This is a genomic window from Synechococcus sp. CS-1333 (assembly GCF_025128015.1).
Lineage (GTDB): Bacteria > Cyanobacteriota > Cyanobacteriia > PCC-6307 > Cyanobiaceae > MW101C3.
On sequence record NZ_JAHLYO010000008.1, the window covers coordinates 55,095 to 110,734 of the forward strand.

Consider the following 55,640-nt stretch of genomic DNA (forward strand, 5'->3'; position numbering starts at 1 on the left):
CCTCCTGCACCTCTTCCACATGGCGTGCACTGAGATACAGGCAGAGGGAGGCCCCCAGGGACGCCAGGCGCTCCAGAGATTCCTTCTCCGGCACGCCGGTGCGTCCGGAAGCCCGGCTGAGCACGATGGTCTGCACCAGGCCAGGGATGGTGAGCTCAGCCTGCAGCGCTGCTGCCGTGGCCTGATAGGCGCTGAGGCCCGGAACCACCTCCACCGCCAGGCCCGCCTCGCTGAGCCGGCTGACCTGCTCCGCCAGCGCTCCGTAGAGGCAGGGGTCGCCGTCGTGGAGGCGCACCACCCGCTTGCCGGCGCGGGCCCGCTCGATCAGCACCTCCAGCACCTGCTCGAGGGTGAGGGTGCTGGTGCGGATCCGCTCAGCACTCGCCGGGGCCAGAGCAGCGATCTGGGGCGACACCAGGGAATCGGTCCAGACGAGCACCTCGGCCGCTTCGATGGCACGGGCTGCCCGCAGCGTGAGCAGATCAGGGGCGCCGGGCCCTGCTCCCACGATCGTGACCGCCGCCGGTTCCGGCGGGGTGGCTTCCGGCTGGCTGGGGAAAGTGGTCAAGGGTTGGTGCCCTGGAAAGGTTCGCTGGGGCCAGACTCGCTCTGAAGGCGACGGGCTCCGCGGTAGAAACAGATCAGGCCGATCGATCCGGCCGCGATCAGCAGCAGGCTCATCAGCTGCGCCATGCGCAGGCCGCCTTCGCAGAAGGGCGGGGTGGAGAACAGGCAGAGCGGATCGATGCGCAGTCCTTCGATCCAGAAGCGGCCCAGGCTGTAGCTGATCAGGTAGACGCAGCTGAGCGCCCCGGCAGGCAACGCGATGCGGCCCCGCGAGCCAAGCTGGAACAAGGTGAGCAGCAACGCCACCACCGCCAGGTTCCAGAGCGATTCGTAGAGAAAGGTGGGGTGGAAGAACTGCTCGTCGATGAAGGTGGCCGGCCTGTTCACCGCTGGAATGAACAGCCGCCAGGGGAGATCCGTGGGCAGGCCGAAGGCTTCGGAGTTGAAGAAGTTGCCCCAGCGGCCGATCGCCTGGCCGAGGGCCACCGAGGGAACGAGCACATCGAGCAGATTCCAGAAGGCGAGCTTGCGCCAGCGGCAATAGACCACCACCGCCAGTGAGCCGCCGATCAGGGCGCCATGGATGGCGATGCCCCCCTGCCAGATGGCCAGGGCATCCAGCCAGTTGAGCTGATACTGGCGCCACTCCAGCACCACGTAGTAGAGGCGGGCACCGAGCACAGCAGCCAGCACCAGGATGGGCAGAAGATCAGCGATCATGGCCGGCTCGATGCCGCGCCTCCGGCCCAGCCTGGTGGAGAGCATCAGGCCGAGCAGCACCGCCACGGCGATCAGCAGGCCATACCAGCGCAGGGAGAAAGGCCCCAGCTGGAACAGCAGGGGCCCCGGTGAAGTGAACATCGCCGCCGGCAGGGCTGGGGGAAGAAGCGCCAAGGGAAACGGCTCAGCAGATGGGGGTCAGCCTCAGACGCCTTCGGCAGCCTGGACTTTCTCTACCTGCTTCTTCTTCAGCACCAGCATGATCTGGGCGAGAGCAACGGCGGCGAAGAAAGCGAGCATGCCGTAGATGCGCACAGGGTTCTGCAGCACGATCTCGGAATCCAGCTGACCGAAGCCGCCCACATTGGGATCTTCCGAAAGGGGTCCGTTGAGCACCACGTCATCGCCCACAGCAACAGCAAGGGCAGGGCCAGCCGGAATGGTTTCACTCACGGTGGTGCCGTCGGCGGTGCGGATCTCCACGACGCTGGCGCCGTTCTCACCGGCGGTGATGGCACTCACGGTGCCGGCGGCAGGAGCGGTGAAAACGCCGTTGTTGCTCTTCTCACCGGTGGGGTAAACCTGGCCACGGCCACGGTTGCCACCCACGTGCACCGAATACTTACCGAAGTGGATGGCGCTGTCGGTGGCGGGATCGGGGGAGAGGATCGGGAAGACGATCTCCTGGTGCTGATCACCCGGCAGGGGGCCCACCAGCAGGATGTTGGGGTTGTCGTCGCTGTACTGGGTCACGTAGACCCCGGCGGTTTCCTCTTTCAGCTCGTCGCTGAGACGATCAGCGGGGGCAAGGGTGAAGCCATCGGGGAGCATGAGCACCGCACCCACGTTGAGGCCCGTGCGGCTGCCATCGGCGGCCACCTGCTGAACGCTGGTGTCGTACGGGATCTTCACCACCGCCTTGAACACGGTGTCAGGCATCACGGCCTGGGGCACTTCCACCTGGGTGGGCAGCTTGGCAAGGTGGCAGTTGGCACAGACGAGCTTGCCGGTGGCTTCGCGGGGGCTCTCGTAGTTCTGCTGGGCCCAGAAGGGGTAGGCCCAGGAGGCAGAAGGCGCCAGGAAGAGGGCGGCCGAAGCCAGGACGGTGGAGAGCAGCAGGGAAAGGGTGCGGCGCATGGGGTGGGCGGACGGGCGACGGGAGGAAATGGACGGTCGGACGATCAGGCCCACCAGGGCTTTTCACCGGTGCGGAAATCGGTGTCGGTCCATGTGCTCAGGAAAACGTTGTCGCTTTCGACGGAGACGTTGGCCAGGGCAAGCGACAACGGAGCAGGACCACGCACCACCTTGCCGGTGGGGTCGTACTGGCTCCCGTGGCAGGGGCAGATGAATTTGTTGGCACCGCTGTTCCAGGGCACCACGCAACCCAGGTGGGTGCAGATGGCGTTGATGCCGTAGCTGCCGATGGCGTCGGGTCCTTCCACCAGCAGGTAGGTGGGGTCACCTTTCAGGCCCTGCACGAGGCTGCGATCACCCTCCTTGTGGGTGCTGAGCCAGCCCGAGGCGGTGACGTTGTTGCCCAGTTCATCCTTGGCGGTGGTGCCACCGCCACCGCCGGCGGGCCGGGGGGGAATGAAGTAGCGGGCGACGGGGTAGAGAGCACCCAGTGCGACACCAGTGACGGAGCCGAAAGTCAGCAGATTCATGAACTGACGACGGCCCATTCCGGGCACATCGCTCACTGGGATCTGGGTCATACGGAACGTTCCTGGGTGCCGAAGCAACGAGGCGCCCATTATGGACGTTGCCCTGGCCGTCACGTTTTGCCAGGACGCAGCTTGCGCCTGCGGCGCAACATGCTGTTGTGGAGTGTCCTCACCCTCGCTGCCGTGTCCCTGCCTGATCCGGCTGCTGAGCCCGGCTCCAGCGGCCGCTTCGCCCCCCTCCGGCTCGATGAAGTGCTGCAGGTGCTGCGTGAGCGCTGGCACGCGTCCTACGACCTCCAGCTGGTACAGCGGCGCGGCCGCCTCTACCTGCAGGTGATGTGGGCCTACCTGGAGCAGCAGTCCTTTCCGCTCGATGCCGAGGGCTATGAGGCCAAGCTGCAGGAGCTGATCGAGCTGCTCAACGGCCTCGGGGTGGCCAATCAGGTGCGCCAGTGGCTCACCACCACCCGCGACAAACCCCGACTGGGACGGGCGATGAGCCTCACCCTGGAGCCGGCCGAGGGCGGGCGCAGCAGTGAATTCCTGCTCTGAACCTGGCCTCAGGCGCCGCTGGCCGCAGGCCGGAGCCGCTCGGTGAGGGCCACCATGGCCACACCCACCAGGAACAGGGCCGTGATCGAGCCGGTGAGCAGCAGCATCGTGACGGGGTCGGTGGAAGGAGTGAGCACGGCGCCGGCCAGGGCCGCCACCAGCACCACCCAGCGCCAGGCTTTCAACATGGCGTCGGAGCGGATCAGGCCGAAGGCACCCAGCAGCAGTTGCAGCACCGGCAGCTGAAAGGCCAGGCCAGTGGCCACCATAAGCAGCAGCACGAAATCGAGGTAGCGCTCGATCGACCAGATCGGCTCGACCACATCCGCGCCGTAGCTGACCAGGAACCGCAGCGCCGCCGGCACCAGCGCCCACCAGGCGAAGGCAAGCCCTGCGGCGAACAGCACCGCCGACCCCGCCACGGCTGGCGCCACCAGTCGCCGCTCCCGGCGCGTGAGACCCGGCAAGACGAAGGCCAGCGCCTCGTAGAGCACGTAGGGCAGAGCCAGCGTGAGGCCGGCATAGCCGGCCACCTTGATCGACACAAACAGGAATTCACCTGGGGCGAGCTGGAGGAAGCGCATGCCCACGGCGGGCAGTTCCAGCAGCCGAACGAGCGGTTTCACCAGCAGCAGACAGCCGCCGGCCGCCACCACCACCGCCAGCAGGCTGCGCAGTACCCGCCGCCGCAACTCCTCGAGGTGGTCCACAAGGCTCATCTCCACCTCGGCGGGAAACTCATCCGCCGGTGGCACCCGGATCGGTGGGGGAGGTGCGGGGAGGGGGGAATCGCTCATGGCGCAGGCGCTGGAGCTGAGCCTAAGGAGCGACTGCACAGGATGGCGCCGCGGCCGGGATCGCCCCAGAGCACCTCACCACCCCGGTGGCGCACGGTGCCGGGCCCGACCCCGGCAATGCGCTGCAGTTGGTCGCTGGGCACCATCACCACGGGCACACGGGCATTGCCGCGAGCACGGCTGAAGCGGGCGGCCAGATCGGCCGCCGCCTGCAGGTCGGCGTCGGTGGCGGGAGCTTCCGAGCTCTTGAGCATCACGTGGCTGCCCGGGCACTCCTGGGCATGGAACCAGAGATCACCGCGCCGCGCCTGCCTCAGGCTGATCCATTCGTTCTGGCGATGGTTGCGGCCCACCTGCACGCGCAGCCCTCCGGCAGTGAGGAACTCCAGCGGTTGGCATGGCAGGGGCTGCCGCCGGGCGCGCGCCTTGCTTCGTCCCTTGTCCCGCTCGCGGCCGCCGACGCTGAGCAGTTCCTCCACGTCGTCTTCGAGGGCGGCGAGATCCTCCAGCGCCCCGCGCAGGGCATGGGGGGTGGTCTCCTCGGGCCGGTGCAGCTCCAGAAAGGCCAGGCTGGCCTCAATGCGCTCCAGCTGCTGGTCGTGACGCTCCAGCAGGGTGGTGATCACGGCGGAGGAGCGCTGCAGGCGGCGCGCCTTTTTATAGAGAGCCTGTGCCTCAGCCACCTGCTCGCGGCTGGGGTCGGCCAGGCAGAGCAGGGCATCCGCCTGCCGCCGCAACTGGTCGCAGCCGGCGGCCTGCTCCAGCAACGCCTGCTGCTCGGCCCGCTGGGCACTCTGGCGATCCCGGGCCGTGAACAGGCGCCGCTGCAGCTGATCGTGGCGCAGCTGGAAGGCCTGGGCTGTCAGCTGCCGCTCGTAGAGCTGCGCCAGCGGGCGCCCCACCGGGCCGGCAAGCTCGGCGCCCCAGCAGCGGTAGGCGGTGGCTCCACCGGTGACGAAGCCAAAGCGGTCCGCCGCCAGGTCGCCCAGCCATTGCTGCCAGGCCACCCAGAGGGCACTCCACTGCGCCTCACTGAGCTGCTCCACCGGCAGCTTCAGCAGCGCCGTGGATGTGTCGGGATGATCGCCGGCCAACTGCAGGGCAAGGGCAGGACTGATCCCCTGGTAGCTCTGCAGCAGCGCCTTGCCCAGCGGCAGCGGCAGGAGCTGCAGGCGCCGACGCCAGTGCCACAGAGCTTCGCCGGCATCGGGGGGATCGGCCTGCAGGGGCGGCGGCGGGCTGTAGGTGTCGCCGCTGGCAATCGGCCGCAGCCGGGATTCGTTCGGCTTCACCTGGCGGCCCAGGGCCACCACCCGACGCTGGCCATCCAGGAGGAAGAGGTTGCTGTGGCGGCCCATCAGCTCCACCACCAGCGTGCGGCAGATCGCCTCACCGGGGCGGGGGGCAAAGCCCAGCTCCACCACCCGTTCCCAGCCGTGCTGATCGATCGCCACCAGCGCCAGGCCGCCCAGGCCGTGCTGCAGTTGCTGGGCCAGAGTGCTGCCCTCACCCCGCCGGGCGGGAGGGTCGATCGGCAGCAGGCGCGGCGCATCCGCCCACCAGCTCAGCTCCAGCCAGTGACGACCATCAAGCGCGCGAAAGCCGAGTTGGAGGTTGTGGGCGCTGGGCTGCTGGGCCTTCTCGAAGCGGCTGGGCAACAGCTGCGGCCGCAGCTCGGCAAGCACCGCCCGCAAGGTGGTGACGTCCATGGGTTGGAGCGTCCGGGAGGTCAAGGGAACCGCGTGGACAGGGAATCCCCTTACTCTGCTGGCTCATGTGCGAGGGCCTGATGGCGGAGGCAGCGGCAGTGGCAATGGCAGCAACAAAGGCAGCAGCGGCGGGTCCGGGACAACTCACGGTGATCACCGGCCCCAGCGGCGTGGGCAAGGGCACACTCGTGGCCGCGCTGCGCCGGCGCCATCCGCAGATCTGGCTGTCTGTGTCCGCCACCACGCGCGCGCCCCGCAGCGGCGAACAGGACGGGGAGAACTACTTCTTCATGAGCCGGGAGCAGTTCGAGCAGCAGGTGGCTGCCGCAGGGCTGCTGGAGTGGGCGGAATTCGCCGGCAACCTTTACGGCACGCCACGGGCGCCCGTCAGCGAGCATCTGGCCCAGGGGCAACCGGTGCTGCTGGAAATCGAACTGGAGGGGGCCCGCCAGGTGCGGCGCAGCTTCCCGCAGGGATTCCAGGTGTTCATCGAACCTCCGTCGCTGGAGGAACTGGAGCGGCGCATCCGCGGCCGCGGCACCGACGACGACAGCGCGATCGAACGGCGCCTGCGCCGGGCCCGGGAGGAACTGGCCGCCGCCGCTGAGTTCGACGCCGTGGTGATGAACGGCGACTTGGACACCGCCATCGGCGAGCTGGAAGCCCTGCTGCAACTGGCCGGCAGCTGAAGCACCAGCGCCAGCCACAACGTGCAAGTCAAAAAAAAGCGGCCTTTACGGCCGCTTGTGACGTTCAGAGCCTCCGGCTGGAAGCCAGCGGATTAAAGGGGATGGAACAGAAGATCCGGGAAGAAGCGATTGAATTCGATCATGATTCCGGCGGTGACGGTGAACCAGATCGCAGCGAAAACAGGGGCTGTGGTGAGGAATTTCTTCATGGACGTGCTCCGGATGGAGAACAGAGGGGTGGGGCGACTGAACCGGGATTCAGCGCGGTGAAACGGTGACCTTGGAATCGGATTCCAGCAGCTTGCCGCTGGTGAATTCGCTGAAGGCCGCCAGAGGCCAGGTGGCCGCTGCGATGGTGCTCTTCAGGGCCAGGGGCACATCGATCTGGATCTCGCGCATGGTGGCGTCCTTGCTGCCACGGATGGCCTGCAGGTACACGCGACCGGCCCAGCCGATGCAACCGGCGATGTAGAGGAAGGCGATGCCAGGGATCATGAAGTCGCCGGCATGGCTCCAGCGGCCATCAACGATCAGGTGGGGCAGGCCATCGGTGCCACACACGGCCTGGCTGTACATCTCGAAGCGGGCTTTGGCCTGCGGAGTGGCAGCGGCGGCGGCACGCTGCTGAAAGCGGGGGCTTTCGGAGCAGGGGGTGAGCCCGGCCACATCGGCATGGGCCACAGGGGCGAAGCCGAAGATCAGCAGGGCGGAAATCAGAACGGCGAAAAGACGGCGCATCGTATCCGGATCCGGGGAAAGGCCTGCCAGCGGGCAGGATGTCACTTGCGGAGAGTAAGGGAGGCCATGGAGGCACTTGAACACCGTTCTGGCCGTCGAAACAAGTTGTGACGAGTCAGCGGCGGCCGTGGTGCGCGGCGAGCAGGTGCTCGCCAGTGCCGTGGCTTCCCAGATCGCCGAACATGCCCGCTGGGGAGGCGTGGTGCCCGAGATTGCCTCGCGGCGGCACGTGGAGGCGCTGCCCCAGTTGATCGCCAGTGTGATGGCCGAATCCGGCCTCGGCTTCGCCGACCTCGACGGCATCGCCGCCACCGTGGCGCCGGGCCTGGTGGGGGCCCTGCTGGTGGGCTCGGTCACAGCCCGCACGCTGGCGCGGCTGCACGATCGTCCCTTCGTGGGGGTGCACCACCTCGAAGGCCATCTCTGTTCCGTCCACCTGGGAGACCCCCTGCCGGAGGGTCCGTTCCTGGTGCTGTTGGTGAGCGGCGGCCACACCGAGCTGATCCGCGTCGACGGCGCCGGCCACTACCGACGTCTGGGCCGCAGCCACGACGACGCGGCCGGTGAGGCCTTCGACAAAGTGGCACGGCTGCTTGGGCTGGGGTATCCCGGCGGTCCAGCGATCCAGGCGGCCGGAGTGCTGGGGGATCCCCTGCGCTTTCCACTGCCGAAAGGGCGCGTGTCGAGGCCGGAAGGGGGCTACCACCCCTACGACTTCAGCTTCAGCGGCCTGAAGACGGCCGTGCTCCGCCTTGTGCAGTCGCTGCGCGCTGGCACCGGTGCCGCGGGCCCGGCGGATCCGCCTTCAACTGGGGAATTGGCTCCACGGGATCTGGCTGATGTGGCCGCCAGCTTCGAACTGGCCGTGGTCGACGTGCTGGTGGAGCGCAGTTGCCGCTGCGCCCGCGACGAGGGACTCGGCACCCTGGTGCTGGTGGGCGGGGTGGCCGCCAACCAACGCCTACGCCAGCGGCTGGAGGAACGCTGCGGCGCGCTGGGGCTGCACTGGCGCCGGGCACCACTTGCCTATTGCACCGACAACGCCGCCATGATCGGCGTGGCAGCAGCCCAGCGGCTTGCCGCCGGATCCAGCAGCAGCACGGCCCTGGGTGTGGCGGCCCGCCTGCCATTGCAGCAAAGCGACGCGCTCTACGAGCAACAGCCTTGCTTTTGATCCCTTTATGGTGGCCGAACCCGTTGTTAAGGGGGTGGATGGCTTCAGCTGACACCACAGAGAATGCACTGCTGCCGAACAGCTCTCTTGCAGCATCACCTGCCGCTGCTGAGGGGCTCGGCTCCAGCCAGCCCGTTGAAGTGGGGCCGGAAGAGCTGAACGCCTGGCGCCGGGGCTTCACCCCCCAAGCCGAGATCTGGAATGGCCGCCTGGCCATGCTTGGGCTCTCGCTGGGCATCGCCACCCTGCTGCTTCTCCGCCTGGCCAGGGCCCACTGAGCCAGGCCAGGTCAACAAACGTTTTGCCAGTGGACTCCGCCCTATTCGCGGCCTCGTAGGGCCTGGGAGAGCTCACCACGCTTGAGGCTCACGGCCAACGCCTCATCCGCACTCACTTTGCCTGCCACTACCAGCTCAAGAAGGGACTGGTTCAATGTTTTCATGCCTTCAAACGAACTGCGTTTCATGATTTCCTCCACCTCGTCGAATTCGCCGCGAAGGAGGTAATCCCGGCAGGCATCGGTGTTGATGAAGATGTCGTGGTAAGCGATTCGGCCACCTTCAATCGTCTTGAGCAGCCCCTGCGAGATCACAGCCAACAACGATTCGGCCACACTTGTGCGGATTGATTTTTGTTCTTCGGACGGGAACATACCCAGCATCCGCTCAACGGTTTTTACGGCGGAGTTAGTGTGGAGCGTGCCGAAGACCAAGTGGCCGGTCTGAGCAGCCTCCAAGGCAGTGGAGAGGGTTTCCTGGTCGCGAATCTCCCCGATCAGCAACACATCAGGATCTTCCCGCAATGCCGCCCGCAAAGCAGTCGAGAACAACTTTGTGTGGTGGCCGATCTCACGCTGCCGCACCAGACAGGATTTGCTGACATGTACGAATTCGACTGGATCCTCAATGGTGAGGATGTGCTTCGACTGAGTTGAATTCATCCAATTGATCATTGCGGCTAGAGTGGTGGATTTGCCGCAGCCCGTGGGGCCTGTCATCAGGATCAGGCCCTTGGTGTACTTGAGAAGATGCTTAAAGACATCCGGAAACCCAAGGGATTCCAGTGTGGGGACCTCAAAGGGGATAAGCCGCAGCACCATGGCTGGACCAAGAAGCGATTCAAAGAGGTTGATCCGCACCCTCACGAAACCGAAAGAATGTGATCCGTCGAATTCCTTATCGCTGCGAAAAGCCTGACGATCCTCCTGAGAGAGAATCTCATTCAGCCACTCCGAGAACCGTTGGTTCGTGATGATCGGCCAACCGGTCATCTGCATATCGCCGCGAAAGCGCAGCCGCGGTTCCTCACCGACGCCGAGGTGCACATCTGAGCACTTGGCCTCAAAAGCCACGCGCACCACCTCCTCCAGTGTGCAGGGCGTAGCCACGGATGGCCGTGGTGGCGCTGGGGCCGGATCTACACCATCCACGGCGGCGGGGTGGGAGTCGGGCGCAGGCACCGAGCTAGGGGGAAACAGGGAACTGGTCATCGGCTGGACAGCATTGCAGCCATTTTGGGGCAAGTACTCGCCTGAGTTCCCATGCAGCTGCTGATCGGTAGGGGGATGCTCCGCCACGTGAATGCGACACCGGCTCTCCTTAGGATCGACACCCCCGCATGGGCTCTTTGATCACCACCGCTCCGCTCGTCAGCATCGTGCTGGGAACCAGGCCCGAAGCGATCAAGCTGGCACCGGTGATCCGCGCCTTCCAACAAGCCGAAGGCTTTCGCACCCGGGTGGTGCTCACCGGCCAACATCGGGAAATGGTGGCGCAGGTGATGGAGCTCTTCAGCCTCACCGCTGATCGCGACCTGGCCTTGATGACGCCCCGCCAGACGCTCACCCACGTGACCTGTGCCGCCCTGATGGGGCTGGAGCAGGACTTCACTGAGCACCGGCCGGATCTGGTGCTCGTCCAAGGCGACACCACCACCGCCTTCGCTTCCGCTCTGGCGGCGTTCTACCAGCAGATCCCCGTGGGGCACGTGGAAGCCGGCCTGCGCACTGACAACCTGCTTGACCCCTTCCCCGAGGAAGCCAACCGCCGGCTGATTTCCCAGATCGGCCAACTGCACTTCGCCCCCACCTCGGTGTCGGAGGCGAACCTGCTGGCCTCCGGGGTGGTGGGCCGGGTGCTGGTCACGGGCAACACTGTGATCGATGCGCTGCTGCTGATGGCGAAGCAGGCGCCGCTGCTGCAGCTTCCTGGCCTCGACTGGACCCAGCAGCGGGTGATCCTGGCCACCGTGCACCGCCGGGAAAACTGGGGAGAGCGTCTGCTCGCCATCGGTGATGGCTTCCTGCGACTGCTGGAGCAACACCCCGACACCGCCCTGCTCCTTCCGCTGCACCGCAACCCCACCGTTCGGGAACCCCTGCAGCAGATGCTGGGCGATCACCCGCGGGCCTTTCTCACCGAGCCGCTCGATTACGACGAGCTGGTGGGAGCGATCCGCGGTTGCACGCTGCTGCTCACCGACTCCGGCGGCCTGCAGGAAGAGGCCCCAGCCCTGGGCAAACCGGTGCTGGTGCTGCGGCGCACCACGGAACGTCCGGAAGCGGTGTCTGCGGGCACGGCGCGCCTGATCGGCACCGATGCGGCAGCGATCGCCACGGAAGCCGGGCGCCTGCTCGACGACCCTGCGGCCTACGCGGCCATGGCCATGGCTCACAACCCCTTCGGGGACGGCCAGGCGAGCGGCAGGATCGTGGCGGCCTGCCGTGCCTTCCTGGCAGAACGGAACTGAGCTGGCCACTGGCCTGATCTGGCAGCTGGCCTGATCGGAGTGGGATTCAGCTGCCGGGACGTTTCTTTGCCCAGGGAGGCAGATCGATGAACACCTGGGTACCCGGTTTGAGGCCGGAGAGGATCTGGGTGTTTCGGCCGCTGCTGGAGCCGAGCGTCACCGGCTGGAAGGTGGGCTGGTTGTTCTTGCCCACCAGCAGCACCCCAGGCCGCCCTTCCTCGGTGACCACTGCCACAGTGGGGACAAGGGTCTGAGCCGGCAGGGTGCCGGTCTTGAAGTCGATGTCGGCGGTCATGCCGATCCGCAGCTCGCTGTGGGGATCGGTGAACAGCAGCTTCACATCGAAGGAGGTGACGTTGTTGATCTTCACCGCCCGGGGGGCGATCTGGCGCACGCGCGCGGTGAAGCGGCGGTCCGGGAAGGCATCCACCCGCACGGTGGCGATCTGGCCGAGGCGGATGCGACCGATGTCGCTTTCCGGCACCTTGGCCACCGCCTCCAGGCCGCGGGCGAGCTCCACCACCGATGAGCTGGAGGCGCCCGCATTGGCGGAGGCGGAGGTGGTGGGGGTGACGAAGGCGCCGGGGTCGGCGAAGCGCTGGGTGATCACGCCGTCGAAGGGGGCGCGGATCGTGAGCTCGCCGCGCTCCACATCCCGCTGAGCGTTGCGCTGCCGGGCTGCATCAAGGGCCGCCTTGCTGGTGAGCATGCGGGTGCGGAAGCTGACGATGTCGTCCTGACTGATCGCGCCCTGCTGATACAGCTTCTGGCGACGTTCGAACTCCGAGCGGCTGCGGGCGTACTCGGCGGCCGCCTGCCGCTCTTGGGCCAGCAGTTCATTCTCCCGATCGCGAAGGTCACCGCTGTCCATCAGAGCGATCGGCTGGCCGGCCTGCACGAGATCGCCCTCATCCACGAACAGGTCGGCGAGCACGCCGCCCCGCTTGGGGCTGACGTTGACGCTGCGGGCCGCTTCCAGCTCCCCGCTGGAGGTGACGATGCCCGGCAGGCTGCCGCGCTCGGCCTTCACCACATAGGCGGCCAGCGACTTTTGCTGCTGGGTGGTGCTGCGCTGGCGCTGCCAGAGGGCCACACCGCCGATCACGAGCACTGCCGCGGCCACCCCTGCCCAGAGAGGCCAGCGCCGCTTTTTGGGACCGGGCCGGCGAGGGGCGGCCGGGACCGGTTGTTCCTGGGGCGGTGTCAGCACCGGCGCAGGGCGAAGGTCGGAGCGGGGAATGACAGTCAGCGGTCGCTGTAACCAGTCTTGATGGTCGCGGCGAAAAACGTGGCCATGGGAGGCCCGGGGGGCGCCGTTTAGATTTAGCCCCATGCTTAAAGCCGGAATCGTGGGGCTGCCCAACGTGGGCAAATCCACCCTCTTCAATGCCCTGGTGGCCAACGCCCAGGCCCAGGCCGCCAACTTTCCGTTCTGCACGATCGAGCCGAACGTGGGCTCCGTGGCGGTGCCCGACGGGCGCCTGAAAATGCTCTCAGACGTTTCCAGTTCCCGCGAGATCGTGCCCACCCGGGTGGAGTTCGTCGACATCGCCGGCCTGGTGAAGGGCGCCAGCCAGGGCGAAGGGCTCGGCAACAAGTTCCTCGCCAACATCCGCGAGGTGGACGCGATCGTGCACGTGGTGCGCTGCTTTGAGGACGACGACGTGATCCACGTGGCTGGTCAGGTGGATCCCGCCCAGGACGCCGAGATCATCAATCTGGAACTGGCTCTCGCTGACCTGACCCAGGTGGAGAAGCGGCGGGAACGGCTCAAGAAGCAGGCTCGCACCAGCAAGGAAGCCCAGGCAGAAGATGAGGTGCTGGGCCGCATCGCCGCTGCGCTGGAAGCCGGCGCACCGGCACGCGGGGTTGCCCTCGGCGCCGACGAGCGCGAGACGATCCGTCCGCTCGGCCTGCTCACCCTCAAGCCGATCATCTACGCCACCAACGTGTCGGAAGACGACCTGGCGGCAGGCAACGGCCACAGCGAGGCCGTGGTGGCCCTTGCCCAGCGTGAAGGGGCTGAGGTGGTGCGGATTTCTGCGCAGGTGGAAGCGGAACTCGTTGAACTCGGCGAAGCCGAGCGCGCCGACTATCTCGACGGGCTGGGGGTGAGCGAGGGCGGGTTGCAGAGCCTGATCCGCGCCACCTATCAGCTGCTCGGCCTGCGCACCTACTTCACCACCGGCGAAAAGGAAACCCGGGCCTGGACGATCACAGCCGGCATGACCGCGCCTCAGGCCGCCGGCGTGATCCACACCGATTTCGAACGGGGCTTCATCCGCGCCCAGACCGTGGCCTACGCGCAGTTGATCGAAGCGGGCTCCCTGTCGGAAGCACGCAACCGAGGCTGGCTGCGCAGCGAGGGCAAGGAGTACGTGGTGGCCGAAGGCGACGTGATGGAGTTCCTGTTCAACGTCTGAAGCGGTTTCAACTTCAGCAGACGTTTCGGCGGCTGAGGCAGGCGCAGAGCATTGAGCCGCCCTCCTCTTTGGCTTCCGTGACCGGGACGGCGGCCGCCTTCGGCGAGAATGGTGTCCGACGAGGCGAAGCCTGATGAACCCCTCCCAGGAGCCCTCTGCTGGCAGCGCGGCAGCGCCTGCAAATCTGCCTGCCGCTGAGCCGCCGCTGGCCGAGGTCACGAGCGCCACCGCGGCGACCCCTGACCGAGGTGCGGGATCCGCCACCGGTGCGCGCAATCCCGGCGCACACAACTTTGAAATACAGAAGGAACTGCACCAGCGCATCCGCAACGACCCCGACTACGACGACTGGGAGTACGGCACCGAGCCCCTGCCTCACGAGCAGCAGGGCTGGATCTCCCGGCCCGCCCCTGGCGGGGCCGGGGCCTCAGATCACACTGGAGGGGCTGGCGTGGGGGTGGACGCGGGCTAAGGGACGCACCAGGGTGAGGCCCAGCAGGCAGAGCGCCGCCATCGCCAGCCAGAGGCCGCCCCCATGCCGCTGCTGATCGAGGAACAGGCCCGCCACCTGCGGCGCTACGAAGGCACTCAGCGCAAAACACTGCGAGAACAGCGCCATGGCCATGCCTTGATGGGCGGGGGGCGTGATCTCCACCACCGCTTCGGTGGCCGTGGGCAGAAAGGCGGCCACAGCCGCCGCCAGCGGCAGCTGGGCCAGCAGCAGCACCGTGAGGCTGTGCCAGCCCAGGCTGGAGAAGGCCAGCAGGGAGCTGCCGAGCGCGAAACCCAGCAGGCTCAGTCCGAGCCCGAAGGCCACCGACCGCTCTGACAGCCAGCGCCCCAGCGGCCATTGCAGGGCCAGCAGGAGCCCCAGCTGCAGGGCCAGCAGCAGGGCACCAGTGCTCTCCGGCAGGGGGGGGCGGGCCAGCCCGCCGCGCACCAGATCCAGGGGCAGGGCGCCCTGCAGCAGGGCCACCATGCCGGTGGACAGCACCGTCATCGCCAGCAGGGGCAGCAGGGGACGCACCCATCCCTGCCAGGAATCGAGTCGGCTGTCGGCACTGCGGACTGGTGCCGGCGGCAGCGGCCGGCGCAGCAGCAGGCTCAGCAGCACGACCATGCAGGCGATGTCGACGAGGAAGATGCCTCGCAAGCGGCCAAGGGCCGCCAGCCCGGAGCCCAGCAGCACGCCGGTGGCGATGCCAAGCGCATCAGCGGTGCGCACCAACGCAAAGGCGCGGCTGGAGGGCAACGGCGCGCAGCTCTGGGTCACGGCAAGCTCGATCGCGGGCCACCAGAGCCCGAGGGCCAGTCCGATCAGCATCTGCCCGCTCACGTAGGCGGGGAAGCTGGTGGCGCTGTACAGGCGCGTGTCTGCCAGCACCGAGATCAAGGCGGCCAGCACGATCGGGCCATTGCAGGAGCGGCCGCGGTCGAGCCACCAGCCGCAGAGCAAGCGACCGGCCGTACCGGCCAATGCGGCTGCCGCCAGCCCCTGCCCGACCGCAGTGGCGGAGAATCCGGCGTTGTGGAACACCACAGCGGTGAGATAGATCACGCCGCCGCCGCCAAGGCCGCTCAGCAGCCGCATCCAGCACAATTGCTGCAGGGGCGCGGGAAACTGGAGGAACCAGCCGAGGCCGCTTGCCCCTGCTCGACGTCGTGTCAAACCGGTTCCGACCGCTGTTCGTGCTTCTCACCAGTCTGCTGGTCGGGGGGGGCAGTCCGGCCAAGGCCGCAGATCAACTGATCGTTCGGCTCGACGGGTTCTCGCTGCCGATCGACATCGGCCAGCTGGAGGCTTGGAGCCGTGATCCCGGCTCCCGGGGCAACGACCTGGGCGTGTGGTTCGAGTTGCTCGACCCCCGCAGCCGCGAGGATCTGCGCCGCCTGTTGCTCACGCCGATCCTGGAGGAGCGCGACCTGGCTCTGCAGTTGATCCAGAGCTGGGCGGGCCGGCAGGTGGTCGAGGAGATGGGGGCACTGCTGAGCACCGACCAGAGCGGCAGCGGCCCTCTGCTGGTGAACACACTCCGCGGCCTGCTGCAGCGCCCGGAACCGGTCACCCCGCTGAGCCTGCTGCGGGCTGTGCCCACCCCCCGGCTCACCCTGGAGGTGGATGAGGTGCTGAAGCTGGCGCAGCAATGGCGCCGGCAGGTGGAACTGCAGGGCCAGGCCCTGCGGCAGTTGCGTCAGCTGCGACTGCCCCTGACCGCCACCCCCAGCACCGCACGGGCGCCGGCCCTGCAGCCCACCGGCGCCGTTCCCATGCCCCGCCTGCTGGAACTGGCGGTGACCCACCGGCCCGACCCCCTCAAGATCGAGCTGTGGGAGGCGGTGGGGCCCGCTCGTGGCACCTACTTGCTGGTGATGCCGGGGCTGGGCAGCAGCGGCGCCCAGCTGAACTGGCTGGCCCGCGGGCTGGCGGAGCACGGCTACCCGGTGCTGCTGATCGATGACCCCAGCAGCGACGAACACGTCGTGCGGCAACTGCTCGATGGGCAGCGCCCGCCCCCCGGCGCCGAGACTCTCCCCGCCCGCCTTGCGGATGTGGAGGCGGTGCTGAAAGCCGAGCAGGACGGCCGGCTGCCGCCCCTGGGCTCCTCCGCGGTGCTGCTGGGCCATTCGCTCGGTGGGCTGTCGGCTCTGATGGCCGGAGGCGCCCGGCCCGTGGCGGGCCTCGACCAGCGCTGCAAGCAGGCGATGAGAGGGATCCCGCTCAACAACCTCTCGCGGCTGTTGCAATGCCAGCTGCCGGAGGTGCCCTTGCCGAAGGTGGGCAGCGGTGACGGGCGCGACCCGGTGGCGGCGGTGGTGAGCTTCAATCCCTTCGGAAGCCTGCTCTGGCCAGGCCGCGGCCTCGATCGCCTCAACGGCACGCCGCTGCTGATGGTGGGTGGCGGCCTTGATCTGGTCACGCCGCCGGTGGGCGAGCAGCTGGAGCTGTTCCTGCAGCAGCACAACCCCCGCAGCCGGCTGGTGATGGTGGAGGGAGGCAGCCACTTCTCGGTGGTGCGCCTCGGTGACGACAACCCCGCGCTGCTGCAGCTAGGCGAGGAGCTGGTCGGGGTGGAACCGCATCAGGTGCAGGAGCTGCTGCTCAACCTCACCGCCGACTTCCTCGGCTCCCTCGACGGGTCCGCTGCCCTGGCCAGCCAGCAGCGCCTGCAGGGCACCGTGCGGGCCTACGTGCTGGACCGGGAGGCAGCCCGCCACTGGCACCGGCGCCTCGACGGCTGAACGGCAACAGCGGGACGGGGCAGACCATCCGCTCCCACAGCAGGGCGCAAAAAGGCACCAGCGGCAGCGTTCAGCACCGGCTTCAGCAGCAAGCGTCAGAAACGAATCCGCGGATCCAGCAGGGCCACCAGCAGATCCACCACCACGCTCACCACCACCACCAGCGCCGCCACCACCACCACGATCCCCTGCACCAGGGGGTAGTCGCGCTGGGCGATCGCTTCCTGCAGCCGGAAGGCGATGCCCGGCCACGAATAGGTGACCTCAATCAGCAGGGCGCCACCGATCAGGGACGCCACGGTGATCCCGGTGATCGTGAGCACAGGCAACAGGGCATTCGGCAGGGCGTGGCGCAGCACGACCCTTGGTTCGCTCAGGCCGCGGCTGCGGGCCGCTTCCACGTAATCGGAGCGGAGCGCCCGGCGCAGGTTGAGCCGCAGCGCGTTATCGAAGATGCCGCTGAGCAGCACGCCGAGCGTGGTGGCGGGCAGCACCAAATGCCGCACCGTGCCGCTGAACTGCTGCCAGTTGCCGGCCCGCAGGCTGTCGAACAGGTAGAAGCCTGAGCCGCTGGGCGGCAGCAGCGTGACCGGGAAGCGCCCACCCACCGGCAACCAGCCGAGCCAGACGGCGAACACCAGCTGCACCACCATCGCCGCCCAGAACGGCGGCAGGGCGTAGGTGCCGATGCCGTAGAGGCGGCCGGCCAGATCGAGCTTGCCGTCGGGACGGGCGATGCCGGAGAACCCCACCGCCAGCCCCAGCACGGCGGCGATCAACAGCGCGCACACGCCCAGCTCCAGGCTGGCCGGCAGGCTCTGGCCGATCACCTGGGCCACCGGTGTCTGATTGGTGAGCGAGGCGCCCAGATCCCCGCGCAGCAAACCCAGCAGGAACTGGCCGTACTGGGTGAGCAGCGGCAGATCAAGCCCGAGTTGCTGGCGCAGGGCGGCGCGGGCCTCCTCCGGAGCGCGGATGCCGAGCAGGGCATCGATCGGGTCACCCGGCGCCAGCCGCAGCAGCAGGAACACCAGGGAGGCGATCAGCCAGAGCATCACCGGGCCAAGCAGCAGGCGGCTGGCGCCGTAGCGCAACAGCTGGGAACGGCGGCTCATGGGTGGCGCTCCTTCTGCAGCCGGCTGAACACCACCCGGCCGGCCCCATCGAAGCGGGGCGTCTGCAGGTTGGGGCGGGCCCAGGCGCGCGGGGCCACCAGCCACACCGGGATGTAGGGGGAAGCCTGGGCCACCTGTTGCTGCAGGCGGCGCACCAGGGCGACGCGCTCCTCGCCCTCCAGGCTTTCGCTGCGCTTGAGATCCTGCTCAAGACCCGGCTGGGTCCAGAAGCTGCCGCTGGCGGCGCTGGCCCCCTTGAGGCAGCGGTTGCCCTCCGCCTGCTCGCACCCCAACAGGGGAATCAGGTAGTTGTCGGCATCGGGGAAATCCCCCATCCACTCCAGCAGGATCGCTGTAAAGGCACCCTCGCCGAGCTGCCGGTAGGCCGTGGTGGATTCCATGCCGCTGATCTCCAGCTGCACGCAGTCGCCGAGGTCACGGGCCAGCTGCTCCTTCCAGGTGAGCGCGAACAAGCGGTCGGAGGGGATGTTGGAGCGGAAGGTGAGGGGCACGCTCAACCGCCGGCCGCTGCAGTAGCCGGCCTGGCGAAACAGCGCGCGGGCCTGGGCCGGATCGAAGGCAGGCCAGGCCTGCGGATCGGAACCGGGGATTGTGGGGGGCACCAGCTCCCGGAGGGAAGGGCGCAGCCCGTGGCTGACCCGCTGGCTGATCAGCTCACGATCGAGGCCGAAGGCCAGGGCGCGGCGCAGGCGGGGATCCTTCAGGGGCGGCTGGTCGCTGAGCAGCGTGAGGTAGCCGATCTCCAGAGCCGGCCCCCTCCCTTCGCGCAGGGCGCCGGCCGCAGCCAGGCGGTGCAGCGACAGCTGCTGGTCGCCCTCCAGGCTGGTGGAGAGCAGCACATCCACCTCGCCGCTGCGCAGGGCGCCGTAAAGGGCGGTGGAGTTGCTCAGGTTCACCATGTCGATGCCGCTGTTGGCGGGCTTCGGGCCCCAGTAGTCGGCGAAGGGCTCCAGCCGCTGCTGCTGATCGTTGAAGAAGGTGAGCCGGTAGGGCCCGGTGCCCACGAAGCGCTCGTTCAGAAAGCGGCGGCCGTGGGCGCGGTAGGCCGTGGGGGACAACGGCGTGAGATTCACCGCCGTGAGCAGCTGGGGCAGGGCCGTGAACGGGCGCCGCAGGCGCAGCTCCAGTTCGTAGGGCCCGCTGGCCCGCACCGAAGCGATCCGGTCGCCCAGCAGGTAGCTCAGCTTGCCGATCGCCAGGAAGCGCTCCAGCGTGAACACCATGGCGGCGGCATCGAAGCGGCTGCCGTCGTGGAAGCGCACGCCCTGGCGCAGCGGCACCCAGGCAGTGAGACGATCGGCGCTGAGGCGGGGCGGTGCCACGGCCAGGCGTGGCTGCAGCTCGCCCTCGGGACTGATCGCATAGAGGGGGTCGCCCAGCGCGCTCAGCAACTGCATCGCGCCGATGCTGAAGGTGGCGGCTGGATCCACTGAATCGATGCGGCTGCGCCCCGCCACCACCAGCCGGTCCACCGGACGGACGGGCTGGCAGGCCGACAGCAGACCCAGGCTCAGCACTCCCACCAGGGGAAGCGTCAGCCAGCGCTTCAGATCAGGAAAGGGGGCGATGGGGGGCGGTGACGCTCGCTGCGGCCATTCAAAGGCTCGGCTGGCCATTCAGGGCCAGGGAAGGCGGCCTGTTGTGAACCTGCTGCAAGGACACCTCGAACACCGGGGAGCCCTCCCGCGCCAGCGGCCAGCGGCGCACCCAGCAGCGGTCATGGGGTGGATCCACGGCGATCACCTGGTACAGGTTCGAATCCGAGGCGAGGTGAATGCAATCACCCTGGTGGAGGCTCATCGGGCTGGTGCGGATGGAGGGGGTGTCCGTAGGAAGAGGGGTGGCGAGGGGGGATGGGGCCTGACGGCGCTGCGGGTCGCCCGTGGTGGGGGCGTGTGTCGACAGCATTTCGGGGCTGGAGAGGGGAAGGCGTTCGCTATGAACCTTAAGAAATCCCGGTGAGGGGATCGCGACCGAAGGATCGGTGCTGCTGATCACTCCCATCAGGTGAGGCCGCTCAGCATGTCCCGGCAGAGGGTTCGCGGATCATTGCCTCAGAGGGTTCGCAGGCAGGCCGCCACCGCCTTGACGTCGGGCAGGGCGGCGATCGCCGTGAGCGCCGCACGGAAACGGGCCTCCTGCACGTCATGGGTGATCACCACGATCTCAGCCTCCCCGCCGGAGGCCTGGAACTGCACGATCGACTGGATCGACACCTCCTCCTGGCCGAAGCAACTGCCGATCCGCCCGATCACGCCCGCCTGGTCGGTGGTCTGCAGGCGCAGGTAGTTGCGGTGGCGGGTGACGGCGGGATCCACCAGGCGGCAACGGCGCCAGCTGCCGGCCGCCAGCAGCGGATCAAGCCCGGCGGAAGGGCCGCCCACCTGGCGGATGCCGGCGATGTTGAGGATGTCGGCCACCACAGCCGAAGCGGTGGGCCCGGCCCCGGCACCAGGCCCATAGAACATCACCCGCCCCACCGGATCCCCCTCCACGAGGATGGCGTTGTTGACGCCGTTGACCCCCGCCAGTGGGTGATCCTTCGGCACCAGGGTGGGATGCACCCGCACATCGAGCTGCTCGGTGCCGTCGGGATCGGTGCCCTCGCTCTGCGCCACCGCCAGCAACTTGACGCGGAATCCCAGCTGGTCGGCGTAGCTCACATCCCTGGCCTGCAGGCCGCTGATGCCTTCTGTGGGGATGGCGGAGCGTTCGACGCCGCCGCCGTAGGCCAGTCCCGCCAGGATGGCGATCTTGTCGGCGGCATCGCCACCCTCCACATCGGCGGCCGGGTCGGCTTCGGCGTAGCCGAGGGCCTGGGCATCGGCCAGCACCGTGCCATAAAGGGCCCCCTCATCCGCCATGCGGGTGAGGATGTAGTTGGTGGTGCCGTTGATGATGCCGCTCACCCGCTGGATGCGGTTGGCACCCAGCGACTGCTTCAGCGGCTCGATGATCGGAATGCCGCCGCCCACCGCGGCCTCGATCAGCACGTACACGCCCCGCGCGGCGGCCGCCGCGGCGATCTCCTGGCCGTGGCGGGCGATCACCGCCTTGTTGGCCGTGACCACCGATTTCCCGGCGGCGATGGCGCTGAGGATCAGGCTGCGGGCGGGTTCGAGTCCGCCCATCACCTCCACCACAATGTCGACGGCCGGATCCTGCACCACCGCTTCGGGGTCGGTGGTGAGCAGGGCCGGATCCAGCTCCACCGGGCGCGGGCGGCTCAGATCCCTGACAGCCACCCGTTGCAGCCGCAGCTGGTCCACCAGCGGATGGCGACCCGCCGGGGCGGACAGGATGGCGGCTACGCCCGCTCCCACCGTGCCGAGACCCAGCAAGCCGATGCCGATGGTCATGCCTGTCTCGCCTGGAAACGTCCGAGCCTAGAAACCTGGCTGCAGCGCGGCTGCTCCTGCAGGCCGGCGCCGCTCGTCATCAGGAGGGGGCGCCGGAAGCCGCACCGGCGGTGGACTCGCCGCCGGCGAGACTGCGGGCCTGGGCCTGCATCATCTTGAAGATGTTGAGGAAGCCGTTGGCCCGCGATGGGGTGAGGCTGGCCTGCAGGCCCGTGTCCGCCAGAAAGGCAGGATCAACGGAGGCAGCCTGCTCGGGCGTCAGACCTTCGAGCGCTTCGATCAGCAGGGCCAGCAGCCCTTTGGTGATCTGGGCATCGGAATCCCCACGCCAGTGCAGCCGCCCCTCCTGAAGCTCGCCCACCACGTACACCTGCGACACGCAGCCCTTCACCTTGAAGGGGTCGACGCGGAACTCATCCGGCAGCGGCTCCAGCTTCTGGGCCAGCCAGAGCACGTAGGCGTAGCGGCGCTTGGGGTCAGTGGTGCCGCGCAGTCGCTCAACGATCCGATCGAGCGCTTCGGTGCCGGCGCTCATCGAAGGCGACGGCGCGCAGCAGACCAGCCGCTCAGGCCGGCGATCACCCCGCCGACGCTGCCGAGGCCGCCCAGCACCAGGGTGCCGATCAGCCAGGGGGAGGTCCAGGGCGCCGTCGGCTCGGCCGGTCGGCCGCTGAGGCTGTCGATCAGAGGGCGGCCGCTCTTCACCGTCAGGTCGAGGAAGTCGCGATGGCCGGGGCCGTCGTCGACCTGGAGCTCCCACGTGCCATCGGCGCCGCTCGGCAGCACGAAGGACAGCTTGCCGTCGGCATCCAGCTGGCCCACCGTCACCGGCGCGCCGCCTCCTGGCGGCACCACGCGCACCTGGGCTCCGGCCGCCGGTTCACCGGAGGAGAAGCGGCTCTCCAGCAGCAGGGAGTCGTTGAGGGAGCGGAGCTGATCGAGGCTGCTCTCGATGGCATGGGCCCGGGCTGCCACCGGCAGCAGGGCCAGGGCCACCGCTCCCAGGCATGGCACGACCAGGCGTTGGCAGGAGGTCACGGGCGATTGAGCAAACAGCGGAGGGCCGGCCGCGCTTCAGGTGGGCCAGGCATTCCAGCGTAAGTGGGGTTCAGGAGGCCGACCAGCGGTTGCCGGCGGCATGGGCCTTGCCCGCCTGCACCATCCGTACCATCGAGCTCACCATCATCGAGAGGGCCTCGCTGGGCTCGGAGCGGTGGCCGAGCTCGGCGGCCATCACGCGATCGGCCACGGTGCGGCCTGCCGCTGCGGCGGTTCCGGCGCGCAGCGCTGGGGAAAGGCGCCGACCACTGGTGCCATCGGCATCCATCCGGGCCACCGCAGGCTGCATCAGGCCCATTGGCGATTGAGCGGACGAATCCGAGGAGAGCACCACAGGAAGGCTTCAACTGCGGGGATCCTGGCAAATGCAGCCCCGTCAGGCGGGCTGGGGTGGTCATCACTCAACAGGTTGCAACCATTCCAGGCCCCGCTCGCTCAGCCATCCGTCGAAGGGAATGTCCCAGGGGTCGGTGGGCAGGGCCTCCACCAGACAGCCGTAGGGCGCCACGATCACAGCCGGCACGGAGCGCCAGGCCGGGTGCTGCCGCAAGCGGTCGTACCAGCCGCCGCCCGAACCCAGCCGGAAGCCGCGGCGGTCGAAGGCCAGCGCCGGCACCAGCAGCAGGCCCAGGGCGCTGGGCTCGAGGCTGGGCCCCTGTGGGGCCGGGATGCCGCAGTGATCAGGGAGCAGCGGCGCGCCCGGGTTCCAGGCGACGTAATGAAGTGCGGCGGCGCCCCTCCCCGACGCTCCTGCGGCCGGGTCTCCTTCCAGGCCCGCTGCCGGCCGCACCCCCGGCAGGGCGAGCGAAGCCGATCCCAGCTCCTGAAGCGGCCTCAGGTCCGCTTCGCCGCGGAGGGGCCAGTAGAGCCCCAACCGCTGCGGGCGATCCAGCCAGGGCGCCAGCGCCGCAACGGCCTGTTGTTGCAGGGCAGGGTGCGCCTCCATCAGCAGGGCCAAGCGCTGCTGCCGCCAGTGGCTCCGCAGGGCTGCCTTGTCGGCACCTGCCCCACTGGCCACAGCGTCACCGGGAGCAGCACCACCGGCAGCGGGCTGCTTCACCGCTGAAACCAGCCAGTGAGCGCCACAGCTAGGGCATCGGCAGCGTCGTCGGGGCGTGGGGGGTGATCCAGCGACAGTTCGCGCATCACGGCGTCGAGCACCTCCTCCTTGCCGGCATGGCCCGAACCGGTGAGCGCCAGCTTCACCTGCATCGGCGGAAACTCCACCACCGGCACCTGCAGCCGCGCCAGGGTCATGATCACCACGCCCCGGGCCTGTACCACCGAAATCGTGGTGCTGGAGCGGTAGAAGAAGAATTTCTCCACCGACGCCAGCTCCGGGCGCCAGCGCCGCACCAGCCAGCGCAGGTCACGGGCGATCTCCACCATCCGCGCGCCATCGGAGCGGCCAGGAAGGGTCTGGATCATGCCGCAGTCGAGCATCCGCTGGGGCGGGCCGGACTCGATCACGCCGTAGCCGACACGGGCGAGACCAGGATCGATACCGAGGATGCGCATGGGGCGAATTATCCGCGCCCTGCGGGAGTTGAGCAGCCGACAGGCTCAGGCCGCCAGGGCCAGTTCGAAACCGTTGCGGTCGCTTGGCTCAGGCCGCTCGAACACCTTGCAGAACACTTTGATCACCCGATCGCCTGTGTCGATCTGCTCCAGTGGATCCTTGCGCAGGCGATGGCGCAGGCAGCAGGCCACCACCCGGGCCACATCGTCGTCGGTGACCTCGTTGCGGTGCTCAAAGGCGGCCAGGGCCCGGGCCGCCCGGTTGGTGACGATGTCGCCGCGCAGACCATCCACATCCAGTTCGCCGCACACCGCCGAGATGCGCACCCGCAGGTCGTCGTCGATCACCACCGACGGCAACCGGTTCTGAGCCTCCACCACCCTGGCCTGCAGGGCTTCCTGAACGTCCTGCACCTGGGCACTGAAGGCCTCGGGGTCGGCATCAAAGCCGGTGCGTTGGTCGACCACCTGCACGCGCAGCTCGGGATCGCGCACGGTGCGCACCTCCACGCTCATGCCGAAGCGATCGAGCAGCTGGGGCCGCAGCTCCCCTTCCTCCGGGTTGCCGGAGCCGATCAGCACGAAACGCGCCGGGTGCCGCACGCTCACTCCTTCCCGTTCCACCGTGTTCCAGCCAGAGGCGGCCGAGTCGAGCAGCACGTCCACCAGGTGGTCGTCGAGCAGGTTCACCTCATCGACGTAGAGCAGACCGCGGTTGGCCTTGGCCAGCAGGCCCGGCTCAAACGCCCGGATGCCCTCGCTGAGGGCTTTCTCGATGTCGATCGTGCCGCAGAGACGGTCTTCGGTGGCACCCAGCGGCAGGTCCACCATCGGCACCTGGCGAGGTTCCACCGGCAGGGTCTCGCCGGATTCGGCCCGCGCGCGCACCTCGCTGCTCTGCAGGTCGGGGTCGGTGGGAGAGCTGTTGTAGGGGTCGCCGGCCACCACCGGGATGGCTGGCAGCAGATCGGCCAGAGCGCGGATGGTGGTCGACTTGCCCGTGCCCCGGTCGCCCATGATCATCACGCCGCCGATGCGGGGATCGATCACGTTCAGCAGCAGGGCGAGCTTCATCTCCTCCTGGCCGACGATGGCGGTGAAGGGGAACACCCTGCGCTTGCGGGTCTGACTCACGGACGACAGCTCGGCACGGGTTCGGATTGTTTCACAGCTGAGGTTTCCGCCGGAGCGGCGGGCACCGGCAGCAGGGTGAGCACCTGGGGTGGGGTGGCATCAGCTGGGTAGACCAAGCGCACGCGCAGCTCGCGCCGCTCTCCAGGCTGGAGCCGAACGCGGCCCAGCTCAGGCCCCTGCTGCCCCTGGCGCTGCACCAGGTGGAACCAGCGCCGGCCCATCCGCCGGCCCTGAGGATCGTCGAGGCCACTCACCTCCACGGTGCCGCGGAACATCACCGGCCGGGCCTCGGTGGCGTTGAAGCTCAACCCCCCCAGCGGCTTGTCCGTCTTGCGGGGCGACTCCAGCGCCAGCGAAAGCACGCTCGGCTGATCGCTGTCGTTCCGCAGCGGCAGGCGCAGGTCGTACTCGACGCCGTAGTTGCCGTGGGCGGCCCAGGCAGTGCCGGGATAGAAGGGATCGAGCTCGGCGGTCTGCACCTGGCCGGTGCCAAGGGTGCCCAGCTCCAGCCCGGCGATCGGCCACGACACCGGGGCGCTGCGCACCGACAGCACCGGGCTGCCGGGATCGGTGAGCGTACCGGTCCAACGGCTGCCCAGCTGCACGCCACTGACCCGTGAATAGATGATCCGCCCCTTGGCGCCGCGCGGAGTGGGCTGGTGCTCCTTGGGGCTGAGCCCGCCCCGCAACAGCTCCAGCCAGGTGGCGTCCGATGGGGGCTGGTCACCGCCGAAGGCGGCCAGGGTGGCGACCTGCACCGGCCCGTCGCTCACCAGCCGCAGCTGCAGGTTGCGGCCGTTGAGCAGAGGGTCGAGTCCGCGCACCGGGATCGGCAGCGCCACCAGGGTGGTGAGTTCTCCGGCCGGCAGCTGCCATTGGGCGGGAATCTCAGGGCTGCGGCGCTGCTGCAGCAGTTCAGCCGCCACCCGGCTGCCGGGGCCGGAAAACGCAGAGGTGCCGTCGTGGGGAACCAGCGCCGGCAGGGGCAGGAAGGGGGCGTCCGCCTGCTTCGGGTCGGTGGCCTGCGACAGCGCCGTGGAACCGCTGATCAACTGCAGCCGCACCGGCCGCGGGCCGCTGGGCGCCGCCACCACCCCCAGCCAGAGGGTGGAATCCACGGTTTCGGGCCGTCCGGCATAAACGTGATGGCTGAACAGATCGAAGCGACCTTTCAGGGGACGGTTGAGGTGAGCCGCCGGCACACCGAGGGGCTTCCCGCCCAGGGTGGCGGCCCCATCGAAGGTGGAGAGCAGGATGCCGGGCCCCGTGATCAGCTCGGGGTTGTTGTCATTGATCAGCGGCACCTGATCGAGCTTTCCGGGCAGCGGCCGCACCTGCTGGGGCCGCAGCACGGTGGTGGGAGCCGCAGCGGGGGCGGGAGCAGGGGCAGGCGCCGCAGCTGGCTTGGCCGCGGGAGTGGCCGCCAGAGTGGTCACCGGATCGGCGGCGGCCCCGCCACTCGCGCCCAGCGCCAGGACGCCACCGGCAACAGCTGGCAGCAGGGAGCTCAGCCACCGACAGCGGCGGTTGCGGGGAGCTTGCGGATTCATCGCGGGGTGGGAGCAGGGGAACGGCCGATCAGGGTTTCGCTCATGGTCGCGGCCATCGCCCGGATCAGATCGGTGGAGCGGGGATCGTTGAAAGGGCCCTTGACCATGAAGGCCGCCACGGCCCGCTGACCGTTGGGCAGTTCGATCAGTCCGGCATCGGAGTAGGCGATGCCGATGTCGCCGGTCTTGTTGAGCACGGTGATGCCGCGGGCGAGCAGTTCGCTGTCGGGGTCGCTGGAATCGCCACCGATCCCCTTGAGCACCCCGGCGGGCAGGAGGGTATTGGTGCGGGAGGTGCCCAGAATCGTGCGGAAGTGATCCCGTGCCCGTGGACTGAGCTTGGCGCCGGTATCCACCAGGGCGATGGAACGGGCGAGGTCGTGGGGGCTCGTGGTGTTGGTGCCCTCCAGATCGGGAAGCCAGTTGTTCACCACGGTGGCAGGAAGGCCAAGCGCCTGGAAGCGGGCATTGATGGCCAGCTTCCCGCCCACCCGTTTGATCAGCAGGTTGGTGGCGCTGTTATCGCTGACGCGGATCATCTCGGTGGCCGCTTCGTAGAAGGGGAAACGGGTGCCGAGCGGACGATTGGCCATCCAGCCGGCACCACCGCCCACCACCTCCTTGGTGAGTGGCAGGGGTTCGCCCCAGCGCAACTTGCCGCGGTCGAGGTCCTCAAGCGCCGCCAGCAGGATCGGGGTCTTGATCGAGCTGGCGGCAGGCAGGGGCGTGTCGGGATTCAGCTGGGCGAAGCGGCCGTCATCAAGCACCAGCAGGAACCCTCCCACCTTTAGATCCTTCTGGGCCGCCGCCAGGGCCTTCCAGCGGGCGCTGAGAGCCGTGAGCTCCTTGCGCGGTTCGAAACTGCCCAGCGGGATGCCCTGCTGCAGGGGCGACACCGGCGTGGTGGCAGCTCCCATGCGCGGCGTGTCCATCGCTCCCTGGGCCATCCGGGGGGCGAGCTGTTTCAGCACCGTGCCAGTGATGACGCCGAGACCGACGCCCATCACCAGCAATCGCAGCACCAGAGCCAGGGGCTGGAACCAGCCGGTGGATCCGGATCGGGGGGGGCGGCCCGAGCGCACAGACAAAAGAAATGGATTGGCAGGACGTTAAGGGGTCCGGCGATCGGTGGCCCAGCGCAGCTGCCGGACCATGCCGCGCACCATGGCCACTTCATCGGCATCGATCTGGGCCCGCTGCAGCAGGCCTCGCACCTTGGCCATGCGGGCATGGGCCGTGTGCGGCAGCAGAAAACCCACCTCCAGCAGCAGCGCCTGGGCATCGGCCAGCGCAGCCTCCAGGTCGGCGCGCCGAACCGGGGTGGGCAGCGCCGTGGTGGGCCCGGGGCCTGGACCAGACGGGCGGGCGTGGAACCGGTGCCACTCGTACAACACGATGGCCAGCGCATGGGACAGGTTTAGCGAGGTGTAGGCGGGATCGGCGGCGATGCGCAGCACCCGTCCGGCCTGCAGGAGTTCGTCATTGCTCAGTCCCCGGTCTTCGCGGCCGAACACGAGGGCAGCCACCTTCGGCACCGTGGCCGGGACAGGGGTATCCGCAGGGCTGTGGTGGCGGCCAGGGCTGTCGGGACCACGGGAGCCGCCGGGGCCGCGGGCCGCACTTGAGGCCCCGTCGCCATCGCCTTCTCCGTCACCCGCCGCCAGCCAGGCAAAAGCCTCGGGCGGGTCCACCACGGCCACCGGTGCCGCCTCCGGCCGGCCACTGGCGGCCACGACGCGGCGACAATCGGCGATGGCGGCGGCCAGAGCGGGAAAAACAACGGCCCGCTCCAGCAGCGGCTGGGCATGCACGGCCATGCGGCGGGCTTCATCGCCGAGGTGATCGCAGCGGGGCGCCACCAGGCGCAGCTCGACGATGCCGAAATTGGCGCAGAGGCGGGCGGCGCTGCCCACATTCAGAGGCCCAGCAGGTTCCACCAACACCACCACCGGTGGGCAGGGAGGGGGCGCAGGGGCCGTCACGCCAGTGCGTGGAGATGGGCGATCAGGTCGGCCATGGCCTGGGGATCAGGCTGAAAACGGGGCATGGGCGGAGTGCGACCGCTCACCACCTGCTGCACGAGCCGGCGGTCGTTCTTGCGCTGGGTGACGCCATGCAGGCTCGGGCCCACCAGCCCCTGGCCGGCAATGCCATGACAACCGGCGCAGTTGATCAGGAACAGCCGGCTGCCGCGATCGGCCGAGCCGACCAGATCCAGGGTCTGGCGGGTGTAGGGGTCGCCCTGGATGGAGGGGAGCAGCCCCAGGGCCAGCAGCGCGCAGGCGGCAGCCGCCATCAGCGCCATCGCTGTGATCAGACCCTGACGGCGGAAGGTGGCCTCCGCTGCCCCCTCAGGAGCCGTTGTCGGGGTCAGATCACCTGTCAAGGAACGCCACGCTGCTCCCTCCACACTGCCGCAGACGTGAAACAATTGCGTCACTTCTGTGTGGCTGGCTCTCCATGATCGAACCCCTGCTCTGCGGCATCGTGCTGGGCCTGATTCCCGTCACCCTGTTGGGGTTGTTCGTGGCGGCCTGGAACCAGTACCGCCGTGGCAGCGCCCTCGGCGGCTGAACCGGCGCTGCTTGCCTGAACCAAGAGGCTGGGGCGGCCTGAACATCCTTCAAGCTGGTCATGAGGCCAGCAGGTGATCAGACCACTGGCTCAGGAGGCCAGCGGGTCCGGGACTCCCAGGCCATCACTCGCAGCCCCTCAAAGGCGCTCCTCTGGACCCTGTCCCATTGAGGATTCTGCGGGACTCTCTTGCTGGCTAAGGGGCCTCAGCACCACCACTTCCGAGCTGCCGTAGCGGCGTTGCTGGCTCAGCTCCCAGCCGGGCGGTGCTTCAGGCACACGGCCGCTACCGCACTCCCACACCAACAACCCACCGGCGGCCATCCAGCCGTGCTCAAGCACCGCCGCCGCGATCGGTTGATGCAGACCCGCGCCATAGGGCGGATCCACATAGATCAGATCGAAGGGTCCACCAGCCGTACGGCAGGCGCCACCGCCCTCCAGCCAGCGCGGCAACGGCCGGCAGAGCACCTCCACCGTCACCGGCCGCCTCAGCCCCGCACGCACCGTTTCCAGGTTGGTCCGGGCCGTGGACGCCATCCCCCGGTCCTGATCCACCGCCACCACCGCCGCCACACCACGCTGCAGCGCTTCGCAGCCCATGACCCCGCTACCGCAGCAGAGATCGAGCCAGCGCGCTCCCTCCAGCCGCGCGCTGAGCAGGTTCATCACCGCGAGCCGCACCCGCGAGGTGGTGGGTCTGGCCGCCGAACCCGCTGGGCTGATCAGCCGGCGGCCGCCACTGATCCGCAGGGTCATGCGGCGGCATTCTCCACCCAGCCCAGCCAGCGGCGCAACATACGCTGACCCACCGGCCCGGATTTCTCCGGGTGGAACTGACAGGCCGCCACGTTCTGCTGCCATACCGCGGCCGTGACCCGGGCATCGCCGTAGGCCACCTGGGCGGTGATGCAGGCGGCCTCCGAGGGATCGGCGGCGAAGGAATGCACGAAGTAGACCCAGGCAGGCGGCTGGTCCGCTGGCAGCAGCGGTGATGGCGCGCCCGGCAGCAGCGGCGCCCAGCCCATGTGAGGAATCGGGTGATCGGGCGTGCGCGGCAGGGCCCGCACCCGTCCGGCCAGCAGACCCAGGCCCTCGCGCTCCCCCTCCTCACTGCTCTCGAACAGCAATTGCAGCCCCAGGCAGATCCCCAGCAGGCGTCCACCGGAGCCGCACCAAGCTTTCAGGGGTTCGATCAGATCCGCCTGCTTCAGCCGCTGCATGGCGGGGTCGAAAGCGCCCACGCCCGGCAGGATCAAGGCATGGCAGGCCTGCATCGCGGCGGCTTCCTGCACAGGCACCACCTCGGCACCGAGGCGCTCGATCGCGCGGCGCACGGAATGGAGATTGCCCATGCCGTAATCGATCAATCCGATCCTGCTCATGGCAGCGGACTCTCCAGTAAAGGCGAGCGAAACGCCGGCAGCTGTGTCCTGAGCAGCAGAAGCTGCAGGGGATCAGTCAGCAGCCGATGTGCCCCCGGCAGAAGAACTGGGGGAGGAAGAAAGAGAAGAAGGGCCATCAGGAAGTGAAGGTACAGCGACGTTGTTCTGGGTGGTGCGGTTCCGGCGCGCCCTGAATGTCGAGACCGTTGAGATGCTCGATCAGCTGATAGAGCCGGCCCACCTTGCGGTCGTTGAAATCGAAGCGCAGCGAAGGTCGGAGCTGATCGGAAAGATCACAGACTTCATCGTGCTCAATCTGCCCGCTGTTCAGCAGATCGGCGAAGCGCTGGTTCAGCATGGCCAGCTGCGCGGGCGTGAGGGGGGCGTGCAGCAGCAGCTCAAGGCGATCATTCACCAGCCTGGCGGTATGGAACACGCGGTAGAAGCGGCAGATCTGCGCCATCGCCTCGGCGGCGCTGCTGGCATCGCAGAAGAGAGCAGCATCCGCCTCACTGACGAGCCCACGATCGATCAGGTCGTGGCGGAGCGTGTGCCGCCAGTTGGCCCAGAAGGGATCACCCGGAGGGGCCAGCAGCACCACGGGAATTGGAGCAATGCGGCCGGTCTGGATGAGCGTCAGCGACTCGAACAATTCATCAAGCGTGCCGAAACCTCCCGGCAGCACCACCAGCGCATCGCACTCGCGCAGGAAGAAAAGCTTGCGGGTGAAGAAGTAGCGGAAGTCGACCAGGCGATCGCTACGACCGGCGATGTAGGGATTGGGCTGCTGCTCGAACGGCAACTGCACGTTCAGGCCGAAACCGTGCTCGCTGCCGGCGCCACGATTGGCCGCCTCCATCACACCGGCACCAGCGCCGGTGATCACATCGAAACCTGCCGCGATGGCACGGCCGGCCAATTCTTCGCTGAGCCTGTAGCAAGGGGTGCCCGGGGCGGTGCGGGCTGAGCCGAAGACCGTGACCTTGCGGGTGCGCCGGTGCTGCTCGAACATCTGCAGCGCCTGCTGGATGTCCTGAAGCGTGCCACTGATCAGCCCCCAATCTTCCCCATCGGCGCCGCTATCGGCGATCCGCATCAAGGTGGCGATCGACCGATCGATCAGCAGCCGCTGGGGGTGGTTGCTGAGCTCTGGGGCTTGATGCTCCCATGCTCTCTCTGCCTCTGGCTGGCCGACACTGAAGAGCGGCGGAGTGGAGCCGACTGAGGGTTCCGCCGCCGTGGAGAGCGAAGGACGTGGATCCGGCGTGGCGGCGGAGGCAGGCTGCGACAACACGCCGGGAGGGGCGAGGGGAGAACTCAGAGGTATTTGGTGATGGTGCCGGAGAGGGTGTTCTTCGGCACGGCACCAACGACGGTGTCGACTTTCACACCACCCTTGAAGACCATCAGGGTGGGAATGCTGCGAATGCCGTACTGGCTGGCGACGTTGGGGTTTTCGTCGGTGTTGAGCTTGAAGACCTTGATGCGGCCTTCGAATTCCTTGGCGATTTCATCGACGATCGGGGCGACCATGCGGCAGGGTCCACACCAGGGAGCCCAGAAATCCACCAGCACGGGCACATCACTCTTGAGCACATCAAGCTCAAAAGAGGCGTCGGTGACGGCAGTGGCGCTGGACATTCGAGGGAGGGACAAGGTTTTGCCAATGTAGCAACGGCCTTGGCATCATTCCCGGGACCGCCACCGAACGTTGGAAGAGAAAATGCCCGGACGCGCCGGGCGGGGTGGTGTGAGGAGTGTGCGAGCCGTAGCCCCCACGGCACGAGACTAGCCCCCGTCTCGGCCTGTCCAGCGGCGTCTCATTGCTGGAAAACCGCCGGAAAGTCCGCAGCGAATCGGGCAATGCGAAAGGGCTCTACTTGCCCATGCCCAGCTGCTGGGCCTTCTGGTACACCTTGCCTTCGGTGAGCAGGGAAGGGGCGACCACCACCTCCACCTGCTGCATCTCACGCAGGGTGCGGGCGCCCAGGGTGCCCATCGATGTCTTGAGCGCGCCCAGCAGATTCTGGGTGCCGTCATCGAGGCTGGCGGGGCCACGCAGGATCTTCTCGAGGCTGCCCGTGGTGCCGACGCTGATGCGGGTGCCGCGGGGCAGCACCGGGCTCGGTGTGGCCATGCCCCAATGAAAGCCGCGGCCCGGTGCTTCGGCCGCCCTCGCGATCGGCGAGCCGATCATCACGGCATCCGCTCCGCAGGCGATGCACTTGCAGATGTCACCACCCGTGACGATGCCGCCGTCGGCGATCACCGGCACACGGCGCCCGGTTTCCCGCTCGTAATCGTCGCGGGCGGCGGCGCAGTCGGCGACAGCGGTGGCCTGGGGGATGCCCACCCCGAGCACCCCGCGGGAGGTGCAGGCGGCACCGGGGCCGATGCCCACCAGCACCCCGGAAGCACCGGCGCGCATCAGCTCCAGGGCCACGTCGTAGGTGACGCAGTTGCCGATCACCACCGGCACGCCCATATCGCGGCAGAGGGTGGCGAGATCGAGCCGCTCGCGGCCCTCCGGGCCGATGTGCTCGGTGGACACCACCGTGGCCTGCACGAAGAAGAGATCAGCACCGGCTTCCGCCACTGCCTTGCCGAAGCGCAGCGCTGCCGCAGGGGTGGCACTGACTGCGGCGATACCGCCCTGTTCGCGGATCTCGGCGATGCGCCGACGGATCAGCTCTTCCTGCACGGGCTGGCTGTACAGCTCCTGCATCAGGGGAACGAAATCCTCTTTGCCCACCGCCGCAATGCGGTCGAGCGCAGGGTTGGGGTCTTCGTAGCGGGTCTGGACGCCTTCGAGGTTGAGCACCCCCAGTGAGCCGAGGCGGGAGAGCTCAACGGCCATCGCCACATCCACCACCCCGTCCATCGCGCTGGCGATGATCGGAATCTCGCGGTCGATGCCTCCGAGGCTCCAGCGGCTGTCGGTGACCTCCGGGTCAACCGTGCGACCTCCGGGAACCAGAGCGATCTCGTCGATCCCGTAGGCACGACGGACGGTGCGCTTCCCGCCTAACTGAATGGTCACCGGTGGATGGTCGTCGCAGTCGGGCCAAGCTATCAACAGGCCTGTCAGCCTCCCGATCCGGCACGGCCCAACCCGACGGGCGGCCTCATTCGTTGCCGCGGAATGCCCGCCAACGCTGCTCCAGCGATGCGATCAGTTCCTGACGGTCGCTGCTGCGCACCAGACGGGTGGCCGCAAAGCGGCTCAGCCAGATCACCCCGGCCAGCTCCAGAAGACCCGGCAGCAGGGGCAGGCTGTCGATCGCGCCGATCACGGCGCCGTAGAGGCGCAGCACCAGCACCAGGGCAAGCGCCAGAGCAACCGCACGCAAGGGCCCCTGGTACTGCACCAGCATCTGCTGGAGGCGTCCGCTGCCGATCCATTCGCGCAGCTTGGCCAGCAGCAGGTCCCATTCGCCACCGCCCTCAGCGGTGTCCGGTGCAGCCGGTACGTGCACGGTGGCCGCCACAGCGGGTTCAGGGGTGGGGGCTGGTGCGGGGGCTGGCTTGGGCTCCGGCAGGAGCTCGGCGGGCGTGGCAGGCGGTTCGGCAGAGGCTTGACCACCTGCTCCAGTAGGTGCTGCAGCAAACGCGGCAGCGTTCACCGGGTCTGCAGCTGGCGACGCATCAACCGGAGCCGGCTGGGAGCCAACCTCCGAATCCACGGGCGCGCCCGTGGGCAGGAGAGGAGAGACTTCAGCTTCCACTGCCGCCACAGGCTGGGTCAGCGGTTCAGGCTGCAGCATCGGCTCCGGGGCCGAGTGCCACATGGGCGCGGCATCAGCATCCACGCCAACGACAGCGGCGGGGTCAGCCGGGGGCAGATCAGCGGGGTCGGCAACGCCGTGCTCCCCGCTGGAGGGCATGGGAGCGGCGACCTCCCCGACGGGCTCGTGCGCCGGCGGTTGCTCACCGGGAAGGAACGGCGCGTTGGAGGAAGCGGAAGGCTCGGTCATCGACTGCCAGAAAAACCGCACCGGGAGCCTACGGCGCTTCCGGCAGGGCGAGGCCTCGCTTCGGCAGACCGTTGCAGCGGGCCGGCACAACAGCCCCTGGCAGGGCGATCAGCCCTCCAGAGGGATCAGGCCCGGGCGCGCCGACAGCGGCTCCAGCGGGCCGCGCAGCGGGAAGCGTCCCTGCCGCAGCAGCTCGATCAAGCAGGTGCCGATCTCCCGGGCCAGGCGCGGGCTGTGGGCCGGCGCGCAGGGGATGCGGCGACCATCCACCTGGATCTTGCCCGCCAGCAAGTGGCTGTAGGGCACAAAACCGAACCCGGGGCGGATACGGCGCGGGATCGAGAAATCGAGCACGGGCGCTTCCAGCTGGTCGTCGCCGATCGACGCCCGGTGGGCCATGGCGAGATCGAGCAGGGGCACGGGAACGGCGATCGGCACCATCAGGGCACTGCCGTGTCCCTCGAAGAAACAGGCGCGGATCCATTCGGGCCGCAGCCCGTGCAGGTCGACGCTCACGGCCGCGACCGCCCCGGGAGTGCGCGCATGCCCGCTGGGCAGCCGCCGCGTGCCGGGCTGATGCCCATGGCCGGCCCCGATCACCCAGCCCACCGCCCCCGCCACCAGCACGGGCGAGCCCGGACCGAGCCAGGCCAGTGAGGGCATGGTGAGCCCGATGCTGCTGCTGCCCGAACTGCTGTACAGGGCGTTGCCGTAGGGACCGAGCAAGGGTCCGTAAGGGCTGCGCACCACTCCCTCTGCGCTGCTCACCGCCACCACCCCGTTTTCGGCGATGGCGCGATGCAGGAGCAGGCGTGCTCCGCCCAGGCGCTCCAGCGAGAGGCGGCCCCGGTATTCGCGGCGCGGGTGGGAGGCGGTGGCCTCACCGGTGAGTGTCAGCTCCAGTTCGCGACCGGCCAGCAGGGCGTCCAGCACCTGAGCGCCCCCCTGGCGCAGCGGTTCGCCCAGCCCGCCGCCGATCGGCAGACACAGGCCCGCGGTGCCACCCGCCCCCTGGGCGAGCACCCCGTCGAGCCGGGCCTCACGGATGCGCAGAGGCGGATCCACCGGCCCGAGGCTGAGCTGCAACGTGGCCTGGTCGGTGAACTCCGCATTGGCGGCCACCACCACGTCGGTGGCGGCGTAGGCCGCTTCCAGGCCGCCTGTCGCCACCAGCACCCGGAAATCGGCGGCAGCAAGCACGCGCAGATCACCGCTGCGCTGGCGCTGCTGGAGATCGGCTTCGCTGCGGGGAGCCAGGGACATCGGTGGCCGGGTCAAGGCTGAGGAGGGCGTCGGAAACCGGAACCGAACAAGGCGGCTGGGCCTCGATTAAAGTGGCTCACGGATAAGTGGTGAGAGATGGCGGACCCAACAGGACCCGGCGAGTCCGACGGGCGGATCATCCAAACCGACCTGCGAAACGAAATGTCGCGCTCCTATCTGGAGTATGCGATGAGCGTGATCGTGGGCCGGGCGTTGCCCGATGCCCGCGATGGCCTCAAGCCGGTGCATCGACGCATTCTCTATGCGATGTACGAACTCGGCCTCACCAGCGACAGGCCTTACCGGAAATGCGCCCGTGTGGTGGGCGAAGTGCTCGGCAAATACCACCCCCACGGCGACACCGCCGTGTACGACGCCCTGGTGCGCATGGCCCAGGACTTCTCCATGCGCATGCCCCTGATTGATGGGCACGGCAACTTCGGTTCGGTCGACAACGACCCACCGGCGGCCATGCGGTACACGGAATCGCGGCTGCAGGCCCTTACCACTGACAGCCTGCTGGAGGACATCGAGGCGGAAACGGTCGATTTCATCGACAACTTCGATGGATCACAGCAGGAACCCACCGTGATGCCGGCGCGGGTTCCTCATCTGCTGCTCAATGGGTCCTCAGGGATCGCGGTGGGCATGGCCACCAACATTCCGCCCCACAACCTCACGGAATTGATCGATGGGCTGCTGGCCCTGATCGACAATCCCGAGGTGGACGATCGCTCGCTGATGGCGATCATTCCCGGCCCGGATTTCCCCACCGGCGGCCAGATTCTCGGCCGCAGCGGAATCCGTGAAACCTATCTCACGGGCCGAGGATCGATCACCATGCGCGGTGTCGCGGCGATCGAAACCCTTGAAGTCCCCGGTCGGCCAGATCGGGATGCGGTGATCATCACTGAGCTTCCTTATCAAACCAACAAGGCGGCGATGATCGAGCGCATCGCCGAGATGGTGAACGACAAGAAGCTCGAAGGAATCTCTGACATCCGCGACGAAAGTGATCGCGATGGCATGCGCATCGTGATCGAACTGCGGCGTGATGCCTATCCGCAGGTGGTGCTGAACAACCTGTTCAAGCTCACGCCGCTGCAGTGCAATTTCTCCGCTCACATGCTGGCGCTGGTGAATGGTGAGCCGATCCTGCTCACCCTGCGGCGGATGCTGCAGGTGTTCCTCGATTTCCGCATCGAAACGATCGAGCGGCGCACCCGTTATCTGCTGCGCAAGGCCGAAGAGCGCGACCACATCCTGCTGGGCCTGCTGCTGGCGCTCGAGCAGCTCGATCCGATCATCGCCCTGATCCGCGCCGCCGCCGACACCGCCACAGCACGGCAACAGCTGCAGGAGCGCCACGGCCTCAGCGAGATCCAGGCGGACGCCATCCTGCAGATGCAGCTGCGCCGGCTCACCGCGCTGGAAGCCGACAAGATCCGGCTCGAGCACGAGGATCTGGTGGCCAAGATCACCGACTACAAGGACATCCTTGGCCGGCGTGAACGGGTGCTGGGCCTGATCCGGGAGGAGATCGGCAAGATCCGCGCCCGCTACGACTCCCCCCGTCGCACCGAGATCCTCGATCTCGAAGGTGGCCTCGAGGACATCGACCTGATCGCCAACGAGCGCTCGGTGGTGTTGCTCACCGAAAACGGCTACCTCAAGCGCATGCCGGTGAGCGAATTCGAGGCCACCAGCCGCGGCACCCGTGGCAAGGCCGGCACCCGCAGCCAGGGAGAAGAAGCGGTGCGGCTGTTCATCAGTTGCAACGACCATGACACCCTTCTGCTGTTCAGCGACCGGGGCGTGGTGTATGCCGTGCCCGCCTATCGCATCCCGGTGGGCAGCCGCGCTGCCAAGGGAACCCCCGTGGTGCAGTTGCTGCCGATTCCACGGGAAGAGCAGATCACCACGCTGCTCGCGGTCAGCGCCTTCGAAGACAACGTGCAGCTGCTGATGCTCACCAGCGGCGGCTACATCAAGCGCACCCGTCTTTCGGCCTTCGCCAACATCCGCTCCAATGGCTTGATCGCTATCGGGCTGGAGGAAGGCGACGCCCTGCGCTGGGTGCGTCTGGCCCTGCCGGGCGACAGCGTGCTGATCGGCTCGCTCAGGGGCATGACGATCCACTTCCGCCTCACCGACGGGGAACTGCGTCCGCTGGGCCGCACCGCCCGCGGCGTGCGGGCGATGGCACTGCGCGCCGGCGACGAACTGGTGAGCATGGATGTGCTGCCGGCCGAGCTGGCCGACCGCATCGCCAGCAGCAGCGCGGAGGAGGACGGCGACGAAGCCGATGGGGATGCCGACGCCGAAGTGGCGGTGAGCGAAGGACCCTGGGTGCTGGTGGCCTCCGCCAGTGGCCTGGGCAAGCGGGTCCCGGTGAACCAGTTCCGCCTGCAGCGGCGCGCCGGTCTGGGGCTGCGCGCGATCAAGTTCCGTCGCGATGGTGATGTACTCGTGGGGCTCAAGGTGCTCGGCTCCGGCGAAGAGCTGATGCTGGTCAGCGAAAAGGGGGTGATCGTGCGGATGCCTTCCGACGCCATTCCGCAGCAGTCACGGGCCGCCACGGGGGTGAAGCTGCAGCGGCTCGATTCCGGCGACCGGCTCACGGAAGTGGTGCTGGTGCCGCCTGCCGCCGAAAACGACGGCAGCGAAACGCTGGAGCCTGTCAGCGACACCCTGGCCCTCACCGCCGAAAGCGTGGCGCCCACCGGCGAACCCATGGAACGCACCGATGCAGCCGCGGAACTGACCGGCGAGGAAGACAGCTGAGCGCCGACGCCCTGCTGATCGGCTCCGGCCCGGCCGCTCTGGCCATCGCCGCCGAACTGTGCCGCCAGGGGCTGGAGGTGGAGGCCCTGGCCGCCACCGATCCGCTCAGCCCCTGGCAGAACACCTATGGCATCTGGGGCCGTGAACTCGATGCCCTCGGCCTCGGCGATCTGCTCGGGCATCGCTGGTCGGATTGCGTGGCCGATTTCGGGGCGGGCCCCCTGGCCCTGCATCACGACTACGGCCTCTTCGATCGCCAGCGGCTGCAGCGGCACTGGCTCGAGGCCTGCGCCGGACAACTCCGCTGGCATCGCGGCCAGGCGACGGCCATCCGCCATGAGTCCCACAGCTCGGTGGTCACCACCGCCGAGGGCACCAGCCTGACGGCCCGGCTGGTGGTGGATGCCAGTGGCCATGCGCCGGTGTTCGTCCGCCGCCCCGAGCGCGGCCCGGTCGCCCAGCAGGCCGCCTTCGGCCTCGTGGGCCGCTTCTCCGCCGACCCTGTGGCGGAAGGGCAGTTCGTGCTGATGGATTACCGCAACGATCACCTCAAGGCAGAGGAGCGGCTGGAGCCGCCCACCTTCCTCTACGCGATGGACCTGGGGCAGGGGGAGTTCTTCGTGGAGGAAACCTCCCTCGCCCTCGCCCCGCCGCTCTCGTTCGGCCTGCTGGAGCGGCGTCTGCACCAACGGCTGGCCCACCGGGGCATCCGGGTGGAGCAGGTGCGGGAAACGGAGCGTTGCCTGTTCCCGATGACTCTGCCGCTGCCGGATCTGACCCAGCAGGTGGTGGGTTTCGGTGGGGCCGCCAGCATGGTGCACCCTGCCTCGGGCTACATGGTGGGGGGGCTGCTGCGCCGCGCCCCCGGCCTGGCGGCCGCGATTGCCGCCGGCCTGGCCAACCAGACCACCTCCTCACGCGAAGTGGCGCAGCAGGCCTGGCAGACGCTCTGGTCTGCCGAGCTGGTGCGCAAGCAGGCGATCTACCGTTTCGGGCTCGAAAAGCTGATGCGCTTCTCGCACGCGGAGCTCTGCCACTTCTTCGACACCTTCTTCCATCTGCCCCAGCCGCAGTGGACCGGTTTTCTGGCCAACACCCTCACCGTGCCGCAGCTGGTGCAGGCGATGCTGGGCCTGTTCGGGCAGGCCCCCAGCGATGTTCGGCTCGGCCTGATGCTGCCGCAGGGCAAGGAGCTCGCCCTGGCCTGGCGGGCGCTGGCGGGCTGAAACTGCTGGGCTGACACTCCCGAGCCGAGACTTTGGACTGACCCTGACGGGATCAGCGGAACACCAGCACTGGCTGCTTGGCCTGGGCGAGCACGCGCTGCGTCTGACTGCCGATCAGCAGCCCGGTGAGGCCGCGCCGCCCATGCGAGGCCATGAAGATCAGGTCACAGCCGTGGCGGTCCGCCGCCGCCAGGATCGCCTCCGACGGCGAGTCGTTGACCACGCTTTCGCTTGCCGCCTCCACGCCTTCCTCTGCGGCGAGGCTCATCACCTCCGCCAGGGCCCGCTGGGAAGCCTCCCTGCCCACGTCCTCGATTTCCTGCAGGGTGCTGGGCTGGATCCATTCACCGGCGCCGTAGGTGAGCCCAAGCGGCGCATTGGCCCGCACGTTGAGGACGGTGAGGCGGGCTCCGGCCTCACGGGCGAAACGGCAGGCGGCAGCAGCGGCGGCCAGCGAAAGCCGGGAGCCGTCGGTGGGAACGAGCAGATGCTGAAACATGGCCAAACTCCACGCAGAGCGGAACGGCTCCGCTCTGATTCGAGCACGGGTTGTGGGCCCTGGTCAGTGGGCTGCGGGCTGTGCGTTCTGGCCTCTGAGCTGCGAGCGCTAGCCCTCGGGCGGCGGTGCGGGCTGTCGGCTGTGTTCTGCGAGCCTCGGGCCGTTGGCCGGGCTAACGCGGCGGCCGTGTGGCCCAGTCGGCGGCGTTGATGAGCGGGAACAGCGGATCTTCCCGTTCCACCGCCGCCAGCCAGCCACCGGGGGGATCGTTGCCGCTGTCGATCGCCGCCAGCAGGCGCCAGAAGCGATCCAGGTGCGTGCGGATCCGCTCCTTCGCCAGTTCGGTGGTGGTGCCGGCCCTGAGAATGAAGCTCCAGTCGGAGGACTGGGCCAGCAGCAGCTCACGGCCCGCCTGGTTGAGGCGCTGGAGCTGGGAGGCACTGCCCACCCCCCGGTTCACCCGCTCCACCATGGCCGCCGAGGCCCGGTTCCACTCGGGCACCACCCAGGCATTGCTTTCGTTGAGCCAGTAGTGGTGGTACCCCCCCTGGCCCCAGCTGGAGGGAGAGGGGCGGCAGATCTGCAGCCCGTCTCCGCGGCGCAGCACATCGCGCAGGGTGGTGAAACCGATGCCGAGGGCAGGCGCCTGCAGGAAAAGCTGGGCCAGGAAGCGGGGCCCCTCGTACCACCAGTGGCCGAACAGCTCCGCATCGAACGGCGCCACCAGCAGCGGTGGCCGGTCCATGGCGCTGCTCAGATGGTCAAGCTCCCCGGCGCGCCCGCGCAGATAGGTGGCGGCGTGCTCATCGGCCCGCTGCTCGGCCGGCCCCGGCAGGTAGGGCAGCTTCCGCTCCAGTGGCGTGCCCCTGGCGGACACCCGGTGCAGCTTGAGACCGAGCGGCCGGGGGGTCTCGATTCCCACCGCAGTGAGGGCCTCGCTGGAGAGATCCCAGCCCAGATCCCGGTGGAATTCCCGGTAGGCGCCATCGCCTGGGTACCCCTCCGAGGCCGACCACACCGGCAGGGTGGAAGCCCCATCACGGGCGAAGAAGGCCACCCCGGCGGGCGAACAGATCGGGGCATACACGCCATAGCGCGGACGGGGCAGGGCGTGCAGCAGCCCATGGGCATCGAGCACCGCGTAGCGCAGACCGCAGGCCACCAGCTGCTGATCGAGCCCTTCGAAGTAGGCGCACTCCGGCAGCCAGATCCCCTGCGGGCGTGCGCCCAGCAGCCGCTCATGTTCCCGGATGGCGGTGAGCAGCTGGGCTCGCACCGCCTCGGGGGTGGCCCGCAGCAGCGGCAGGTAGCCGTGGGTGGCGGCACAGGTGAGCAGGTCGACCACGCCCAGCTGCCAGAGCCGCTGGAAACGAGCCAGCAGATCACCGCCGCAGGCCTGCCACTGCTGGCGTGTGTGGGTGAGCTGGGCCTCCAGAGCCTCGGCCGCCTCCAGATGCGGGGGAAGCGCCAGTGGCAACAACGCCAGGCGTTGATCAATCCAGGCGGGGAAACGGGCCTGCAGGTCAGGCGCGCTCAGCAGCGACAGAAGCGTGGGGGAAAGGCCGAGGGTGAGACGGGGCGCCTGGGCGGGATCCTCAGAGGCAGCTTCGAGCAACTCGAGCAGCGGCAGGTAGCTCTCCAGCAGTGCCTGAAAGAACCAGTCTTCCTCCAGCGAGCCGGGCTGGCTGCTGCGGACGTATGGGAGATGGGCATGGAGGACCAGGGCCAGTTCGCCTGTGGCCATTGCCATTCCAGCCGTTCACGGGAGTGTACGGGGACGGTTCCACCACGACGCCCTCCGCCACGAGCTTCGCCATGAAAATGGTCAGCGGCACGGCCGGGGTCGGGGTCGGCAGGGACACAGCTGGCAGAGGGTGGTCTCTACAGTTTTTGTTTAACGAAACGAGTGATGCGTCGCTGTCTGGCAGTTGACGGGCACGGCATGTTCTACGCCCAGCAGAAGCTCGGCTGGTTCTTCGATCCACGCCGCCTGCTGGAGCTGGCCGCGGAAGGCGTCACGGATCTTGGCAGCGCCTTCTGGTACACGGGGCTGAAGGATCCCACTGACCAACGCCCCTTCCGGGACGCACTCACCAGCCTGGGCTTCACCGTGCGAACCAAACCGCTGCGGGAGTTCGGCACCGACCCCGACCAGCGGCAGTTCGCCCGCGCCAACCTTGATGTGGAGATCTGCCTCGACCTGATGGCCGTGGCCCACCGCACCGATGAGCTGTGGCTGATGAGCGGAAGCCGCGACCTTGAACGGCTGGTGGAGATGCTCCGCACCCAAGGCCTGAAGATCACCTTGATCAACGCCGATGGCATGGTGCCGCGCGAGCTGCGCAATGCGGTGGATCGCTTCATCGACCTGGGCAAGCTCAAACCCCAGCTCGAGAAGATGGAAGCCGTCCAGGCACCTGTGTTCCAGCGCAGCATCCCGGAGGCTTCTCCGCGATCAGAACCGGTGCGCCACCAGGTGATCCGCCCGGATGCTGCCTCCCTTGAGCCCTCACCTCGGGAAGTGGTGATCGGACCCTCGGTCTAGGATCCCCTCTAACACGTACTCACTTCGACCTGCAGCGGCCATGGCCAAGGATCCCGGCCGGGTTCTGATTTTTGACACCACCCTGCGGGATGGTGAGCAATCGCCGGGGGCCAGCCTCAACCTCGAGGAAAAGGTGGCCATCGCCCAACAGCTGGCGCGCCTACGGGTCGACATCATCGAAGCGGGCTTCCCCTTCGCCAGCACGGGCGATTTCAACGCCGTGCACCGCATCGCCGAAACCGTCGGCACTTCCGACGGCCCGGTGATCTGCGGGCTTGCCCGGGCCACGCGCGGCGACATCAAGGCCTGCGCGGATGCGGTGGCGCCGGCGGCGCGGCGGCGCATCCACACCTTCATCGCCACCAGCGACATCCACCTGGAGCACAAGCTGCGCAAGAGCCGGCCCGAGGTCGTGGAAATCGCCGCCGAGATGGTGGCCTATGCCCGCTCCCTGGTGGAGGACGTGGAGTTCTCCTGCGAAGACGCCGGCCGCAGCGACCCGGAGTTCCTCTACGAAGTGATCGAAGCCGCCATAGCCGCCGGGGCCACCACGATCAACATCCCCGACACCGTGGGCTATGCCACTCCGGCGGAATTCGGTGCCCTGATCGCCGGCATTGATCGCCACGTTCCCAACATCGCTCAGGCGGTGATCTCTGTGCACGGCCACAACGACCTGGGGCTGGCCGTGGCCAATTTCCTTGAGGCGGTCAAGAACGGCGCCCGCCAGCTCGAATGCACGATCAACGGCATCGGTGAACGGGCCGGCAATGCTTCACTCGAGGAACTGGTGATGGCGCTGCATGTGCGCCGCGCCTACTTCAACCCCTTCCTCGGCCACGACCCCGCCAGCACCGAGCCGCTCACGGGCGTGCGCACCGAGGAGATCGCCAAGACCTCCCGGCTGGTGTCCAACCTCACCGGAATGGCGGTGCAACCCAACAAGGCGATCGTGGGGGCCAACGCCTTCGCGCACGAATCCGGCATCCACCAGGACGGTGTTCTCAAGAACCGCCTCACCTACGAAATCATCGACGCCCGCACGATCGGTCTGAGCAGCACCCGGCTGTCGCTCGGCAAGCTGAGCGGCCGCAGTGCCTTCCGCGCCCGGCTGGAGGAGCTCGGCTACGGCCTCGAGCGCGAAGACCTCGACGACGCCTTCGCCCGCTTCAAGGAGCTGGCCGACCGCAAGCGCGAGATCACCGACCGGGATCTTGAGGCGATCGTCAGCGAGCAGGCCCAGCAGCCTGACGCCCAGTACACGCTGAAGTTGGTGCAGGTGAGCACCGGCACCAACCTGCAGCCCACCGCCACGGTCACCCTGGTGACGGCCGATGGCGCCGAGCTCACCGGCGCCGCCATCGGCACAGGCCCGGTGGACGCGGTCTGCCAGGCGCTCAATGCGCTGGCACGCGTGCCCAACGAGCTGGTGGAGTTCAGCGTCAAATCGGTCACCGAGGGCATCGATGCGATGGGGGAGGTCACCATCCGGCTGCGCCACCAAGGGGTGCTCTATTCCGGCCACGCCGCCGACACCGACATCGTGGTGGCTGCCGCCCAGGCCTTCATCCACGCGCTCAACCGGCTGGTGCAGGGCACCGAACGGCTGCCTCTGCACCCCCAGCGCGCACCGCTGCCGGTGGCGGAACGCCCCCGACTGTGAGCCGCTCTCCCCGCAGGCTGCAGCCCCAGCGGAGCGCGGGGCTGCCGTGGCTGCCGGCCCTGCAGCTGGGGCTGCTGCTGCTGGTGGCCCTGATGGTGCTGGTGCCCCTGCTGTGGCTGGTCAGCACGTCCTTGAAGGGTCCGGCCGAAGACATCTTCGCCTCGCCGCCGTCGTTGTTTCCAGCCCAGCCCAGCCTGACCGCCTATGGGCGCCTGTTCGCTGAACATCCGCTGGGCCTTTACCTGTTCAACAGCACGGTGGTGAGCCTGCTGGCAGTGGTGGGTAACCTGCTGTTCTGCTCCCTGGCGGCCTACCCGCTGGCGCGGATGCGCTTCGCCGGCCGTGGCCTGGTGCTGGCGCTGGTGGTGGCCACGATCCTGATTCCGTTCCAGGTGGTGATGATCCCGCTCTACCTGTTGATGGTGCAGCTGGGCCTGCGCAACACCCTGCTTGCCTTGATCATTCCCCAGGCCGCCACCGCCTTCGGCATCTTTCTGCTGCGGCAAAGCTTCATCGGAGTGCCCGTGGAGCTGGAAGAGGCCGCCCGCATCGACGGCTGCACGCCGCTGGGTGAATGGTGGAACGTGATGATTCCCGCGGCCCGGGCCGATCTGATCACCCTGGCGATGTTCGTGTTCATCGGCACTTGGAGTGATTTTCTCTGGCCCTTGATCATCCTCGATGATCCTAATCTCTATACACTGCCGCTCGGATTGCAGCAGCTTGCCAGCAGCTTCTCCCTCGACTGGCGGCTTGTGGCTGCGGGTTCAGTGGTGTCGATCCTGCCAGTTTTGGTGTTGTTCATTGCGCTTCAGCGTTATATCCTTCCTAGCTCCAGCGGCGATGGTGTGAAGGGTTGAATCCAGCGCTCGCTTTTCCGGCACTTGCTGTCCCTTCGCTCACGATTACGGCGCTCAAAATTCGATCCCCCACCGTCCCCGGTCGCCAGGATCCCAGCGCCTAGACCTGTAGCCTGCCGGTGCGCCATTGATCGATCACGGGAACCTCGATGCAGACCGGACTGATTCTGCAGAATCTGCTCTCTCCGCCGGTTCTTTTCTTCGCCCTTGGGGTGATTGCGGTGCTGGTGCGATCGGATCTGGAGATTCCCGCCCCCCTGCCCAAGCTCTTCTCGCTGTATTTGCTGCTGGCGATCGGCTTCAAAGGAGGGGTGGAGCTGCAACACAGCGGCCTGGGCGTGCAGGTGATCGCCACGATCGCCGCCGCTGTGGTGATGTCGGCCGTGGTGCCGCTCTACAGCTTCCTGGTGCTCAGGCGGCAGTTCGACGCCTCCAATGCGGCCGCTGTGGCCGCCACCTACGGCTCGATCAGCGCCGTCACCTTCATCACCGCCGAAACTTTTCTGGTGGTGTCTGACATCCCCCATGACGGCTTCATGGTGGCGGCCCTGGCGCTGATGGAATCACCGGCCATCATCGTGGGGTTGCTGTTGGTGAAACTCACCAGTCATCAACGCCACGCCGGCGGCATCGGCACGGGCGTGGCCTGGGGCAGCTTGCTGCATGAAGCCTTCCTGAACAGTTCGGTGCTGCTGTTGATCGGCAGTCTGGTGATCGGCCTGCTGGTGGCGGCCTTCAGCCCCTTGGGGGTGGAAACAATGGAGCCCTTCACCGGCAAGCTGTTTTACGGCGCCCTCAGCTTCTTTCTGCTCGACATGGGCATCGTGGCGGCACAGCGGCTCGGCGATCTGCGGCGTGCCGGCAGCTACCTGATCGCCTTCGCCGTGCTGATGCCGCTCTTCAATGCCGCGGTGGGCCTGCTGCTGTCCCGTTGGCTGGGCCTGCCGCAGGGAAATGCGCTGCTGTTCATGGTGCTGTGCGCCAGCGCCTCCTACATCGCCGTTCCCGCCGCCATGCGGATGACGGTGCCGGAAGCAAACCCAAGCCTCTACATCTCCAGCGCCCTGGGTGTCACCTTCCCCTTCAACATCGTCGTGGGGATCCCGCTTTACTTGGCGGTGGTGCAGCGCTTCATCCCACTCGTGGTGCAGCCGTGAGAAGCCTCAGACAGGTGCACGGTGCAGGCAGCGCTCGCAGGGGCCTTCAGGCAAGACAGCGCAGCGCAGCAGCGGGGAGCGGGCATTGAAGCGGCAGCTGGGGTCGCCGATCACCCAGTGGTTGTTCCACCAGGTGGCATCCGCCGGTTGCCGTTGTGGTTTGACCTGCAGCGCCACCTCGGTGAGCTCGTAGCGTCCGTTGCGGAGCTGGTAGCGGTGGTGGCGTTGCAGCACCAGAAACGAACGCTGACCCCGCTCGATCCAACGGCCCGGCTGGGGCACCTCGCCCAGGTGGGCCACCTCAAAGCGTTCCAGCAACCGCTCGGTGCCGGCCTGGCGCAGATCCACGTGCAGGGGCGTCAGGGGCTGACCTCCCCGGTCTGCTGCTCACTGCGCTGCGAGAAGCCCCAGACGAACAGGCAGGCCACCACAAGCAGCAGCGCCCATTCGGGGGGGACGATCTGGGGCAGGGCCAGGCGCAGCAGCAGGCGAACCCCCACCAGACCCACGGCCAGATAGCCGGCCCGCTCCAGATGCCGGTACTCCTCCAACCAGCGGATGAACAGACCGGCCGTGAGGCGCAGGGCCACCACACCGATCACGCCGCCGGTCATCACCAGCCAGAGCCGGTCGCTGACCGCCACCGCCGCCGCGACGCTATCGAGCGAGAAGGCCAGATCGGTGACCGCCAGCGTGGCCACCACGGACCCCAGGGTCTGACCGTGGAGCCGCTGGACCGCCGGTTCCACGTGGCTGATAGCTGCAGCGCCTGCCGCTTCACCGCCGGCCTCGCTGGATCCGGCCAGGTTGGTGATGCACAGCCAGAGCAGGTAGACCGCCGCCAGCAACTGCAGCGGCCAGAAGACCAGCACCCAGCGAGCCGCCACGATCAGGGCCATCCGGAACACCAAGGCCAGCAGCAGGCCGAGGTTGAGGGCGCGCCGCTGGCGGGCCGGATCGTCGAGGTGACGCGCGATGGCGGCCAAGGCGATGGCGTTGTCCGCGGAGAGCACGGCCTCCATCGCCACCAGCAGGGGAAGCAGCAGCAGAATCTCCCCCCACTGGTCTGCCGATTGCAGCAGCGGTGTGAGTGACTCGATCGACTCCGCTTCCATAGGCAGTGGCGGCGCGCGAATCGGTCACTCTAGGAAAGCCAAACCAAGCGCGAGCCGGGATGCAGCTGCAGGCGGAACTGGTGCACGCCGAACCCGGACAGCGGGTGGTGAAGGTGAGCGCCTGGGACCAGGGAGCCCTGATCGGCAGCGCTCTGGGCGAGGCCGCCACGGCGGAACTGGCGGAAGACCGCGCCATCGAGCGCCTGCAGAGGCGATGGTCCCCAAGCGGCGCCGCTGCCCTCGCCAGGCCGGAGCCGGTGGGTGCGGCGAAGGCACCACCCCAGAAGCCAGCCATCAGCGCGGTTGAGGCAGAGCAGCCGCTGTTGGCGCTGAGCCGTGGGGGTGCGCCGGCGCAGGCGGCAGTGATGCCTGTGGTTTCGCAAGCTCCGCTTCCAGCGCCACCCGCACAGGTTCTTGGGCCCATGGAGACGTCCCCGGCACCCGATCAGGCTTGCGCCTCGCCGGCCACACCAGCAGCGCCAGCCCGTGCCTCTGCGGCGCCCACGCCCCAGGGCCTTTCCCCATCGGAGCCGGAGGTCACAGCCGATCCCGAAGACTGGAGCGATGAACTGGCGCAGGTAGAGCTGGAACTCAAGCGACTGGGATGGGGCCGGGAGGAGGAAGCGGCGTACCTGGCGCGGGCCTTCAACCATCCGAGCCGCAGCCGCCTGGTGCGCTACCTGGATCTGATGGGCTATCTGAATGCCCTGCAGCAACTGGCACCCGGCAGCAGGCCGGAGCAGGCCGCCACACCCCTGCGTCGCCGCGACCTGCTGGATCAGAGCGACCAGCTGCTCGGCCAGCTGCAGTGGGGAGCGGCAGAGGGGCGCGTCTTCCTGGAGCGGCATTTTCAGCTCAACAGCCGCCAGCAGCTCAATGATCAGCAGCTGCTGCAGTTCAACATGCTGCTGGAAGATCAACTGGCCACCAGAGCATGAACGCCTAACCCGGTCCGTCGATAGGCACGGGCACGCCGCGGCCCCGCAGTGCTGCGGGCTCTGGATTCCAGAGATACAGCGAGCGGAGGCCGGCGCTCGAGATGACAAAGCGCTTGTCATGAGGCACTCTCGCCTGGCGGGTCGCTAGCGGGAGAACGCTCCTGCGGATGGGCTCGGTTGCACGGGCTTCACCTTGAACACCGTTCCCGTGCCGGCCCCCTTGCCGGTCCTGGGCGCAGGCATCGCCTTCGGCTGGAGCCAGACCATCAGGCGGCGCCTCAGCTCCAGTTCCCGGCGATACTCCCTGTTGGCAGGAGCCAGAGCGCCACTGCAGTGGGTGCCCCGCTGCAGTGCGGGTCCCTTCCAACTGAATCCAGAGTCCGCTGCCCCAAGCTCGGTGAAACCGCTGCCTGCCGCTCAGCTGGGCCAGGCAGTTGACCAACCCACCGGTGGGCGGCATTCCTGGCTGATCAGGCCGGCCCCCTTCTCCAGCTGGTCCTGATGGGCATAGGCCTCCTGCTCGAGCTGGCGCTCCAGGGGCGAGAGATTGGCGTAGATCGGGTCGTTGAGCTGCCCCTGGGCCTGGGGCCTGGCGGTAATGGAGAGCCCAAGCTGCTTGGGCGGGGCCGACACCCCCCCGCGGCGGCAGCTCTGCGCCACATGGATGGCCTCATGGTTCAGCACCAGGGCGAAGGTGGCACTTCCCTGGTCCACCACCTCCGGCTTGATGCGGATTGTGCGGGCGGCAGGGTCCCACTCACCGGCGGCGCCGGCCTTGCGGGGCGGGCCCAGCACCACCCGTACCCCCACCCGCTGCAGCTGATCGAGCAGATCGCGGATCGCCTGCCGCTCGCGCTCGAAGCGCGGCGGATCGAGCATCAGCGCGCGGATCTGCTCGATCGAGAGCTTGGGGTCTCCCTCGCGGCGGCGGTAGCGGTAACGCACACCGCCGTCAGGCAGCACCTCGGCCTGCGGCTGCCAGTCGACATCGGCCTGCTCCAGCCGCGCCATCAGATCGCCAGCCATGAAGGCATCAAGGGCCACATCGCCCGGCCGCAGGGGGGCCGGGGGCCGGGCGAACAGCGTGTCCGACACCTGAAACGGCAGCGCTTCCAGAGCGCCGAGGGTTTCGCCCCTGCGCTCGGGCGGCGCCACCGCCAGGCCCGCCAGCAGCAGACCAGCGGCCAACAGCGTCAGCGGCAGCACGGGAGCGCCCGATCCACGCGGGGGATGGTGCCGGCTCACTCCCAGAGATCAACGTGACCTTCATGATGGTCGATCTGCACCACCAAAGCAGCGGCAGGAGTGCAACTGCCAGGATCGGGATCCCTGCGCCTCACGACCCAATGCCCCTCACCGCCCTGGTGCGCCAGCTCGAGCAGGTGCCCCTCACCGGTGAGGTGCTGCAACGGATCGAGCGCCAAGAACGGCTGAGCCTGCGGGGCGCCTCCCGGGCCGGCCGTGCCCTGATCGCCAGTGCCCTGGCCCGGCAGCGGCAGACGCCTCTGCTGGTGATCGTGCCCACGCTGGAAGAGGCGGGCCGCTGGGCGGCGCTGCTGGAACTGATGGACTGGCCCACGGCCCAGCTTTATCCCACCAGTGAGGGCTCGCCCTACGAACCCTTCGATCCCACCACCGAGATCACCTGGGGGCAACTGCAGGTACTCGCTGAGCTGGTGGATGCGGGAAGCGCCGACGGCAACAGCCACCCGTGGCAGGGGGCCGTGGTGGCCACCGAGCGGGCCCTGCAACCCCACCTGCCGCCGCCCGCGGCCCTGGCCGCCCGCTGCCTGTGCCTGCGCAAGGGCGACACGGTGGACCTGGAGCAGCTGGCCGACACCCTCAGCCGCCTCGGCTACGAGCGGGTGCCCACGATCGAGCAGGAGGGCAGCTGGAGCCGCCGCGGCGACATCGTCGACGTGTTTCCGGTGAGCGCCGAGCTGCCGGTGCGGCTGGAGTTCTTCGGCGAGGAGCTGGAGAAGCTCAAGGAATTCGACCCCGCCACCCAGCGTTCGCTCGATGCCACCGAGGCGGTGCGGCTCACCCCCAGTGGCTACGGCCCGCTGGTGGCGGATGCCCTGCGGGAAACGATGCCGGTGGGGCTCGAGGGGCTGTTGCAGCCGGAAGCGCTCGATCAGCTGCTGGAGGGCGGCACGCCCGAGGGGATGCGGCGGCTGATGGGTCTGGCCTGGGCGCGGCCCGCCTCCCTGCTCGATTACCTGCCCGCCAGGACGTTGATTGCGGTGGATGAGCGGCGCCATTGTCGCGCCCACGGCCAGCAGTGGTTCGATCACGCCGACAGCCACCACGGCGAGGTGCAGGCGGAGCTGGCGGCAGCCTGCGGCCAGCCGGTGCTACTGCCCGCCCTGCTGCACCGGCCGCCCGAACAGGCCCTTGAGGATGTGGAGGCGTTCGCCGGTTTCGATCTGGCTGAACTGGCGGAAACCGACCGCCACCCCAACGCGTTCGATCTCTCCAGCCGTCCGGTGCCGGCCCATCCGAACGCCTTCGGCCGCCTGGCGGCGCTGGTGAAGGGCTACCAACAGGAAAAGGCGAAGGTGTGGCTGCTTTCGGCCCAGCCGTCACGGGCGGTGGCGCTGCTGGAGGAGCACGACTGCATCGCCCGCTTCGTGCCCAACCCGCACGACTTCCCGGCGATCGAGCGGTTGGTGGAGCAGAACACACCTGTGGCGCTCAAGCTCAAGGGCACCGCCGAGCTGGAAGGGCTGCAACTGCCGGCCTGGAAGCTGGTGCTGCTCACCGACCGGGAGTTCTTCGGCCAGCACAGCCTGGCCGCCAGCGGCTATGTGCGGCGGCGCCGCAAGGCGGCCAGCCGCACGGTGGATCCGGGCAAGATGCAACCCGGCGATTTCGTGGTGCACCGCAATCACGGCATCGGCCGCTTCCTGAAGCTGGAGAAGCTGGCGATCAGCGGCGAAAGCCGCGATTACCTGGTAGTGCAGTACGCCGACGGCACCCTGCGGGTGGCCGCCGACCAGCTGGGCAGCCTGGGCCGCTACCGCGCCAGCACCGACACACCGCCGGAGCTCAACCGCATGGGGGGCGTGGCCTGGGCACGGGCCAAGGAGAGAGCGCTCAAGGCGGTGCGCAAGGTGGCGCTCGACCTGGTGAAGCTGTATGCGGAGCGCCATCAGGCCCCCGGCATCGTGTTTCCGCCCGATGGCCCCTGGCAAAGCGAGCTGGAGGATTCCTTCCCCTACGAACCCACGCCGGATCAGCTGAAGGCGATCACGGAGGTGAAACGCGACATGGAGACCGCCAAGCCGATGGACCGGCTGGTGTGCGGCGATGTGGGCTTCGGCAAGACCGAGGTGGCGATCCGGGCGTTGTTCAAGGCGGTGACCGCCGGACGCCAGGCGGCGCTGCTGGCCCCCACCACGGTGCTGGCCCAGCAGCACTGGCGCACCTTGAGCGAACGCTTTGCGCCCTACCCGCTCAAGGTGGCACTGCTCAATCGCTTCCGCACAACGCTGGAACGCAAGGCGATCCAGGAAGGGCTGACCGCCGGCACGATCGACATCGTGGTGGGCACCCACCAGCTGCTGGGCAAGGGCACCAGCTTCAAGCAACTGGGGCTGCTGGTGGTGGATGAGGAGCAGCGCTTCGGTGTCAACCAGAAAGAGAAGATCAAGGCGCTGCGAAAAGACGTCGACGTGCTGACGCTTTCCGCCACGCCGATTCCACGCACGCTCTACATGAGCCTGTCGGGGGTGCGGGAGATGAGCCTGATCACCACGCCGCCACCGCTGCGCCGCCCGATCAAGACCCACCTGGCCGCCCGCGACGATGAGGCGGTGCGCAGCGCCATCCGCCAGGAACTGGATCGTGGCGGCCAGGTGTTCTACGTGGTGCCGCGGGTGGAGGGAATCGAGGAGGTGGCGGGCCAGTTGCGCGAGATGCTGCCGGGCCTGAAGTTGCTGGTGGCCCACGGCCAGATGGCCGAAGGGGAACTGGAGAGCGCGATGGTGGCCTTCAATGCCGGCGAAGCCGATGTGATGCTCTGCACCACGATCATCGAAAGCGGCCTGGATATCCCACGGGTGAACACGATTCTGGTGGAAGACGCCCACAGATTCGGCCTCGCCCAGCTCTATCAACTGCGCGGTCGGGTGGGCCGCAGCGGCATCCAGGCCCATGCCTGGTTGTTCTATCCCGGTGATGGCGCCCTCAGTGAGGCGGCACGGCAGCGGCTGCGGGCGATCCAGGAGTTCGCGCAACTGGGCAGCGGCTACCAGCTGGCGATGCGCGACATGGAGATCCGCGGCGTGGGCAACCTGCTGGGGGTGGAGCAGAGCGGCCAGCTCGAAGCGATCGGCTTCGACCTTTACATGGAGATGCTGCAGGAAAGCCTGGCGGAGATCCAGGGCCAGGACATCCCCGTGGTGGACGACACCCAGATCGATCTGCCGATCACCGCCTTCATCCCCGCCGACTGGATCACCGAAGCGGACGAAAAGATGGCCGCCTACCGGGCCGCCGCCGCCTGCACCGCCAAGAGCGAACTGCTCCAGCTGGCTGCCGACTGGGTGGACCGCTACGGGGCCCTGCCGGCGCCGGTGCAGAGCCTGCTGCAGTTGATGGAACTCAAACTGCTGGCCAAACGCTGCGGCTTCTCACGCCTCAAGCCCGAAAAGCCCAACATCGTGCTGGAAACCCCGATGGAGGAGCCCGCCTTCCGGCTGCTGCGCCAGGGACTGCCCCAGCACCTGCACGGCCGGTTGGTTTACCAGGGCGGCGCCGGCAGCACCGCAAAAGTTCTGGCCCGCGGCCTCAGCGTGCTCCCCGCCGAGAAGCAGCTCGACACCCTGATGGAGTGGCTTACCGCCATGGCCGGCCAGATCCCTGCCGCTGATGGCCTCACCGACGCCCAGCGCCAGGACCAGGCAGCCGCCAGGAATGCGGCGGTGTTGGTGGTTTGAGGGGGGGGTGTTGCTTGGCCACCCCCCCGACAAGCTTCCGATTCTCTTCACCCTCATCCCCGCAAAACTTCGTTACAGTTCCGAAAAGGTTTGGGCTAAATGGGCGAATTCGTTGCTTCCGGTGGGGTTTCGGCAGGGCTGCAGAGCGGTTTGGGCCTTGTTTCGGCCCTGATCAGCGTGATCGCTCTCGGTTTGTTCGCCCTGTTCCAGGACGAAAACCAGAACAACGACGATGACGACTCCAACCCCGGCGGCGGCCTCATGCAGCCGGTGGCCTGAAGCTCCGATCCACAGCGCTTACCGGCCTCAGAGAAAGCAAAAGCCCTGTTGCGAGAATCCCCGCAGCAGGGCTTTTTCTATGGATTTATTGGTGCGCGCGAATGGCGCACACAAGTTGGTCTTCAGCCGTTGCTCCGCAAGACTTGCCCAATAAACGTTGCCACCGAAGACTTACCCATAAACCTTGCCAGTTAAGCCTTTCCCTATAAACCTTGCCCCGTAAAAGGGGTGCGCAAATGCCTGCCCGTGACATGTGCCTCGGAAATAGTGCCCCTTGGAAGGATGGCGCGCTCAAGGGATAACCCCTGATCAGTTAGTGGGTCCGAGAGCAGCCGGCAGGTTGGCACTTGAGGGGTTGTAGGGCTTGCCGGGCGCCTTGCCCACTGTGCGCAGTTGCTTCACCAAGGTGTTTTCAGCCACCCGGTACTGAGGATCGTTGCGGGTGCCGATCTCTTCGAGCTTGAGTGATCGGGCCTCCTGTTCGCTCAGTTTCACCGACACATCGGGTTTGATGCCGTGCTTGTGGATGTCGCGGCCGCTGGGGGTGAGGTATTTGGCGATGGTCACGGTCATGCCGGAGCCATCGGAGAGCCCCCGCACTGACTGCACCAATCCCTTGCCGAAGGTCTTCTGACCCACCAGCACCCCTCGCTTGTTGTCCTGCAGGGCACCGGAGAGGATTTCGCTGGCACTGGCGGAACCCTCATTCACCAGGATCACCAGAGGAGCCTTGGTGAGTGCCCGGCCGTTGGCGCGCCGCACGTCCTGGATGCCGTCGCGGGTTTTGGTGGACACGATGATGCCTTCATCGAGCCACTGGCGGGCGATCTCGATGCTCGCCACCAGCAGGCCACCGGGGTTGCTGCGCAGATCCAGCACGTACCCCTGCACCCCCTTGCTCTCCAAGTCGCGCAGAGCGGCACGCATGTCCTTGGAGGCATTGGCGTTGAACTGCTTGAGGCGGATGTAGCCCACCTTGAAGCCATCAGGGGTGGTGTTCACCTGATGTTCCACCGCGTGCAACTCGATGCGATCGCGGGTGAGCGGCATCTCGAGCACCTGATTCTTGCGCCGCACCTGCAGGGTCACCTTGGTGCCAGCCTGGCCGCGGATCAGCTTTACCGCGTCTTCCGTGCTCATCCCCTTGGTGCTCTTGCCGTCGATCGAGATGATCACGTCCTTCGGCATCACGCCGGCCCGCGAAGCTGGGGAGCCGTCAATCGGGGACACCACCACCAGTTCCTTGGTGTCCTTGTCGAGGCTCAGCTGGATGCCGACACCGGAGAGTTCCCCCGAGGTGTCGATCTGCATCTCCTTGAACTCCCGCGGATCCATGAAGCGGGTGTAGGGATCATCGAGGGTGCCGAGCATGCCCCGGATGGCCTCGTAGCTCTCTTTGGTATTGCCGTAGGTTTTGGCGAGGAGGTCGCGGCGCAGCTTGCGCCACTGCTCCGGGGTGTATTTGCCGGTGGTGTCGAGATAATCGCGGAAGACGATCTGCCAGGCCTGATCCATCACCTCCTTGGGGCTGTCGGTGATCAGGGAGGCAGCACTGGGCGCCATCAGCCATTCGCCACCCACCACGGCTGCGGCCGCACAGGCGCCGAGCCCAGCCAGGACGAGAATGCTGGTGCTACCCCTGGACATGCTCTCGGCCT

Annotated in this window: 56 protein-coding genes (1 of these 56 only partly in view); 18 read left to right on the forward strand and 38 right to left on the reverse strand. The window is 67.9% G+C overall.

Going from position 1 to position 55,640, the window contains the following annotated elements; translation table 11 throughout:
- The 4 genes from cobM to petC form a co-directional block, all read right to left on the reverse strand.
- Positions 1-568, reverse strand: partial view of a precorrin-4 C(11)-methyltransferase gene (gene cobM / locus KQ303_RS01175; protein WP_259728819.1) — the 5' portion only. 305 nt of this gene lie to the left of the window's left edge; only the first 568 of its 873 coding nucleotides appear in the window; it begins with the start codon at positions 566-568; its stop codon lies off the left edge, out of view.
- Positions 565-1,428: a prolipoprotein diacylglyceryl transferase gene (gene lgt, locus KQ303_RS01180; protein WP_259728917.1), complete on the reverse strand. Its 864-nt coding sequence runs from the start codon at positions 1,426-1,428 to the stop codon at positions 565-567. Before lgt ends, cobM begins: the two co-directional genes overlap by 4 nt.
- A gap of 63 nt (positions 1,429-1,491) precedes the next feature.
- Complete coding sequence (gene petA, locus KQ303_RS01185; RefSeq protein WP_259728820.1) at positions 1,492-2,424, reverse strand: cytochrome f; 933 nt, start codon at positions 2,422-2,424, stop codon at positions 1,492-1,494.
- 44 nt (positions 2,425-2,468) lie between these two features.
- Positions 2,469-3,005 carry a cytochrome b6-f complex iron-sulfur subunit gene (petC, locus tag KQ303_RS01190; protein ID WP_094510288.1) on the reverse strand — a complete coding sequence of 179 codons (537 nt, stop codon included), beginning with the start codon at positions 3,003-3,005 and terminating at the stop codon, positions 2,469-2,471.
- Positions 3,006-3,104: 99 nt separating this feature from the next.
- Between petC and KQ303_RS01195 the strand changes: the two genes are divergently transcribed.
- Positions 3,105-3,506, forward strand: a complete 402-nt coding sequence (locus KQ303_RS01195) for a DUF3067 family protein (protein WP_399232608.1) — start codon at positions 3,105-3,107, stop codon at positions 3,504-3,506.
- Between the two features lie 8 nt (positions 3,507-3,514).
- Here KQ303_RS01195 and tatC read toward each other — a convergent pair whose 3' ends face one another.
- Together tatC and KQ303_RS01205 are read right to left on the reverse strand one after the other, a co-directional pair.
- Positions 3,515-4,303 carry a twin-arginine translocase subunit TatC gene (gene tatC, locus KQ303_RS01200; RefSeq protein WP_259728821.1) on the reverse strand — a complete coding sequence of 263 codons (789 nt, stop codon included), beginning with the start codon at positions 4,301-4,303 and terminating at the stop codon, positions 3,515-3,517.
- Positions 4,300-6,012: an NFACT family protein gene (locus KQ303_RS01205; protein WP_259728822.1), complete on the reverse strand. Its 1,713-nt coding sequence runs from the start codon at positions 6,010-6,012 to the stop codon at positions 4,300-4,302. The genes tatC and KQ303_RS01205 overlap by 4 nt, the downstream gene beginning before the upstream one ends.
- Before the next feature lie 104 nt (positions 6,013-6,116).
- Here KQ303_RS01205 and gmk point away from each other — a divergent pair, with 104 nt between their 5' ends.
- Positions 6,117-6,701 carry a guanylate kinase gene (gene gmk / locus KQ303_RS01210; protein WP_259728919.1) on the forward strand — a complete coding sequence of 195 codons (585 nt, stop codon included), beginning with the start codon at positions 6,117-6,119 and terminating at the stop codon, positions 6,699-6,701.
- 92 nt (positions 6,702-6,793) lie between these two features.
- On the opposite strand, the gene psaJ is transcribed toward gmk, so the two are convergent.
- Positions 6,794-6,910, reverse strand: a complete 117-nt coding sequence (gene psaJ / locus KQ303_RS01215) for a photosystem I reaction center subunit IX (RefSeq protein WP_011935127.1) — start codon at positions 6,908-6,910, stop codon at positions 6,794-6,796.
- A 49-nt stretch (positions 6,911-6,959) separates the two neighbouring features.
- Complete coding sequence (locus KQ303_RS01220) at positions 6,960-7,439, reverse strand: Photosystem I reaction center subunit III (protein WP_094510284.1); 480 nt, start codon at positions 7,437-7,439, stop codon at positions 6,960-6,962.
- 76 nt (positions 7,440-7,515) lie between these two features.
- Here KQ303_RS01220 and tsaD point away from each other — a divergent pair, with 76 nt between their 5' ends.
- Together tsaD and KQ303_RS01230 are read left to right on the forward strand one after the other, a co-directional pair.
- Positions 7,516-8,613, forward strand: coding sequence for a tRNA (adenosine(37)-N6)-threonylcarbamoyltransferase complex transferase subunit TsaD (gene tsaD / locus KQ303_RS01225; protein ID WP_259728823.1), 1,098 nt, complete (start codon positions 7,516-7,518; stop codon positions 8,611-8,613).
- A 38-nt stretch (positions 8,614-8,651) separates the two neighbouring features.
- Positions 8,652-8,891 (forward strand): hypothetical protein, encoded by a 240-nt coding sequence (locus tag KQ303_RS01230; protein ID WP_094510282.1) that lies wholly within the window; start codon positions 8,652-8,654, stop codon positions 8,889-8,891.
- Positions 8,892-8,932: 41 nt separating this feature from the next.
- Here KQ303_RS01230 and KQ303_RS01235 read toward each other — a convergent pair whose 3' ends face one another.
- Positions 8,933-10,102, reverse strand: coding sequence for a type IV pilus twitching motility protein PilT (locus KQ303_RS01235; RefSeq protein WP_259728824.1), 1,170 nt, complete (start codon positions 10,100-10,102; stop codon positions 8,933-8,935).
- Between the two features lie 128 nt (positions 10,103-10,230).
- Here KQ303_RS01235 and wecB point away from each other — a divergent pair, with 128 nt between their 5' ends.
- On the forward strand, positions 10,231-11,361 hold the full coding sequence (wecB, locus tag KQ303_RS01240; protein WP_255099812.1) for a non-hydrolyzing UDP-N-acetylglucosamine 2-epimerase: 1,131 nt from the start codon (positions 10,231-10,233) through the stop codon (positions 11,359-11,361).
- Between the two features lie 46 nt (positions 11,362-11,407).
- Here the strand turns inward: wecB and KQ303_RS01245 are convergent, their stop codons facing one another.
- Entirely contained in the window at positions 11,408-12,571 is a 1,164-nt protein-coding gene (locus KQ303_RS01245) for an efflux RND transporter periplasmic adaptor subunit (protein ID WP_259728825.1), read from the reverse strand.
- Between the two features lie 121 nt (positions 12,572-12,692).
- Between KQ303_RS01245 and ychF the strand changes: the two genes are divergently transcribed.
- Both ychF and KQ303_RS01255 read left to right on the forward strand, forming a co-directional pair.
- Positions 12,693-13,784, forward strand: coding sequence for a redox-regulated ATPase YchF (gene ychF / locus KQ303_RS01250; RefSeq protein ID WP_094510279.1), 1,092 nt, complete (start codon positions 12,693-12,695; stop codon positions 13,782-13,784).
- Between the two features lie 133 nt (positions 13,785-13,917).
- Complete coding sequence (locus KQ303_RS01255; RefSeq protein ID WP_259728826.1) at positions 13,918-14,256, forward strand: hypothetical protein; 339 nt, start codon at positions 13,918-13,920, stop codon at positions 14,254-14,256.
- On the opposite strand, the gene KQ303_RS01260 is transcribed toward KQ303_RS01255, so the two are convergent.
- Positions 14,212-15,453 carry an MFS transporter gene (locus KQ303_RS01260; protein WP_259728827.1) on the reverse strand — a complete coding sequence of 414 codons (1,242 nt, stop codon included), beginning with the start codon at positions 15,451-15,453 and terminating at the stop codon, positions 14,212-14,214. The genes KQ303_RS01255 and KQ303_RS01260 overlap by 45 nt on opposite strands.
- Before the next feature lie 20 nt (positions 15,454-15,473).
- Between KQ303_RS01260 and KQ303_RS01265 the strand changes: the two genes are divergently transcribed.
- Positions 15,474-17,024, forward strand: a complete 1,551-nt coding sequence (locus KQ303_RS01265; RefSeq protein ID WP_259728828.1) for an alpha/beta hydrolase — start codon at positions 15,474-15,476, stop codon at positions 17,022-17,024.
- A 95-nt stretch (positions 17,025-17,119) separates the two neighbouring features.
- Here the strand turns inward: KQ303_RS01265 and KQ303_RS01270 are convergent, their stop codons facing one another.
- From KQ303_RS01270 to KQ303_RS01335, 14 genes are all read right to left on the reverse strand, one after another.
- Positions 17,120-18,139: an ABC transporter permease gene (locus KQ303_RS01270; RefSeq protein WP_259728829.1), complete on the reverse strand. Its 1,020-nt coding sequence runs from the start codon at positions 18,137-18,139 to the stop codon at positions 17,120-17,122.
- Positions 18,136-19,776: an ABC transporter substrate-binding protein gene (locus KQ303_RS01275; protein ID WP_259728830.1), complete on the reverse strand. Its 1,641-nt coding sequence runs from the start codon at positions 19,774-19,776 to the stop codon at positions 18,136-18,138. Before KQ303_RS01275 ends, KQ303_RS01270 begins: the two co-directional genes overlap by 4 nt.
- On the reverse strand, positions 19,757-20,068 hold the full coding sequence (locus tag KQ303_RS01280) for a hypothetical protein (protein WP_399232553.1): 312 nt from the start codon (positions 20,066-20,068) through the stop codon (positions 19,757-19,759). The genes KQ303_RS01275 and KQ303_RS01280 overlap by 20 nt, the downstream gene beginning before the upstream one ends.
- Positions 20,069-20,214: 146 nt before the next feature.
- On the reverse strand, positions 20,215-21,519 hold the full coding sequence (locus KQ303_RS01285) for a homoserine dehydrogenase (RefSeq protein ID WP_259728831.1): 1,305 nt from the start codon (positions 21,517-21,519) through the stop codon (positions 20,215-20,217).
- Between the two features lie 79 nt (positions 21,520-21,598).
- Positions 21,599-22,054 carry a SufE family protein gene (locus tag KQ303_RS01290; protein ID WP_259728832.1) on the reverse strand — a complete coding sequence of 152 codons (456 nt, stop codon included), beginning with the start codon at positions 22,052-22,054 and terminating at the stop codon, positions 21,599-21,601.
- Positions 22,051-22,557 (reverse strand): hypothetical protein, encoded by a 507-nt coding sequence (locus KQ303_RS01295; RefSeq protein ID WP_259728833.1) that lies wholly within the window; start codon positions 22,555-22,557, stop codon positions 22,051-22,053. Before KQ303_RS01295 ends, KQ303_RS01290 begins: the two co-directional genes overlap by 4 nt.
- Positions 22,558-22,627: 70 nt before the next feature.
- Complete coding sequence (locus tag KQ303_RS01300; RefSeq protein WP_144036865.1) at positions 22,628-22,867, reverse strand: hypothetical protein; 240 nt, start codon at positions 22,865-22,867, stop codon at positions 22,628-22,630.
- Positions 22,868-22,975: 108 nt separating this feature from the next.
- Positions 22,976-23,638, reverse strand: a complete 663-nt coding sequence (locus tag KQ303_RS01305; RefSeq protein ID WP_259728834.1) for a 5-formyltetrahydrofolate cyclo-ligase — start codon at positions 23,636-23,638, stop codon at positions 22,976-22,978.
- Positions 23,635-24,096 (reverse strand): crossover junction endodeoxyribonuclease RuvC, encoded by a 462-nt coding sequence (gene ruvC / locus KQ303_RS01310; protein WP_094510272.1) that lies wholly within the window; start codon positions 24,094-24,096, stop codon positions 23,635-23,637. The genes KQ303_RS01305 and ruvC overlap by 4 nt, the downstream gene beginning before the upstream one ends.
- A 45-nt stretch (positions 24,097-24,141) precedes the next feature.
- Positions 24,142-25,230 carry a magnesium chelatase ATPase subunit I gene (gene bchI, locus KQ303_RS01315; RefSeq protein WP_094510271.1) on the reverse strand — a complete coding sequence of 363 codons (1,089 nt, stop codon included), beginning with the start codon at positions 25,228-25,230 and terminating at the stop codon, positions 24,142-24,144.
- On the reverse strand, positions 25,227-26,780 hold the full coding sequence (locus tag KQ303_RS01320) for a DUF3370 domain-containing protein (RefSeq protein ID WP_259728835.1): 1,554 nt from the start codon (positions 26,778-26,780) through the stop codon (positions 25,227-25,229). Before KQ303_RS01320 ends, bchI begins: the two co-directional genes overlap by 4 nt.
- Positions 26,777-27,805 (reverse strand): serine hydrolase, encoded by a 1,029-nt coding sequence (locus tag KQ303_RS01325; protein WP_259728921.1) that lies wholly within the window; start codon positions 27,803-27,805, stop codon positions 26,777-26,779. The genes KQ303_RS01320 and KQ303_RS01325 overlap by 4 nt, the downstream gene beginning before the upstream one ends.
- 84 nt (positions 27,806-27,889) lie before the next feature.
- On the reverse strand, positions 27,890-28,729 hold the full coding sequence (locus tag KQ303_RS01330; RefSeq protein ID WP_259728836.1) for an RNA methyltransferase: 840 nt from the start codon (positions 28,727-28,729) through the stop codon (positions 27,890-27,892).
- Positions 28,730-28,758: 29 nt separating this feature from the next.
- A complete protein-coding gene (locus KQ303_RS01335; RefSeq protein WP_233132697.1) occupies positions 28,759-29,166 on the reverse strand; it encodes a cytochrome c in 408 nt (135 codons plus the stop codon).
- Positions 29,167-29,240: 74 nt separating this feature from the next.
- Between KQ303_RS01335 and petG the strand changes: the two genes are divergently transcribed.
- Positions 29,241-29,354 (forward strand): cytochrome b6-f complex subunit V, encoded by a 114-nt coding sequence (petG, locus tag KQ303_RS01340; protein ID WP_006041770.1) that lies wholly within the window; start codon positions 29,241-29,243, stop codon positions 29,352-29,354.
- A gap of 138 nt (positions 29,355-29,492) precedes the next feature.
- On the opposite strand, the gene rsmD is transcribed toward petG, so the two are convergent.
- From rsmD to KQ303_RS01375, 7 genes are all read right to left on the reverse strand, one after another.
- On the reverse strand, positions 29,493-30,113 hold the full coding sequence (gene rsmD / locus KQ303_RS01345) for a 16S rRNA (guanine(966)-N(2))-methyltransferase RsmD (protein ID WP_259728837.1): 621 nt from the start codon (positions 30,111-30,113) through the stop codon (positions 29,493-29,495).
- Positions 30,110-30,739 (reverse strand): imidazole glycerol phosphate synthase subunit HisH, encoded by a 630-nt coding sequence (hisH, locus tag KQ303_RS01350; RefSeq protein WP_259728838.1) that lies wholly within the window; start codon positions 30,737-30,739, stop codon positions 30,110-30,112. Before hisH ends, rsmD begins: the two co-directional genes overlap by 4 nt.
- A 136-nt stretch (positions 30,740-30,875) precedes the next feature.
- Entirely contained in the window at positions 30,876-32,030 is a 1,155-nt protein-coding gene (locus KQ303_RS01355; protein WP_259728839.1) for an LOG family protein, read from the reverse strand.
- A gap of 26 nt (positions 32,031-32,056) precedes the next feature.
- Positions 32,057-32,380, reverse strand: a complete 324-nt coding sequence (trxA, locus tag KQ303_RS01360) for a thioredoxin (protein WP_094510265.1) — start codon at positions 32,378-32,380, stop codon at positions 32,057-32,059.
- A gap of 235 nt (positions 32,381-32,615) precedes the next feature.
- The gene (locus KQ303_RS01365) at positions 32,616-33,779 is read right to left on the reverse strand and encodes a GuaB3 family IMP dehydrogenase-related protein (RefSeq protein ID WP_259728840.1); all 1,164 of its coding nucleotides are present in this window, start codon (positions 33,777-33,779) and stop codon (positions 32,616-32,618) included.
- Between the two features lie 85 nt (positions 33,780-33,864).
- Positions 33,865-34,713 carry a CAAD domain-containing protein gene (locus KQ303_RS01370; RefSeq protein WP_259728841.1) on the reverse strand — a complete coding sequence of 283 codons (849 nt, stop codon included), beginning with the start codon at positions 34,711-34,713 and terminating at the stop codon, positions 33,865-33,867.
- 108 nt (positions 34,714-34,821) lie between these two features.
- The gene (locus KQ303_RS01375) at positions 34,822-35,976 is read right to left on the reverse strand and encodes a homocysteine biosynthesis protein (RefSeq protein ID WP_259728842.1); all 1,155 of its coding nucleotides are present in this window, start codon (positions 35,974-35,976) and stop codon (positions 34,822-34,824) included.
- Between the two features lie 96 nt (positions 35,977-36,072).
- On the opposite strand from KQ303_RS01375, the gene gyrA reads away from it, so the two are divergent.
- Together gyrA and crtL are read left to right on the forward strand one after the other, a co-directional pair.
- Complete coding sequence (gyrA, locus tag KQ303_RS01380) at positions 36,073-38,760, forward strand: DNA gyrase subunit A (RefSeq protein WP_259728843.1); 2,688 nt, start codon at positions 36,073-36,075, stop codon at positions 38,758-38,760.
- Positions 38,757-39,986 (forward strand): lycopene beta cyclase, encoded by a 1,230-nt coding sequence (gene crtL / locus KQ303_RS01385; RefSeq protein WP_259728922.1) that lies wholly within the window; start codon positions 38,757-38,759, stop codon positions 39,984-39,986. The genes gyrA and crtL overlap by 4 nt, the downstream gene beginning before the upstream one ends.
- Before the next feature lie 52 nt (positions 39,987-40,038).
- Here crtL and KQ303_RS01390 read toward each other — a convergent pair whose 3' ends face one another.
- Both KQ303_RS01390 and KQ303_RS01395 read right to left on the reverse strand, forming a co-directional pair.
- Positions 40,039-40,485 (reverse strand): universal stress protein, encoded by a 447-nt coding sequence (locus KQ303_RS01390; protein WP_094510259.1) that lies wholly within the window; start codon positions 40,483-40,485, stop codon positions 40,039-40,041.
- A 172-nt stretch (positions 40,486-40,657) separates the two neighbouring features.
- The gene (locus KQ303_RS01395; protein WP_259728923.1) at positions 40,658-42,229 is read right to left on the reverse strand and encodes a 1,4-alpha-glucan branching protein domain-containing protein; all 1,572 of its coding nucleotides are present in this window, start codon (positions 42,227-42,229) and stop codon (positions 40,658-40,660) included.
- A 165-nt stretch (positions 42,230-42,394) separates the two neighbouring features.
- Between KQ303_RS01395 and KQ303_RS01400 the strand changes: the two genes are divergently transcribed.
- The 4 genes from KQ303_RS01400 to KQ303_RS01415 all read left to right on the forward strand — a co-directional run bounded on the left by KQ303_RS01400 (position 42,395) and on the right by KQ303_RS01415 (position 46,710).
- Positions 42,395-43,030, forward strand: coding sequence for an NYN domain-containing protein (locus KQ303_RS01400; RefSeq protein ID WP_311134095.1), 636 nt, complete (start codon positions 42,395-42,397; stop codon positions 43,028-43,030).
- Between the two features lie 40 nt (positions 43,031-43,070).
- Positions 43,071-44,693, forward strand: a complete 1,623-nt coding sequence (locus tag KQ303_RS01405) for a 2-isopropylmalate synthase (protein ID WP_259728844.1) — start codon at positions 43,071-43,073, stop codon at positions 44,691-44,693.
- A 17-nt stretch (positions 44,694-44,710) separates the two neighbouring features.
- Positions 44,711-45,553: a carbohydrate ABC transporter permease gene (locus KQ303_RS01410; protein WP_259728924.1), complete on the forward strand. Its 843-nt coding sequence runs from the start codon at positions 44,711-44,713 to the stop codon at positions 45,551-45,553.
- A 149-nt stretch (positions 45,554-45,702) separates the two neighbouring features.
- Complete coding sequence (locus KQ303_RS01415; RefSeq protein WP_259728845.1) at positions 45,703-46,710, forward strand: sodium-dependent bicarbonate transport family permease; 1,008 nt, start codon at positions 45,703-45,705, stop codon at positions 46,708-46,710.
- 6 nt (positions 46,711-46,716) lie between these two features.
- Here KQ303_RS01415 and KQ303_RS01420 read toward each other — a convergent pair whose 3' ends face one another.
- Together KQ303_RS01420 and KQ303_RS01425 are read right to left on the reverse strand one after the other, a co-directional pair.
- Positions 46,717-47,064, reverse strand: coding sequence for a DUF6464 family protein (locus KQ303_RS01420; RefSeq protein ID WP_259728925.1), 348 nt, complete (start codon positions 47,062-47,064; stop codon positions 46,717-46,719).
- Between the two features lie 5 nt (positions 47,065-47,069).
- Complete coding sequence (locus tag KQ303_RS01425) at positions 47,070-47,825, reverse strand: TerC family protein (protein WP_094510253.1); 756 nt, start codon at positions 47,823-47,825, stop codon at positions 47,070-47,072.
- A 59-nt stretch (positions 47,826-47,884) separates the two neighbouring features.
- On the opposite strand from KQ303_RS01425, the gene KQ303_RS01430 reads away from it, so the two are divergent.
- Positions 47,885-48,763, forward strand: coding sequence for a hypothetical protein (locus KQ303_RS01430; RefSeq protein ID WP_259728846.1), 879 nt, complete (start codon positions 47,885-47,887; stop codon positions 48,761-48,763).
- A 417-nt stretch (positions 48,764-49,180) separates the two neighbouring features.
- Here the strand turns inward: KQ303_RS01430 and KQ303_RS01435 are convergent, their stop codons facing one another.
- Complete coding sequence (locus KQ303_RS01435) at positions 49,181-49,969, reverse strand: hypothetical protein (protein ID WP_259728847.1); 789 nt, start codon at positions 49,967-49,969, stop codon at positions 49,181-49,183.
- Between the two features lie 140 nt (positions 49,970-50,109).
- Between KQ303_RS01435 and mfd the strand changes: the two genes are divergently transcribed.
- Together mfd and KQ303_RS01445 are read left to right on the forward strand one after the other, a co-directional pair.
- Positions 50,110-53,703: a transcription-repair coupling factor gene (gene mfd / locus KQ303_RS01440; RefSeq protein WP_259728848.1), complete on the forward strand. Its 3,594-nt coding sequence runs from the start codon at positions 50,110-50,112 to the stop codon at positions 53,701-53,703.
- A 150-nt stretch (positions 53,704-53,853) separates the two neighbouring features.
- Positions 53,854-53,982 carry a hypothetical protein gene (locus KQ303_RS01445; RefSeq protein ID WP_311134096.1) on the forward strand — a complete coding sequence of 43 codons (129 nt, stop codon included), beginning with the start codon at positions 53,854-53,856 and terminating at the stop codon, positions 53,980-53,982.
- A 309-nt stretch (positions 53,983-54,291) separates the two neighbouring features.
- Here the strand turns inward: KQ303_RS01445 and KQ303_RS01450 are convergent, their stop codons facing one another.
- A complete protein-coding gene (locus tag KQ303_RS01450; protein ID WP_094510248.1) occupies positions 54,292-55,629 on the reverse strand; it encodes a S41 family peptidase in 1,338 nt (445 codons plus the stop codon).
- Positions 55,630-55,640: the final 11 nt, after the last annotated feature.

What these genes read in the sequence shown, in the direction of transcription:
- lgt (WP_259728917.1), bottom strand. Translation starts at nt 1,428, where the DNA reads ATGTTCACTTCACCGGGGCCCCTGCTGTTCCAGCTGGGGCCTTTCTCC.
- petA (WP_259728820.1), bottom strand. Translation starts at nt 2,424, where the DNA reads ATGCGCCGCACCCTTTCCCTGCTGCTCTCCACCGTCCTGGCTTCGGCC.
- petC (WP_094510288.1), bottom strand. Translation starts at nt 3,005, where the DNA reads ATGACCCAGATCCCAGTGAGCGATGTGCCCGGAATGGGCCGTCGTCAG.
- KQ303_RS01195 (WP_399232608.1), top strand. Translation starts at nt 3,105, where the DNA reads ATGCTGTTGTGGAGTGTCCTCACCCTCGCTGCCGTGTCCCTGCCTGAT.
- tatC (WP_259728821.1), bottom strand. Translation starts at nt 4,303, where the DNA reads ATGAGCGATTCCCCCCTCCCCGCACCTCCCCCACCGATCCGGGTGCCA.
- KQ303_RS01205 (WP_259728822.1), bottom strand. Translation starts at nt 6,012, where the DNA reads ATGGACGTCACCACCTTGCGGGCGGTGCTTGCCGAGCTGCGGCCGCAG.
- gmk (WP_259728919.1), top strand. Translation starts at nt 6,117, where the DNA reads ATGGCAGCAACAAAGGCAGCAGCGGCGGGTCCGGGACAACTCACGGTG.
- psaJ (WP_011935127.1), bottom strand. Translation starts at nt 6,910, where the DNA reads ATGAAGAAATTCCTCACCACAGCCCCTGTTTTCGCTGCGATCTGGTTC.
- KQ303_RS01220 (WP_094510284.1), bottom strand. Translation starts at nt 7,439, where the DNA reads ATGCGCCGTCTTTTCGCCGTTCTGATTTCCGCCCTGCTGATCTTCGGC.
- KQ303_RS01230 (WP_094510282.1), top strand. Translation starts at nt 8,652, where the DNA reads ATGGCTTCAGCTGACACCACAGAGAATGCACTGCTGCCGAACAGCTCT.
- KQ303_RS01235 (WP_259728824.1), bottom strand. Translation starts at nt 10,102, where the DNA reads ATGACCAGTTCCCTGTTTCCCCCTAGCTCGGTGCCTGCGCCCGACTCC.
- wecB (WP_255099812.1), top strand. Translation starts at nt 10,231, where the DNA reads ATGGGCTCTTTGATCACCACCGCTCCGCTCGTCAGCATCGTGCTGGGA.
- ychF (WP_094510279.1), top strand. Translation starts at nt 12,693, where the DNA reads ATGCTTAAAGCCGGAATCGTGGGGCTGCCCAACGTGGGCAAATCCACC.
- KQ303_RS01255 (WP_259728826.1), top strand. Translation starts at nt 13,918, where the DNA reads ATGAACCCCTCCCAGGAGCCCTCTGCTGGCAGCGCGGCAGCGCCTGCA.
- KQ303_RS01270 (WP_259728829.1), bottom strand. Translation starts at nt 18,139, where the DNA reads ATGAGCCGCCGTTCCCAGCTGTTGCGCTACGGCGCCAGCCGCCTGCTG.
- KQ303_RS01275 (WP_259728830.1), bottom strand. Translation starts at nt 19,776, where the DNA reads ATGGCCAGCCGAGCCTTTGAATGGCCGCAGCGAGCGTCACCGCCCCCC.
- KQ303_RS01280 (WP_399232553.1), bottom strand. Translation starts at nt 20,068, where the DNA reads ATGCTGTCGACACACGCCCCCACCACGGGCGACCCGCAGCGCCGTCAG.
- KQ303_RS01285 (WP_259728831.1), bottom strand. Translation starts at nt 21,519, where the DNA reads ATGACCATCGGCATCGGCTTGCTGGGTCTCGGCACGGTGGGAGCGGGC.
- KQ303_RS01290 (WP_259728832.1), bottom strand. Translation starts at nt 22,054, where the DNA reads ATGAGCGCCGGCACCGAAGCGCTCGATCGGATCGTTGAGCGACTGCGC.
- KQ303_RS01300 (WP_144036865.1), bottom strand. Translation starts at nt 22,867, where the DNA reads ATGCAGCCTGCGGTGGCCCGGATGGATGCCGATGGCACCAGTGGTCGG.
- ruvC (WP_094510272.1), bottom strand. Translation starts at nt 24,096, where the DNA reads ATGCGCATCCTCGGTATCGATCCTGGTCTCGCCCGTGTCGGCTACGGC.
- KQ303_RS01320 (WP_259728835.1), bottom strand. Translation starts at nt 26,780, where the DNA reads ATGAATCCGCAAGCTCCCCGCAACCGCCGCTGTCGGTGGCTGAGCTCC.
- petG (WP_006041770.1), top strand. Translation starts at nt 29,241, where the DNA reads ATGATCGAACCCCTGCTCTGCGGCATCGTGCTGGGCCTGATTCCCGTC.
- rsmD (WP_259728837.1), bottom strand. Translation starts at nt 30,113, where the DNA reads ATGACCCTGCGGATCAGTGGCGGCCGCCGGCTGATCAGCCCAGCGGGT.
- hisH (WP_259728838.1), bottom strand. Translation starts at nt 30,739, where the DNA reads ATGAGCAGGATCGGATTGATCGATTACGGCATGGGCAATCTCCATTCC.
- trxA (WP_094510265.1), bottom strand. Translation starts at nt 32,380, where the DNA reads ATGTCCAGCGCCACTGCCGTCACCGACGCCTCTTTTGAGCTTGATGTG.
- KQ303_RS01370 (WP_259728841.1), bottom strand. Translation starts at nt 34,713, where the DNA reads ATGACCGAGCCTTCCGCTTCCTCCAACGCGCCGTTCCTTCCCGGTGAG.
- KQ303_RS01375 (WP_259728842.1), bottom strand. Translation starts at nt 35,976, where the DNA reads ATGTCCCTGGCTCCCCGCAGCGAAGCCGATCTCCAGCAGCGCCAGCGC.
- gyrA (WP_259728843.1), top strand. Translation starts at nt 36,073, where the DNA reads ATGGCGGACCCAACAGGACCCGGCGAGTCCGACGGGCGGATCATCCAA.
- KQ303_RS01390 (WP_094510259.1), bottom strand. Translation starts at nt 40,485, where the DNA reads ATGTTTCAGCATCTGCTCGTTCCCACCGACGGCTCCCGGCTTTCGCTG.
- KQ303_RS01395 (WP_259728923.1), bottom strand. Translation starts at nt 42,229, where the DNA reads ATGGCCACAGGCGAACTGGCCCTGGTCCTCCATGCCCATCTCCCATAC.
- KQ303_RS01400 (WP_311134095.1), top strand. Translation starts at nt 42,395, where the DNA reads ATGCGTCGCTGTCTGGCAGTTGACGGGCACGGCATGTTCTACGCCCAG.
- KQ303_RS01405 (WP_259728844.1), top strand. Translation starts at nt 43,071, where the DNA reads ATGGCCAAGGATCCCGGCCGGGTTCTGATTTTTGACACCACCCTGCGG.
- KQ303_RS01415 (WP_259728845.1), top strand. Translation starts at nt 45,703, where the DNA reads ATGCAGACCGGACTGATTCTGCAGAATCTGCTCTCTCCGCCGGTTCTT.
- KQ303_RS01425 (WP_094510253.1), bottom strand. Translation starts at nt 47,825, where the DNA reads ATGGAAGCGGAGTCGATCGAGTCACTCACACCGCTGCTGCAATCGGCA.
- KQ303_RS01430 (WP_259728846.1), top strand. Translation starts at nt 47,885, where the DNA reads ATGCAGCTGCAGGCGGAACTGGTGCACGCCGAACCCGGACAGCGGGTG.
- mfd (WP_259728848.1), top strand. Translation starts at nt 50,110, where the DNA reads ATGCCCCTCACCGCCCTGGTGCGCCAGCTCGAGCAGGTGCCCCTCACC.
- KQ303_RS01450 (WP_094510248.1), bottom strand. Translation starts at nt 55,629, where the DNA reads ATGTCCAGGGGTAGCACCAGCATTCTCGTCCTGGCTGGGCTCGGCGCC.